Genomic DNA, 54893 nt, shown 5'->3' on the forward strand with positions numbered 1-54893 from the left:
ACGAATGGGAATGCGGCATTGGCCGGCGATTGGGAAGAGTTTTAAGTCGCTCTGATCTCTTTCCGGCTGATACTGGAAAGCAAAGCCGAATGATTTTTGCGAAGGGCAGCGTTTGCTGCCCTTCGCATTTGCATCTTATGCCCGGGCCGGAGCCTTGGCCGGAAGCAAGGCGTTGACCACGACCGCAACGGCGATGTTGGCCGCAAGCGCCAGCAGTCCTGTGTAGACGGTGAAGGGTTCGCCGCCGAGGCTGATCAGATGCAGAGGCTTCCAACCGGCATCCCAGACGAGGAAAGTGCCGCCGCCGAAGCCGACGAACCAGCCGGCAAGCAGAGCGGGTGCACGGAACCAGTTGGTGTACAGGCCGAAGACCAGGGCCGGAAGCGTCTGCAGGATCCAGATGCCGCCGAGCAGTTGGAGGTCGAGGGCGAATTGCGTCGGCAGGAAGATGATGACGAGAAGCGCCCCGATCTTCACGACGAGCGAGGTGATCTTTGCGACCTTCGCCTCGCCCGCATCGCTGACATCAGGATCGACATAGGCTTTCCAGAAATTGCGGGTGAAGAGGTTGGCGGCGCCGATGCTCATCACTGCCGCCGGCACCAGCGCACCGATGGCGATCGCCGCAAAGGCAAAGCCGGAGAACCAGCCTGAAAACAGCGTTTTGAACAGCGTCGGAACAACGTCATTGGCGCTGTCGAGCTTCAGGTTGGCGGCATGCCCCATATAGCCGAGCAGGGCCAGAAGGCCGAGCAGCAGCGTATAGGCGGGCAGCATGATCGCATTTTTGCGGATCGTTTTGCCGCTGTTGGAGGCAAAGATGCCGGTCAGCGTATGCGGATACATGAAGGCCGCGAGTGCCGAACCCAAGGCGAGCGTGGCATAGGCGACATACTGATTGCCGCCGAGCAGCAGGTTGCCGGAACCCTTGGCCTGGAAAGCCGCATCGGCCGAGGCAAAGACGTTGGCGTAGCCTCCGAGCTTCGACGGGATCAGTGCGACGGCGGCGATCACGACGATATAGATCATGATGTCCTTGACGAAGGCAATCAGCGCCGGCGCGCGAAGGCCCGCGGAGTAGGTGTAGAGCGCCAGCACGATGAAGGCGATCGCCAGCGGCAATTCGCCATGCAGCCCGAGCGCCTTCAGCACCGCCGTCATGCCGACGAGCTGGAGGGCAATATAGGGCATGGTGGCGATGACGCCTGTTGCCGCCACGGCAAGTTCGAGCCCGCGCGATCCATATTGACCGTGGACCACGTCGCCAGCCGTCACATAGCCGAAATCCTTGGCGCGTTTCCACAGCACAGGCATGACCATGAAGACGAAGGGATAGACGACGATGGTGTAGGGCAGCGCGAAGAAGCCGTAGGCGCCGACCGTGTAGACCAGCGCCGGGACGGCGATCACGGTGTAGGCGGTATAGAAATCGCCGCCGACCAGGAACCAGGTGATCCATGTGCCGAAGTTGCGTCCGCCGAGGCCCCATTCGTCTATACTCGCCAGCGTTTCCGGCTTACGCCAACGAGAGGCAACGAAGCCCATGACGGTGACGAGCACGAAAAAGAAGATGAAGACGGCAAGCGCCGTGCCGTTGATGTCAGTCGTCATGGCGAGTGCTCCGATAGGCGATCCAGGTCAGCGCTGCGGTGATCGGCACCCAGAGAAGCTGATACCAATAGAAGAAGGGAAAGCCGAAAAGAGATGGCTCGCGGACATTGTAAAATGGTGGCCAGAGCAGACCTAGATAGGGAATGACAAGCAGCCAGAGCGCTGCCTTGCTACGTGGTTTTTCCATGTCGGGATACCTTTCAGGCGCCGCGTCGGCGGTCGCCATGTTCCAGTTGTCGGCGTGGAAGGCAGGTCTGTCAGCCGGCGGCCGCGGCAGGCCCGGCTCGGGTCGCTCGAGGTTTTCCGACCGATCGGAAGCTGATGTAACGCATGTGAATTCCTCCCAACGGCTCGCACTTGGCCAGCCGTGGATGGAGTCCTATGGCGGTGGTTTTGTTCTCACAAGATGGGCGCGGCGCTGAAATGCCGGGGCCTACCCAGAAGTGGGTAGACGCGATTTACCCGGTTTTCGAGACGATGCCGTGATCGAGCGCATAGCGGATGAGGCCCGCTGTGGTGGCGATACCGAGCTTCTTCTTGAGGTTCTTGCGATGGGTTTCCGCTGTGGCGGAGGTGATCCCGAGCGTTTCGGCGATCTCCTTGTTGCTTCTGCCGGCAACGATCAGCCCGAGAATGTCGCGTTCGCGCGGGGTCAGGGGATCGCTACCCTCCTCGGCGCGTTCGCCCATCAGCGCGTCGAAGACGCCGGACGAGAAATATGTCCCCCCGCCCGCCACGGTCTCGATGGCCGAGACGATCTCGTCTGTCGAAACGTCCTTCAGGATGTAACCGGCAGCGCCATGCATGACTGAGGAGGAAATATACTCGCGGCTGTCATGCATGGAGAGCATCACGACCCGCGCCTGGGGAAGTTCGTTCCTGAACAACTCGATTGCATCGATGCCGCTCAGCTTCGGCATGTTGATGTCCATCAGCACGACCTGCGGCAGAACTTGCCGGCCGATCTCCAGCCCCGTTTGCGCGAGCCCGGCCGTGCCGGCAACTTCGATATGGTCGAATGTTTCGAGCACCGCCTTCAACCCGTCCAGCACCAGCGGGTGGTTGTCGATCAAGAGCACCCTGATTTTCGGGCGTTCTGTCATGCCGCTTCTGCCCGCTTGCCGGCGGGACGATTGGCTGATTTCGGCAGCATTGCCGTCAGCGTCGTGCCGGTCTCGCTGCTGTTGATCAGCAGCAGGCCGCGGAAGTGGGCCATCCGCTCCTGCATGTTGCGCAGGCCGAGACCCGATATGCCGGACAGGCCGTCCTTGGCGCCGTCGAAGCCAGTGCCATTGTCGGTGACCGTCATGCGGGCGCGGCCGTTGTCGCTCCAGACCTTGACCGCAAGCTTGGAGGCGCCCGAGTGGCGTTCGACATTGTTGAACGCTTCCTGTGCGACACGATAAAGCGCGGTATTGGCTTCGGCCTTCAGCGTGTCGGTGAAGCTTGAGGCGTCGATCTTCGTCTCGATGCCCGTCCGCTCGGCAAAGTGATAGCAGAGTGCCTCGAGCGCGGCCGTCAGGCCGAGGTCGTCGAGCACGCGCGGGCGCAGATCGTGCGACAGCCGTCTGATTTCCTTGATGGCGCCGTTCAGCGCCTCGACACCGCGGTCGATCGTCAGTGCGGCATCGTCGACATTGGTCCTCACCTTGCGGCCGGCAAGATCCATCGCATAGCGCACGCCGACGAGATTTTGGGAAATGCCGTCGTGCAACTCGCGCGCCAGCCGTGCGCGCTCTTCTTCCTGGGTATCGATGACCCGCTGCGTAAGGGCCTTGAGCCGGCTGTCGGCCATGCGGCGCTCGTGGAACGTCAGCAGCATGCAGGTGGTGAAAACGACGAGCACCGAAGGCACGGCGATCAGCGCGACGATGATAAAGGTCCGTTTTATGTTGGCGCGCATGCCGGCGTTGGCGGCGGCGCTTTGGGCAAAGACGTCATCCAGATAAACACCGGTGCCGACGACCCATTGCCATTTGTCGAGACTGACGACGAAGGAGAGCTTGTCGGCGATCTGTCCGGTCGATGGTTTCTGCCATTTGTACTGATGCAGGCCCCCGCCCGCTCTTGCCGTGGCGATCAGTTCGGCAATGACCTTGTCGCCATCCGGATCGGTGAGGTCGAGCCAATTGTGCCCATGGCGGAAACTCTGGCGCGGATGGACGATGTTGTTGCCGTCGTAATCGTAGACGAAGAAATATCCGTCCTTGCCGTAGTCGAGCGAAGTCAGGATCGCCGCCACCTTTTGCTTGGCGGCTTCGTCGTCGGCACCGGCATTGTCATAGATCGTCTGGATGGCGGACAGGGCAAGGTTGGTCAGATTGAGGATCTCGGCTTCCTTGGTCTTCAGCATGTTCTGCTCGAACGTGTCGATGCTGTTCTTGGCGAGGTTTGCCGATTGCCAGGTGATGAAGGTGGTGATCGCAAGGATCGATATGACGAGCGGGACGATCGCCAATGCGATGATCTGGTGTCGTAACGTCAACGATCATTCCTCCCGAGAATTTGCGCCCGGAATTATGCCCTTTGTCAAATGCGAGTCCAGCGGCTTGTCGGTTCCCGATCTGTGGCAACCGGAACCACCGCCGACGGAGCATGGCGTGCGCGCTAGTCCAGGGGCACGAACAGGCCGAGCTTGACGTCCCGCAGCACCACATTCGTGTGCATGCGGCGGATCTGCGGATTGTCTGCCATGATCAGTGCGGCGATGTCGTCATAATGCTCGACGTCGCGGGCGGTGACGATCGCGATCAGATCGACCGCGCCTGTGACATAATAGACCTGCTGGATGTGATCCTGCTTTTCCGCCCAGAGGCGGAACTTCGCCAACGCGTCGTAATTGTCCCGCTCGATCTCCATCCCGACGATGAACACCATCGCTGTGCCCGTCGCCTTGCGGTCGACGACGGCCACCTCCGCCTTGATGATCCCTTCCTCGCGCAGCCGCTTCAACCGCCTCTGCACGGCCGAGACCGACAGTCCGATCCGCTCGGCAATCGTTTCGGCTTTCAGCTGGCAGTCGCGCTGAACGATATCGAGAATGTCACGGTCAAAACGATCCAGCTGTTCCATTGTCCAATCCTAATTCTCGCCGCAGCAATTCGCGCATTCTGCCGTACTTGCCGCACGAGGAAGATTATTTTGCATAAAATATGCAGAATAGATGAAAACTGCGCGAAAAAACCGCGTTATTTTATCATTATCCTTCGCAAATTCAATTCAGCCGGAACCATGCATGCCAGATCAACCCTTCCCTGCTCTTCGCGTCGAAGATCTCCATAAAAGCTTCGGCTCGCAAGAGGTTCTCAAGGGTATCTCGACGCAGGCCGAGAAGTCCGATGTGATTTCTATCATCGGTTCGTCGGGCTCCGGCAAGAGCACCTTTCTCAGATGCATCAATTTCCTGGAAACGCCGGATCGTGGCCGCATTGCCGTGAACGGCGAGGAGATTGCGCTGAAGATGGGGCGGGGCGGCCGGCTGCAGCCGCGCAGTTGGCGGCAGATCGAACGGCTGCGGACCGGACTGGGGATGGTCTTCCAGAGTTTCAATCTCTGGGCTCATCGTACGGTGCTGGAAAACGTCATCGAGGCGCCGGTGCACGTCATGGGCATTTCGCGGCGCGAGGCCATCGAAAAGGCCGAGGCCCTGCTCCACAAGGTCGGGCTCTTCGATAAACGCGACGCCTACCCCGCTTTCCTCTCCGGCGGCCAGCAGCAGCGCGCGGCGATTGCCCGGGCCCTCTGCGTCGACCCTGCTGTTATGCTGTTCGACGAACCGACATCGGCGCTCGATCCGGAGCTGGTCGGCGAGGTCCTGAAGGTCATCCGCGATCTCGCGGAAGAAGGCCGAACCATGCTGATCGTCACGCATGAAATGCGCTTCGCCCGCGATGTCTCGAGCCGTGTTCTCTTCCTGCATCAGGGACGGATCGAGGAAGAAGGCCCGCCGGAGCAGATATTCGGGGCGCCGGTCAGTGCCCGCTGCCGCGAGTTCACTGGCCTCAGCGCCCACTGATGCGCATTGATCTATCATCGACAACACAAACCAGGAGTCCTGCGAATGAAACTGCTCCCCACGCTGTTCGCCGGCGCGGCACTCGTGCTTTCCGCCGTCACCGCACAGGCCGAAGTCCGCTTCGGTGTCATGAACGAATCCTATCCGCCCTTCTTCGCCAAGGACGCCTCCGGCCAATGGCAGGGATGGGAGATCGACCTGATGAACGCTGTGTGCGAGGAGATGAAGGAGAAATGCTCGATCGTCGAAATTTCCTGGGATGGTCTCATTCCGGCTCTCCAGAGCAAGAAGTTCGACGTGATCTGGTCGTCGATGTCGAACACCGCGGAACGCTCGAAGGTGATCGACTTCACTGATAAATATTACAACACGCCGAGCACCTTGATCGGCCCCAAGGACCAGAAGCCGGGCGCCACTGCCGAGGACGTGAAAGGCAAGACCATCGGCATCCAGGTGTCGACGATCCAGTCGGAATATTACAAGAAGTATTTCGCCGAGGCTGCCGAGGAAAAGACCTACCAGACGCTCGACGAAGCGTTCCAGGATCTCGCCTCCGGCCGTATCGACTATGTCTTCGGCGATTCACTGGCGCTTGACGCTTTCCTCAAAAGCGATGGCGGCAAGGATTGCTGCGCCAAGATGGGCGACGTTGCCGACGACAAGGAGATTCTCGGCGCCGGCGTTTCGGGCGGCCTGCGCAAGGAAGACACTGAGCTGAAGGCCAAGTTGAACACGGCGATCGCTGCCGTCCGCGCCAGTGGCCAGTATGACGCCATCAACAAGAAATACTTCGATTTCGACATCTACGGCGCAAAGTAAGCAGCCGGAACGATGGCGACAACGCAACAAGGTATTCTGGACCTGCTGTCTCCCTATCCTCCGGGATGGGGCGGCGTCCTTCTGGCAGGTGCGGTCTCCACGGTCGCCATCTCCGCTTGCGCCTTCGCGATCGGCCTGCTGCTCGGCACGGGCGGCGCGCTTGGAAAGCTTTCGGGCAACCGCATGCTCCGCCTCCTGCTTGATCTCTATACCACGCTGATCCGCGCTGTTCCCGAGCTGATCCTGATCGTCGGGCTCTATTATGCCGGCACCGATGGCCTCAACCGGCTGCTCGCCGCGTTGGAGCTGCCGCCGGTCAATGTGAATGGGTTCGTGGCGGCCGTCGCCGTGCTGGGTTTCGTCCAGGGTGCCTACATGACGGAGGTGCTGCGCGGCGCGATCCTTGCCATTCCCGTCGGCCAGATCGAGGCCGCCAAAGCCTTCGGCATGGGACCGGTGCTGAGGTTCCGCCGGGTCCTGCTGCCGGCGCTCCTGCCAAACGCGCTGCCGGGTCTTGCCAATCTATGGATGTCGGTCACCAAGGACAGCGCGCTGGTCGCGGTCGTCGGCTACCAGGAACTGGCGCTCGCCACCCGTCTTGCCGGGGCAAGCACCAAGCATTACTTCGTCTTTTTCCTTGCTTCGGCCCTTCTCTATCTCGCCATCACGCTTGTTTCCAACGTCGTCTTCAAACTGATCGAGGGACGGGTACGGCGGGGGCAGCCGCGCCTTGCCTGAAGAAAGCGCCCCATGAATTTCACCTGGATCTCTTCCTATTGGCCGCTGCTTCTGACCGGCGCCTGGCAGACCGTTTGCCTGCTGGTGATCTCCGTGGTGTTCGGCTTCGCCATCGCCATGGGCCTGGCGTTTGCACAAGTCAGCGGCGGCAGGCTGACCCGGCTGCTGGCGCGTAGTTACTGCACCTTCTTCCGCGGCACGCCGTTGCTGATACAGCTGTGGCTTCTCTACTACGGGGTGGGCTCGCTGCTGCCCATGGTCCCCGGCATCCGCCAGAGCCTCTTCTGGCCGATCCTGCGCGAGGGCTTCTTCTTCGCCGCCGTCAGTTTTACCCTGAACTATGCAGCCTATGAGGCAGAGGTGTTGCGCGGCGCGCTGCTTGCCGTTCCCAAGGGCGAGCTCGAAGCGGGCCGGGCCTTCGGCCTGTCGCCCTGGATGCTGATCCGCCGCATCTGGCTGCCGCGCGCCATTCGCATCGCCCTGCCGACGATTGCGGGAGAGATCGTCATGCAGCTCAAGGCGACGCCGCTCGCCTTTACGGTGACGGTGATGGATCTCTATGCCGTGGCAAACAAGGTTCGGCAGGACACGCTGCTCGTCTATGAACCGCTGCTGGTCGTCACCCTCTTCTATCTCGCGCTGACCGCCGTAATCGCCCGCGTCTTTCGAGGTCTCGAAGCGCAGGTGCCGGTTCGCCGCTAGGCCGACGGGAAAGAGACTGGTCATGAGTTCCCTCACGCACGAACCACGTACATTTCGCCCACCTTGTTATGCAAAAGCCCGCCGCCAATGACGGCGCGACAGCCTGAATGGAGACCTCTTCATGAGCACGATGCGAATTCTCGATGGCGGCATGAGCCGCGAACTGTTGCGGCTGGGCGCCGAGCTGAAACAACCGGAATGGTCGGCATTGGCGCTGATCAATGCGCCTGATATCGTCCGTAAGGTACACCAGGAATTCATCGCCGCCGGCTCTGAGGTCGTTACGACAAACAGCTATGCGCTCGTGCCCTTTCACATCGGCGAGGATCGGTTCTGGAAGGAAGGGCCAGCGCTGATCCGTCTCGCCGGTCGCTTGGCGCGCGAGGCGGCCGATGCCGTCACGGATCGGAAGGTGCTGGTTGCCGGTTCGCTGCCGCCGATCTTCGGCTCATACGAGCCGCAGAATTTTCAGCCTTCACGGGTGCAGGATTATCTCGAGGTGCTTGTCGAAAATCTTTCTCCCTTCGTCGATATATGGCTCGGTGAGACGTTGAGCCTGATTGCCGAGGCAGAGGCTGTCCGCAAGGCGGTGGCGACGTCAGGCAAGCCGCTCTGGATTTCGTTCACTTTGGCCGATGACGAGGCAGCCATAAGGGGCGGCGAACCGAAGCTGCGCTCCGAAGAAAGGGTCGAGGACGCGGCATCCTGGGTGGTTTCATCGGGCGCCGAAGCCCTCTTGTTCAATTGCAGCAAGCCTGAGGTCATGCAGGCGGCCGTGGAGACCGCGGCGCGCGTGTTCCGGAAGATGGACGCGCGCATCGAAATCGGCGTCTATGCCAATGCCTTCGAAGGGGAGCAAGGCGAGGCAGCCGCCAATGAAGGCCTGCACGAGACCCGCAGCGATCTGAATGACGATGCCTATTCGCGCTATGCCTGCTGCTGGGCCGAAGCCGGCGCGACCATCATCGGCGGCTGCTGCGGTATCGGCGCTGCCCATATCCATCGGCTCAAGAATACGCTTTTGGGTTGAGGCGGCAAGGCGGCTACGCCGCAGCAATGCTATCCAGCCTTCGCCGCCGTCTTCTGGAGCTCGAGCAGAAGCTCGATCAACTTCGGGGCCATCTCCCTGATTTCCGAAAGGTGGACGGCGCTCAGTCGCGTCAGAAGCGCGTCCGCCTTATCCGTCAGAAGAACCGTCTGGCGGCGCCTGTCGGCCGGATCGGCATGACGTTCAACCAGTCCGGCATCCGACAGCCGCCCGACAAGCTCGGTCGCCGTATGCGGCGCGATGATCAGCCGCTCGGCTAGCATGCCGATGGTCATGGCATCGCCACGTTGTCCCTTGATCGCCAAAAGGGCCTGATGCTGCTGCGGGGGCAATCCCTCCGACTGGGCGGCAGAGGCGCTGAAGTCCATGAACTGGCGAAGCGCGAATCTAAGGTCGGCGAGAGCTTCGTAATCCTCTTGCCCCAGCGGCGGCGCGGTCTTCTTCAAAGCACTTCTCCTCTGCCGCAACGGCCGCCAAGGTCGGCAGCCCATGCCGCCATCCTCGAATAGATGGGCAGTCGCCAGCCGGTCAAGTGAGGCATCTTCATGGGACATTTTCGCCTTCATGCTTTCACCCATTGATTTATATCGTATCACGATATATTGACGCGCCTCAAGCGTATCCATTTCCGGCGTAGCAGAGGCTTCCATGGCGCAGCATCCACCAAACAACCGGCCGCACGATTTCACCGGCGGTCTTTCCCGGCGCGAGGCCGGCGATTTCACCACCGACAGGCGGGTCCTCCTCCTGGTCGGCATGTCCATCATTGTCGGCACCGCCGGCGCGTTTGCCGCCTGGTGTCTCGTCAGCCTCATTGCGCTGGTGACGAATGTCATCTGGTTCGGGGAGATCGGCATCCAGCCTGCCTCTCTGGCTGCGGTGCCGCGCTCGCTGTGGGTGGTGCTTGTTCCGCCGCTGGGTGGACTTGTCATCGGACTGATGGCCCGTTTCGGGTCGGAGAAGATCCGCGGCCACGGCATTCCCGAGGCGATCGAGGCCATCCTGATCGGCGGCAGCCGGATGTCGCCGAAGGTCGCGGTCCTCAAGCCCCTGTCGTCGGCAATCTCCATCGGAACCGGCGGCCCGTTCGGCGCCGAGGGGCCGATCATCATGACCGGCGGTGCGATCGGATCGCTGTTCGCGCAATTCTTTCACATGAGCGCTGCAGAGCGGAAAACGCTGCTCGTCGCGGGCGCGGCCGCAGGCATGACGGCGATCTTCGGTTCGCCGATCGCCGCGGTAATGCTGGCGGTCGAACTGCTGTTGTTCGAATGGAAGCCGCGCAGCTTCATTCCCGTCGCCGTTGCCGCCTGCGTGTCGATCTGCTGGCGCCCGCTGCTGTTCGGCGTCGGCCCGCTGTTCCCGACCCACTTCCAGGTGGCCTTGCCCTGGTGGGGTATTTTCGCCTGTGCGGCGATGGGCATCATCTCCGGCCTGCAATCGGGATTGCTGACGACGCTGCTCTACCGGATCGAGGACCTGTTCGAAGCCTTGCCGATCCACTGGATGTGGTGGCCGGCGCTCGGCGGTCTCGTCATCGGTCTCGGCGGCCTGATCGAACCGCGGGCAATGGGCGTCGGCTACGACATCATCGATGGCCTGCTCAACAACCGGCTGCTCGCCCCGGCTGTCATGTCGATCCTGCTGGTGAAGACCATCATCTGGCTGTTTGCCCTGTCGTCGGGCACCTCCGGTGGCGTGCTTGCGCCGCTCCTCATCTTCGGCGGGGCTCTCGGATGGCTGGTCGGTCTTGTCATGCCGGGCAATGATCCCGGCTTCTGGGCGCTGCTCGGAATGGCGGCGATGATGGGTGGAACCATGCGTGCACCGCTGACGGGCACTTTCTTTGCGATGGAGATCACCGGCGACGTCAGCACGCTCGTTCCGCTGCTTGCCGCAACCGTGGTGGCCTATGCCGTCACCGTGCTTTTGCTGCGCCGCTCGATCCTGACCGAGAAGATCGCCCGCCGCGGTCAGCACATCACCCGCGAATATGGCGTCGACCCGTTCGAACTGTCGCGCGCAAGCGAGATCATGATCAGCGAGGTCGACACGCTTCCCGTCGCCATGACGGTGGGAGAGGCCTGCGATTTCTTCGCCTCGCAGCGGAAGACGCACCGGATCTATCCGGTGGTCGATGCGACAGGCAGGCTGGCCGGCGTCGTATCGAGAGCCGACGCTTTGCTCTGGCAGGGGAACCCGGACCTCGCCAGCCAGACGCTTGCGGAAAACGTGACGGATGATTCAGTTCCGGTGGGGCATCCTGATGATACGGTCGCATTCATCGCCGATCTGATGCTGTCGACCGGCGACGGACGCATTCCGATCGTCGATCCGACTTCAGGGAAATTATGCGGCCTGATCGCGCGCAAGGATCTGCTGCTGTTGCGCAGTTCCTACAGGTCGGCGGAACTGGATCGGCGCCCGTATCTCACCGCCAGCTCGAAGAGCAAGTCGCGGTAGCGGTCCGCGGGCGTCCTCCGCATCGCTATTGCTACTGCCGCGCGCCGCATGGATCAGGTCCCATGCGGCGCGCGCTGACGCTTGAAGACGTCAGTGCAGTCCGAACAGGTTCAGCAACTCTTCGCGGTGTCGAACGAATTCCGGTGCGCTGCGGTCGCGAGGACGGGGCAGATCGATTTCGATCAGACGCGGCTCGCCGCCCTTCTCCCGTGGCAGGATCAGGATCCGGTCGGCCAGATAGATCGCCTCCTCGAGATCATGGGTGACGAGGATGGTCGTCACATCCTCATCGCGCCAGATCCGTGCGAGTTCTTGCTGCATGCCGATCTTGGTCATCGCGTCGAGCGCGCCGAGCGGTTCGTCGAGCAGCAGGATCTCCGGCTGGACGGCTAGAGCCCGGGCGATGCCGACGCGCTGGGCCATGCCGCCCGACAGCTGCCGGGGATAAGCAGCCTCGAACTGCTGCAGGCCGACGAGCTTGACATAGTGGCGCGCCCGTCCCCTCGCCTGCTCACGCGACAGGCCGCTAGTTTCCAGCCCGAAGGAGACATTGTCGAGCACGGTCAGCCAGGGCAGAAGGCGCGGTTCCTGGAAGATGACGGCGCGCTCTGTGCCGACGCCTCGCACCGCCTTGCCATCGACGAGGACCTCTCCCGTGTCGGAATCCTCAAGACCTGCCAGAACCCTGAGCAGGGTCGTCTTGCCCGAGCCGCTGGCGCCGACGATGGCGAGGCTTTCGCCGGAGCGGACGTGGAGGTTGATATCCCTGAGAACCTGCAGCGGTGTCCCGTTCAACCTGTAGGATTTGGAGAGGTGACGGATCGTCACCTCCCCGCGGCGCGTGTCCTCAGCGATGCTCATCATCATTCCTCAGTTGCTTGCCGGCTTGGCGTCGACGGTCAAGAGGATGTCCTTGGCGGCCAGCTGGCCTTGCTTCAGCTTGCCTTCGCGAACCAGGACGTCGATCCAGAACTGGATGTCGCGCTCGACCGGCAGGCCGCCGGCACGCACCCCATAGCCTCGGAAGTACTGTGCGATATCAGCGTTCTCACCACGCTCACTGAGCGCCTTGGCGAGGATCTTCTTGGTTTCCTCCGGATGCTCGCGGGCGTAATCGAGAGCGCGAGCCGACTGCTCGACGAAAATCTTTGCAGCTTCAGGATGCTCGCGAGCGAAATCACGGCGCAGGACCACGAAGCCCCCGGCGATGTCTCCAAGCACGTCGGTATCGTCGAAAATCGGACGCAGACCGCCATTCTTCAGCGCAGCCCCTTCGAAGGTCGTCTGCCAGTAGCCGAAGGCGGCAATATCGACCTGTTTGGAGCGCAGCACCTGCTCGAGCTGCGGCCCGGGAACGATAAGCTGATTGGCTGCGTCCGCCGGTAGGCCTACGGAATGCAGGGCTTCGCGGATGGTATAGTCGAGATGCGCGCCGAGCGTATTGACCGCGATGCTCTTGCCGGCAATGTCCTTGATACTCTTGATCGAGCTGTCTTCCAGCACGTAGAAGGTCGACTGCACCTCGTTATTGATGCCGTTTGAGGGATAGGCGGCGACGAAATCATTGCCGCCGATGATCGAATTCAGGACGGCGGAAGTTGCGGCGCTGCCGATCTCGACATCACCCGATGCCAGGGCGATCAGGGAGGCCGGGCCGCCCTGGGCGTAGCCGACATTTTCGAGCGTGATGCCCGTTCCGTCGAAGTAGCCGAGTTCGGCGGCGAGTTCATGAGCGGCAAGACCACCCTGGCTGGCGAGATAGCGCAGCTTCACCGTATCAGCGGCCGCGGCGGGTGAGGTTAGGCCGAGAGCGATCACTGCCGGCAGGAGAAGGTGGCGGGGGTGGAATGTCATCTGGTGGGACCTTTCGGAAGAGGAAAATCGGGAAAGCAGGTCAGCGGCTCGGCTGAGACCAGCGGCAGAGACGGCGCTGCAAGAGAACGAGCAAGGCATTGGCGGCAAGCCCGAGGAAGGCGAGCAGAAGGATCGCCGCAAACATCAGCGGGATCTGGAAATTGTACTGGGCATTCATAACCTGGAAGCCGATGCCCTTGTTGGCGCCGATCATCTCGGCGGCAATCAGCAGCAGAAGTGCCGTCGTCGCCGAAAGACGCAGGCCGACGAAGATCGCCGGTACCGACGCCGGCAGGATGACGCGGCGGAAGATGGTCAGCGGTCCGGCGCCATAGGTCCGCGCCATCTCGATGAGCTTCTTGTCCACTTCCTTGACGCCGCCGATCGTGGCAAGCAGCACCGGAAACAGTGTGGCCCAGAAGATCACGAAGATCTTCGATGTTTCGCCGAGGCCAAGCAGCAGGATGAAGACCGGGTAGAGCGCCAGCGCCGAGGTCTGGCGGAAGAGCTGCAGGATCGGATCGAGCGCCTGTTCGACCGCACGAACCTGGCCCATGAACAGGCCGAGCGGAATGCCGATCACCACGGCAAAGGCGAAGGCAGTTCCGGATCGCTGCAGGCTGATGGCGATATCATCGAGCAGCGCGCCGTTGGCAAGATTGGTCCAAAGAGCGGACAGGATCACGTCCAGGGGCGGGAAGATAGCGGGATTGACCCAGCCCCTGGTGCTCGACACCTGCCAGAATACGAGGAAGCCGATGAGAAGGCCGTAGCGGGGCAAAAGCGATGCGAGCACCCCGCGCACTTGCAAGGCGAGAGTGGAAATATGGCTTTCGCTGTTTTTCAGGCGGCCGAAGCTTCTCGGAAGAACCTGGTTGATTTCATAGGACATCGACCGCTCCTCACTCTGCTGCCTGGAGATCTGCTTGTTCTGCAGCCCACCGATTGGTCGGGAAAGGCAGGCCGAGGTTTTCTCGAAGCGTCTTGCCCTCATAGGCCGTGCGGAACAGGCCGCGGCGCTGCAGTTCCGGAATGACCAGATCGACGAAATCGTCGAGCGCCGTCGGCAGCCAGGGCGGCAGAATGTTGAAGCCGTCGGCAGCTTCGTTCTCGAACCACTTCTGCAGCGTATCGGCGATCTGTTCGGGTGTTCCGACGATGGTGTAGTGACCGCGGGCAGACGCGATCCACTGATAGAGCTGGCGGATAGTGAAGTTGTTTTCGTCGGCGATCTGGCGGATGAGGGCCTGGCGGCTCTTCATGCCTTCCGTCGGCGGCGCCGGTGGTAGAGGGCCGTCGAGGTCATAGCCGTGCAGGTCGAGCGTGCCACCGGTCAGGCCATTGAGGAGGCCGATCCCGTCCTCTTCGACGATGAGCGAGGTCAGACGGTCGTATTTCTCGCGCGCCTCCGCCTCGGTCCTGCCGACGAAAGCGGATACGCCGGGCATGACGAGGATATGATCGGGGTTTCGGCCGAGAGCGCGGGCGCGTGCCTTGATATCCCGATAGAACTCCTGGGCAGTTTCGATATGCTGATGGGCGGTGAATATGACTTCGGCCGTCGCTGCGGCGAGCCCGCGTCCGTCTTCGGACTGCCCGGCCTGGACGATGACGGGATGCCCCTGCGGCGATCGCGAGATGTTGAGCGGACCGCGCACCTGGAAGTGTTCGCCGCGGTGGTCGGTGTCGTGCAGCTTCGACGGATCGAAGAACACGCCGGATTGCTTGTCCCGTATGAAGGCGTCGTCCTCGAAGCTTTCCCAGAGTTTGCGGACAACGTCGACGTGCTCGGCGGCGCGGCGATATCGGTCGGCATGCGGCAGCTGGGTATCGCGGTTGAAGTTCTGCGCCGTCAGGTCGCCCGTCGTGGTGACAACATTCCAGCCGGCACGGCCCTCCGAGATCAGGTCCAGCGAGGCGAATTTGCGGGCGGTCGTGTAAGGCTCTTCGTAGGTGGTCGAGGACGTGGCGATAAAGCCGAGATGGGTGGTGAAAGGCGCAAGGGCCGAGAACAATGTCACGGGTTCGAAGCCGGCCACGCGGGCGTTGCCGCCTTCACGCGCACCGCCAAAACCGACAGCCAGCCCGTCGGCGAGGAAATATGCATCGAAGAGGCCACGCTCAGCCGTCAAGGCAAGACGTTTGTGAAACTCGAAACTGGTCGCGCCGTCTGCCGGCTGGTCGGGATGCCGCCATGACGCAACATGCTGTCCGCCACCGGGAAGAAATGCCCCAAGCCTGATTTTCCGTGTCATTTCGTGTCCTCTCCGTTTTCCGTCAACAGCCCGGTCTTCCCAGGGCCAAGTATTCAATTGGCTGTTGGGTTGCTAAAATACGTTCTCCATAGAATTTATAGAGAAACTGAATTTCGTAGTTTCGGAGGAAGGGTGAATAGATTTCCCGGTTTGGCATGAAATTGGAAATCAACGGTCAGGGCGACTATCCCGGGGTATGCGGGCGCGGACCGGCAGATGGGATCTGCGGGCGTGGCGAAGAGCCCGGCCGAGACGACAAATGGCAATAGGTCTTCTGAGCGTCTTATGCCCGCTTGCAGCCCCGCCGGAGCGAGGATCCAGTTTGACGAGCATGCAAGGGAATGGCGGTTTTCGCACGAACGCCCGTGCTACCTGAGATCAATGCCTTGATGTGCTCAGGGCATCAGCCTCGTTTTGGCCGGGTCGGGGCATGGTCGAGGCCGGCGGCGGCCTTCTTCAGGCAGTCGAGGTAGCGGTCCCGGTTGGCGATGCCATCGTCGCGTGGCGTGACGAGGCAGAGCGTTGCGGCTGCATGGCCTTCCTCGCCCCGCACCGGTACGGCAAAACAGTGGGTGAAGCTGTCGACGATGCTGTTGAAGGTGAAGAGACCTTCGCGCTCGGCCTGGCGCACCTCGGCGATGAAGGTTTGCGGCTCAAGCCATTCGCCGTTCGGCAGGCGAAAATCCTGCGGCGGAATGAAGTTCAGAATGTCCTGATCCGACAGGTGTGCGACGAGCAGGCGGCCCGACGCCGTCCACGGGATCGGCACCGACTGCCCGACATCCGTCGAAATGCGGAAGGGGCGCGCGCCTTCGCGCATGCGAACGACCGTGTATCTGTTTCCATCCAGCATGCAGAACTGCGCTGTCTCCCGCGTCTCGTCGGCAAGCTGTTCCAGCGCCGCCTCGCATTCGCGGGTGAAGTCGAAATGGTTCTCATAGGCTGCGCCGAGGAAATACAGTTTGCGGCCGAGATAGACACGCCCCTCGCCGCCGGTGAATTCCAGGATACCATTCTGCAGCAGCAGGTTGACGAGCTCGTAAACCGATGAGCGCGGCGCGCCGATCTGCGCGGCGATTTCATTCGGCTTCAGGGCCTGCCGTTTCTGGCGCAGGAAATCGAGGATCTCGAAGGCGCGGTCGAGCCCTCGGGCGCGTTTACCGGCTGCTTCGTCCTGAACTGCATCCATTTCTATCGATCCCTTTTTGTCCGGCCAAGCTTTTCAAGCCGACTGCCGCATCTGTCAATCGATCCCGTCATTCGCCGCGAATGAAATTTTCCCACCCCTCTTGCGAGGTGGAAAAATCGGCATAAGATCGCCTCGTCCGGTATATAGATCACATGTACATTATATTGGACACCAATGGCAAGCCGTCAACGCTGCCGCACACAAAAAAGGGGATCGACATGAAGAATCTTGAAAACGGCATTTCCGCTTCGCTACGCCGCCAGCTTCTCGCCGGTGCTGCCGCCGCGGCCGCACTCCTCGTCTTTTCGGCCGGTACGGCCTCGGCCGCCGCCAATTGCATCAAGGGTGACAGGAAAGCGCCCTATACGATCGGCTGGGCAAACATCTATTCGGTGCCGACCTGGATGAAGCAGACCGAAGGCACCATCACGGCCGAAGTGGAGGAGCTGAAGAAGGCGGGCCTGGTGAAGGACCTGATGATCACGGACGCGCAGGGTAACGCCCAGACCCAGATCCAGCATATCCAGTCGATGATCGACGCCAATGTCGACGCCATCGTCGTGATCGCCGGTTCCTCCAACGCGCTCGACCGCGTCATATCAGATGCCTGCGACAAGGGCATTGCCGTCGTGAATTTCGACAGTCTGGTCAATACCGACAAGGTGACGGCGAAGATCAACACCGATTCCAACGAATGGGGCGCGACCGCTGCCAAGTGGATGGTCGGCCAGCTCGGCGGCAAGGGCAAGATCATCATCATGAACGGCCCGGCCGGCATTTCGGTGAGCGACGACCGCCGCAAGGGCGCCCAGCCGGTCCTTGACGCCAATCCCGGTCTCCAGGTGATCACCGAGACGAACACGGAATATAACGTCGCCCCGGCACAGGAAGCGATCACCAGTCTGCTCTTTGCCAATCCCGAAATCGACGGCGTGCTGTCGCTCGGCGGCGCGCTATCGGCCGGCTCGGTGCTGGCCTTCGAGCGTCAGGGCCGCGACCAGGTGCCGACAACAGGCGAAAACGCCAGGCAGTTCCTGGAGCTCTGGAAGGAGAAGGGACTGAAGGGCTGGGCCACCATGCAGCCCAACTGGCTCGGCGCGCTGTCTGTTTACACCGCCGTGCAGGCGCTGGAAGGCAAGGACGTTCCGGCCTTCGTCAAGGTGCCGCTGCCTGTCATCGACGACAGCACGATCGGCAGCTACCTCGCCCGGGCCGACAAGTTCCCGGCTGACGGCTATATCTACTCGGACTACGACAAGGCGCTCTTCGACAAGCTGCTTGCCGCCAAGTAATCCGCCCAAGTAACTCGGGTTGAGGAAAGCCGTCATGACGGAAGAAAGACCCCTGCTGGAAGCCCGGCAGGTGTTCAGAGGATTTTTCGGCAATCCCGTTTTGAAGGGCGTCGATATTGCCCTTCTGCCGGGCAGGGTTCACGCCCTGCTCGGCGAAAACGGCGCCGGCAAATCCACGCTGATCAACCTCCTGTCCGGCGCTCTGCAGCCGGACAGCGGTTCCATCCTCGTCGACGGCAAGCCAGTCGAGCGCTTCAGCCCGGCGGCTGCGCGCGGTGCGGGTATTGCCGTCGTTCAGCAGGAGCTGAGCCTCACGGCCAGTCTGTCGATTGCCGAAAACATAGGGCTCGGCGCCTTTCCGCGCCGGTTCGGCCTTATCGATTACAGAGCGCTTCATCTCGGCGTGTCAGACGTCTGCGATATGGTCGGGCTCACCGAGCCGCTCGACATGCCAGTCGCCGATCTGGCACTTGGCCGCCGTCAGATGGTGGAGATCGCCAAGGCACTGTTCCGCAAGCCGCGTGTGCTCATTCTGGACGAGCCGACCTCATCGCTCTCCGCGCACGAAGCCGGCATCCTGGCCCGCCTGATCGAGACGCTGAGAGATCGCGGCACTGCACTTCTCTATATTTCCCACCGCCTCAACGAGGTGCAGGCGCTCTGTTCACATGTCACGGTGCTGAAGGATGGCCTGGTCACCGCCGACCAGTCGCTGTCCGGCATCGACGGCGAAGGCCTGGTGCGCCTGATGGTCGGCCGGGAGACCGGCGACCTGTTCCCGCCGCGGCTGGCCGCAGCACCCGGCGCGATTCGCATCAGCGTCGAAGGTTTTTCCGCCGGCATGGTGCGTGACATCGATTTCTCCGCCCGCGCCGGCGAGATCGTCGGCATCGGCGGGCTCGTGGGACAAGGGCAGGAAGACCTGCTGCTCGGTCTCTACGGCGCGATTCCGGCCTCGGCCGATCGGGCGGAAGTATCCGGCAAACCCGCCCTGCCCGCCAATGTCGGCGAGGCGAATGCCACCGGCATCGTCTATGTCCCGGCCGACCGCAAGCATGAGGGGCTGGTGCTGCCCCATTCCATCGCCTCCAATCTCATCTTGCCCTCGCTTGGACGGCTCGCCCGCAAGGGCTTACGCGACCGACCGGCGGAAAACGGTCTGGTCGCCGATCTCGCGCGCCGGCTGACGATCAAGGGCGACACGGCCCGCCCGGTCCAGGCCCTTTCCGGCGGCAACCAGCAGAAGGTGGCGCTCGCCAAATGGCTGCCGCTCGATCCCTCCGTTCTGCTCCTCAACGATCCGACGCGCGGCGTCGACATCGAGACCAAGCGGGAAATCTATCTCATGCTCCGTGCCTTCGCCGCCGAGGGGCGGCTCGTCATTCTGGCGAGCTCCGATACGCCGGAGCTGGTGCATCTCTGCGACCGTGTCGTGGTTCTGCGCGAGGGCGTCGTCGCCGCGGTGCTGTCGCAAGATGAAATCAGCGAAGGAGCGATCGTCGGTGCGGCCATGGGCATTACCACCACGACACAGGGAGAGGCGGCATGAGCACAAGTTCATCATCCCGGCTCTACGGCTCGATCCAGCTTCGCCGCAACCGTGGCCTTGCCGGCCTCTATCTGGTTGTCGCCGCCTTTCTCATCCTCTACGCGCTGCTCTTTCCCGGCATCCTTTCGATCGGCGGCTTCTCCAAGTTCACGCAGAACTGGTTCCCGCTGGCGCTCGTCACCATGGCGCAGGCTTTGCTCATGCTGAACGGCGGCATCACGCTGGCAATCGGCCCGCTCGTCAGCCTTGGAGCGGTGATCGCCGCGACGACGATGCAAGGGGCGCTCGGCGTGCCGGGCGGCATTCTTGCGGTCGCGCTCGCCGGTCTTTTGATCGGCGCCGCCATCGGCGTCATCGTTACCTATCTGAGGCTGCCTGCAATCATTGTCACGCTCGCCGGCTCCTTCATCATCGGCGGGGTCGCACTCATCCTGCTGCCGCGGCCGGGTGGGTTCATTCCCGATTGGCTGTCGACGGTACTGGCCGGCCACACGCCCGTCGCCTTCCTGCTGCTCGTCGTGATCCTGGTACTGTGGAAGGCCTTTCTTGCAACGCCGCTCGGCCTCGGCATCTACGCGGCCGGCGACAATCCGGTCGGTGCGTTCCGCTCCGGCGTCCCGGTTGAACGGGTGAAGGTCGCAGCCTTCGCGCTGTCCGGTCTTCTCGCCGCCCTGACCGGTCTCTTCGTCGCTGCGCAGACCGGCTCGGGTGATCCTGTTATCGGCACGCCCTTCACGCTGAACTCGATTGCCGCCGCCGTCCTTGGCGGCGTGGGCTTCCTCGGCGGCAAGGGCACGATGCGCGGCGCGATCTGCGGCAGCCTGCTGCTCTCGGTGATGATCAACGTCATGTTCTTCCTGGGCTTCCCGCCGGTCGCACAATATGTCGCGCAAGGTCTGATCATCGTCGGCGCGGTCGCCGTGCCGGAACTTCTTGGGGCTTGGAGGGCAAGGCGATGAATATCATCAGGTCCGCGTTCCGCAATCCGCCGCTGCTGACCTTCCTTCTGGTCGCGCTCGTCTGGATCGTCGCAAGCTTTACGTTGCGTGGTTTCGGCGCCTATGGCCACCTGCGCTACCTGCTCGAACTCGCCGCGGTGATCGGCATTGCCGCCGCCGGTCAGACGCTCGTCATCCTGATGGGCGGCATCGATCTCTCCGTCGGCGCGGTCATAACCGTCACGGCGATCCTGCTGCCGCTGATCTCGCCAGCCTGGGACCCGACCGGCCTCGCCGGCATCGCGGCGGCCCTTGCCATCGCCGCGGCTATCGGCCTGATGAACGGCGCCGGTGCTGCCTATCTTCGCGTGCCGCCGATCATCATGACGCTGGCCATGGCGACCTTCCTGCAGGGGCTGCTCGTCATCGTCGCCGGCGGCAGCGCGGTTACCGTCAGCAATCCGGCGGTCATTCTGCTCGGGCAGGCGCGGCCGCTCGGCATTCCCTCAGGCATTATCCTGTGGCTTGTCGTCTCGATCGTCGTCCTGCTGCTCGTCCACCGCATGCCGATCGGCGCCCGTTTCCTGGCGCTTGGGGCAAACCCGCTGGCGGCCCGGCTTTCCGGCGTCAGCGTCACGGGCAACACGCTGATCGTCCACACTCTGTCCGGCTTTTTCGCAGGGCTTGCGGGCATTCTCGTGCTCGGCATGAACCGGCAAGGTTATGTCGGCATCGGCGACCCCTATCTGCTGACCTCGATCGCCGCCGTCGTGCTCGGCGGCAGCTCGATCCTCGGTGGCCGCGGCACCTATGCCGGCACCATTCCCGGGGCAATCCTGCTTGTGACGACGACGGCGCTGATCACCGTCGTCAATGCCTCCCCCGGCTGGCGGTCGATCATGTTCGGCACCTTGATCCTCGCTCTTCTGCTGGTTTCCGGACGCGAGGCGCGCAGATGACGGAGCTCTATGACGGGCCGGTGATCGACCCGCATCACCACCTCTGGGACCTCAGCCTGCAACGCCATCCCTGGCTGCAGAAGGCCAGAGCTTCCGGCGAAGAGATGGTTTTCGGAAGCCTCGCATCGATCCTGCGCGACTACGGCATCGACGATTATCGCGCCGATGCTGCCCGCCAGAACGTAATTGCAACCGTGCATGTGGAGGCCGGCTGGTCCGTTGCCTGCCCGCTGGACGAGAGCCGCTGGCTGGATGGCCTCGACCGCAGCTCCGGTGTGGCGCGCCGTTATATCGCGTGCGTGCCCCTCGACGGGCCGGACGCTATAAGCCTGCTCGAGACGGAAGCGGCGAACCCGAATGTCGTCGGCATCCGTGATATTTTGAGCTGGCATCCGGACGCGGCGAAGAGTTTTGCTTCGCGCCCGAACCGCATGGACGATCCCGCCTGGCGGGCGGGACTTGCCCATGCCACGCGGCTCGGACTGGTCTTCGACCTTATGCTTTATCCCTGGCAGATGAATGAGGCGCTCGAACTGGTGCGTGCTTTTCCGCAAACGCTTTTCGTGCTCAACCACGGCGGCAGCCCGGCCGACCGGACGGCGGATGGCATGGCGCTCTGGCGCCGTGGTCTGCGGGCGCTCGGCAGCGAGCCGAATCTGCGCCTGAAGATCTCCGACCTCGTCGCCTACGACAACCAATGGACGCTCGAAAGCCTGCGGCCGGTGATCGAGCATTGCCTCGATTGTTTCGGCCCGGCGCGCGCCATGTTCGCGAGCGACTTTCCGGTCGCGGGCTTGCACGCCTCTTTCGACGAGGTCTACCAGGTTTTCCGAGCGGTCGCCTCAGAGCTCTCTTACGACGAGCAGCGCGCCCTGTTCTTTGCCACCGCCAATGAAACCTATCGCCTCGGCATCGCCGATCCGGCCGAGATCAGGAGTGGCTGCGATGTCTGACCTCCATACTGCGACGGAAAACGTGCTGATCGACGAGCGGGTGCGCGGCTTTCCGCCCGGCAATCCGCCGCTTCCGCTTGCTGCAATCGGCAAGCAAGGATGGAAGCCCTATGACGGCAGGATGGCCCTGCCGCTGATCTCGCTCGACCGGCAGGCTTTCACGGGAAATGTCGAACTGATGATGGCCTATGTGAAGAGCCACGGCGCCGAGATCGCGCCGCACGCCAAGACACCGATGTCGATGGCGCTGGCGGAGGCACTTCTGGCGGCAGGCGCCTGGGGCACGACGGTCGCCGATATCCGCCAGGCCGCCGTCCTGCTCAAGGCGGGACAGCGCCGGCTGATCCTCGCCAACGAGATCGGCGGGGCCGCCGCTGCCCGCCGGCTCGCGGCCCTGCTTGCCCACTATCCCGATGCGGAACTTCATATCTTCGTGGATTCGACGGCGCTCGCCGAGGCTCTTCGCTCCGCCTGGCAGGAGCGTGTCGATCTGCCGCCCCTCGGTCTGCTGGTGGAGTTCGGTGCCGGTCGCGCCGGTGCCCGCGGCGTCGCCGCCGCCGAGGCAATTCTGGAGGCGATCCTTGCCGCGGAGACGCCGGCCTTCCGGCTGACCGGCATCGCCGCCTATGAAGGTGCGGCCGCGACCGCCGATGCGGAAGAGACGATGCGTCGCATCGACGCGCTGATGGCGGTGACATCCGATTTCCTGCCGAAGCTGCGCGCCCGCATCGGTGACGAGCGGTCGCTCCTCGTCACGGCCGGCGGCTCGGTGTTTTTCGACCTCGTGATTGCCAGGCTTTCAGCCGCCGTTGCGGCCGATCCCGCCTGCCGGCTGGTGCTGCGCAGCGGCGCGATCTTCTTCCACGATCACGGCATCTACGAGCGCGGCCTTGCCGGCCTCGATGCACGCGGCGGCTTCCGCATCGGCGGCGAGACGATCTCGGCGGCCGCGGGTTTCCGTCCGGCGCTGCGGGTCTGGGCCGAGGTCCTCTCTCGGCCGGAGCCGCGGCTGGCGATCTCAGGCATGGGTATGCGCGACGTGGCCATGGACCAAGGCCTGCCACGGCCGTTGGCGCTCTATCGCAATGGCGCGCGTCTTGCCGATCTCGAGAGCGCTGACGTGTTTCGCCTCAACGATCAACACGCCTTCGTCGCCCTTGCCGACGGCAGCGACGTCGCGGTCGGCGACGTCATCGAGTGCGGCATCTCCCATCCCTGCACCTGCCTTGACCGGCATGCCATCCTCTACGGCCTCGACCCGGACCATTCGGTGACGGCGGCCTATCTGACCAGCTTCGGCTGAACTCTCCCTCCAAAAGCAAGAAAAGGAAAACCCGCCATGATCCAGCGTTATCAGAAAGGTTCGCGTATGAGCCAAGCCGTCAGCTACGGCGGTCTCGTCTATATTGCCGGCCAGGTCGCGGAAAATCGCAAGGCTGATATCAAGGATCAGACCCGCGACGTGCTCGGCAAGATCGACGCCCTTTTGCAAGAAGCCGGTATCGACCGCTCGCGCCTGATCGCCGTCAACGTCTTCCTGCCGGCGATCGTCGATTTCGAGGCGATGAACAGCGTCTATGATGACTGGATCGACATCGAAAACCCGCCGGCCCGCGCCTGCACCGAAGCTCGTCTCGCCGATCCCGATCTGCGTGTCGAAATGACTGCCGTTGCCGCCCTTTGACGGCATCGCAACCGCCGCACTGGAGACATCATGCATAGCGGTCTCGTCAATCCGATCGACTTTTCGCGCGAGGGCCGGCAGGCCGGCCATCTCGCCATTCCCTATTCGATCGACCGGTCGCCCTATTATCAGATCCGCATTCCGATCCTTTGCCTCAGGAATGGCGAGGGGCCGTCTTTGCTGCTGATGGCCGGCAACCATGGCGACGAATATGAGGGCGAACTCCAGCTCGGCCGGCTGATGCGGCTGCTGGATGTCGCCGAAATCCGCGGCGCCGTCACCATCCTGCCAATGGCGAACCTGCCGGCGGTGATGGCGGCCAAGCGCTGCTCGCCCTTCGACGGCGGCAACCTCAATCGAGCGTTTCCCGGCGATCCCAGCGGCTCGCCGACGGCGCGTCTGGCGCATTTCCTCGAACACGAACTCTTTCCCCGCCATGACGTCGTGCTCGACCTGCATTCGGGCGGCACCTCCATGGCCCACCTGCCCTGCACGCTGATCGAGCGGCAGGCCGATAGCGCCCGCTTCGAACGGTCCGTTTCACTGATGCGCGCCATGGGTGCCGCGCATGCCTTCATCGCCGATAACGGGCCGACCGCACCGACATCGATGGGGGCGGCCGCGCGGGCCGGAACCATCGGTCTTTCCGGCGAGTTCGGCGGCGGCGGCACCGTGACGCAAGAGACAATGGCTTTCACGGCGGCCGCGATCGACCGGCTGCTCGTCACACTCGGCATCGTGAAGCATCCGGTCCTGTCGCGCGTGCCGCTCGCCGAGCCGGGACCGTTGCAGCTGCTTTCACTATCTAGGCACAGCCAGGGCATCCATGCGAACCACAGAGGCTGGTTCGAGCCGGCCGTTGCCCTCGGTGCCACCGTTGCCGCCGGCGAGTTTGCCGGATGGTATCATGATCTGGAACGCCTCGAACAGCCGGAGGAAGAGCTGCGCTTTGCCGAGAGCGGCATTGTCATTTCCCACAGGCTGCATTGCGACAGCCAGGCCGGCGACTGCCTGATCCAGGTCGCCGAACCCATCGCATCCTGAGAAGCGCTGATCTGCTCAAGCGATTGCGTCGACCGCTGCCTTGACCCAGTCGAGACGCTTTGCCGGTATCAGGCCGTAATTGTAGAAGTTCACGCCGTCAGCGCCGGCATCGATGGCAGCCTTGGCGCGTGCGGTCAGCACCGCCGACCCGCTGACCTCGGGATAGAAGACGCGCAGGCCCACGGCGAGGAACTTGCCCGGTCCAATTGCCGCCCGGCCGGTCCGGATGACGTCGCCGACGGCGTCCGGCTCCATGTCGTAGCAGCAGAGGATCGCCCCGTCGCAGAGCTTGCCGACGGCTGCGAGATCGACGCCGCCGAGCCAGCCGTCCTTCAGGTCGATGAGCACGATGCGGGTTGCCGGATCGGCGGCCGCCTTGATCTCGTCGATCAGGCTGGTCACCGGTTCGCTGCGCCAGGTGAGATAGGCATGCAGATCTGGATGGTCGCGAAAGGCATCGATGCCGGCGGCCGGAAAGTCCGGGAACTGCCGTTCCGGGATAGCTCGTTCGCAAAGTTCGGCGATGAAGCGCGCGACCGATCCGCGCGCGCCTTCGACCGGCACACCGGCCTTTGTGGCGCGCGCCGTGCAATGGTCGCAGAAGCAGAGCGACAGCAGGAAATCGTCTTCGGCGTTCAGGCCGACACCGTCTTTTTCGTGATGATATTCATGCGCGAAGCCCATGAAATTCGGGCTCTCGAGCTCCACCATATCGGGCCGGTAGTTGGTCGTGATGTCGCGAACGAGGGTGACGGCATAGGCCCGCGCCGCCGGGCTGGAGGGGCAAAGATTGTAATAGTTGGGATTGCCGAAGGCGTTCCGCGTCACATGATCGGGATGCAGCATGCCGAGGCGGGTATTGTGCAGGCAGACCGTCCAGCAGGAGACCTTGAGACCCGTCGCCTCGCGTCCCTGGACGAGGGTTTCCAGCATGTCGCCGCGCTCAGTGACATTCCCAGCCATCAGCGGCCGGATCAGCTTGTCCTGCCACAGGCTTTCATCCGGCCGGAAGTAGACCGTCCCGTCCTCGGGGAAATAGGCCTTCTGCTGCGGGCTCCGCGGCTGCAGGAACCGGCCGGCATGATAGGAGGTCGCCAGGCTGACCGTGTTCAGGCCGGCGCGGCCGCGAAGCTCGGCGGCGAGTGCTGCAAGCCCCTGGTCCTGGATGTCCCAGGGATAAGTCCACATGGAAAGATGCATGGCGAGCTCCCGTCGAATCTGTCCATTTTATAGAACATGTGTCCATAATAGTTTCCAGACCGATCTTGGAGGCGTGGCGCCTGCCTGGTAGCGTTCTTGCATAAGGCGGCTGGCCGAAAAGGCCAGCCGCTTTATAAAGTGGCAGGGCTGATGGCTATTGCGCTGTCGTCTCAGATGTCGACGACGAGGCCCTTGGCTTTCAGCACCGGTTCGAGATTGCTGACCTCGATAACCGATTTGCCCTGCTTATATGCCGCGATATAGCCGGCCTCGGCATCTTCGCGGGCCTGTGACAGCCTGGCGACTTCCTGCGCTTCCTGGCGGCGCACGACCACCAGGCCGTCGGCATCGCCGGCGATGATGTCGCCGGGATGGATGATTTCGCCGCCGACGATGATCGTGTCGTTCACCGCCGCGATGGTTTCCTTCACCGTCCCCTTGATGCAGACGCTGAGCGAGAAGACCGGGAAGCCAAGCTCCCTCAGTTGCAGCGTGTCGCGCACGCCGGTGTCGGTCACGAGACCGCCGATACCATTTGCAAGGCAGGCATTGGCAAGCACATCGCCGAAGGATCCGGCCTCTTCGTATTCGCCCGCCGATACGACGATGATATCGCCCGGCTTTGCGTAGTTGATGGCGAGCTGCAGCATGATGTTGTCACGCGGCGCGCATTTCACCGTGAAGGCCGGGCCGCACAGTTTCATGCGGTAGTCGACGGGCTTGAGGCGGGAGGAAAGGGCTCCACGGCGCCCTTGGGCTTCGTGGATCGTCGCGGGCGAAAATTTGGAAACGGCGTCGATATCGGCTTTGCTTGGTCGTTCGGCGATATCTTTAATATGGATCACGGATGCCTCCCATTTTTGGCCGACGGCGGGCATGCCCCGCCGTCTGAATTCGTTTGGACGTTATCGGTGGATGACGCCGAAGCCGGTCGGCTTACGGGATCGGGTCGAACTTCAGCTCGGAGAGCGATACGACCTTGTCGGTGCGCGTCATCTTGTATTCGGTATCCGGACCGAGCCACTTGTCCCAGATCTTGTTGATCTCGCCCGATGTGTCGAGCTTGCGAAGGATCTCGTTGATCTTGGCGGTCAGCGCCGGCTGATCCTTGGCCATGCCGATGCCGATCGGCTGGTACAGCATCGGCTCCTCGATCATCCGCATTGCCTTGCCCTTGCTCTTCGATTCATTGACGAATTTGGTCGTCGTCATGGTGTTGGCCACCATGCCGCGCGCCTTGCCCTGCTGGACGGCGAGATAGGCCGAGGCGGTATCCTGGAAGGTCAGTGGGTCGGATTTGTTGAGCTTGATCGACATCTCTGAGGTCGAACCCTTGGTCGAAGCGATGCGCTGGCCCGCATAATCGGCCTTCTTCTTGCCGGCATCGTCCGCCGGCACGATCAGCATTTCCTTGGCGAGATAATAGGGATCGCTGAACTGGATCTGCTCGGCACGGCTCAGAGTATAGGCAAGGTTGGCAACGGTGATGTCGACGCGGCCGAGCTTGACCTCGGGCACGCGCGCCTCGACCGAAACTGGCTTGATTTCAGCCTTGACGCCCAGTTCCTTGGCGATGGCGCCGCAGAGGTCGACGTCGAAACCGGCCATTTCGCGGGTCTTCGGATCGGGAGAGGCGAAGGGAGGAACGTCGGCGAAAGTCGCGCAGCGCAGGGTTTTCGCTGACATGATGTTGTCGAGCTGATCGGCTTTTGCGGGCAAGGCGGCCGCCATGCCGGCAAATGCGGCGGTGAGGGTTAGGCATTTCCAGTTCATTGCTGTTCTCCTTTGTTTTTGGTGGTTGGTATCAATGCCTGAGATCAGCGAGGAATCGCTGCGCACGGGGATGGCTTGGATTGTTGAAGAAGTCCTCGGGGGTCGCCATTTCGAGGATCTGGCCGGCATCGATGAACCAGACCCGATCTGCGACGTCGCGCGCGAAACCCATTTCGTGGGTGACGCAGAGCATGGTCATGCCTTCGGACGCCAGGCTCTTCATGACGGCCAGCACTTCGCCGACCATTTCAGGATCGAGCGCGCTGGTCGGCTCGTCGAACAGCATCACCGGCGGTTCCATGGCAAGGGCGCGGGCGATTGCCACCCGCTGCTGCTGGCCGCCCGACAACTGCCCGGGATAGGCGCGGGCCTTGTCGGCAAGGCCGACCCGATCGAGAAGCTTGAGGGCTTTGTCCTTTGCGACGTCAGGCGCCACGCCTTTCACCCGGATTGGCGACATGGACACGTTTTCGACCACCGAAAGGTGCGGAAACAGGTTGAAGTTCTGAAATACGAAGCCGATCCGGCTGCGCAGCGCATTGAGTTCCTTCGCCCGCATGGCGGCATGAATGTTTTGGCCGTCGAGCGTAATCGATCCGCTGTTGATCTCCTCGAGGCGATTGATCGTGCGGATCAGCGTCGACTTTCCCGAACCGGACGGCCCGCAGATGACCACGACTTCGCCGCGCGAGACCTGTGCATCGATGTCCTTCAGAACCGGGTAGTCGCCGTAGCTCTTGCAGACCTGCGAAAGCCGGATCGTCTGCAATTCCTGGGCTGAAACTGACATGGTCATGGCTGCTCCGATATGATTTTCGATGGCGCGACCAGGGCGGCGGCAGGAAGGTTGGAAAGTCCCGCACGCCGCCGCGTGATGCTCCGCTCGAGGCGATTTGCGAAGTAGGTGAGCGTCCAGCAGATGGCGAAGTAGACGATCGCCAGAATGAGGAAGACCTGGAAAGGCTGCGTCAGGAGCTGGTTGTTGACCTGGCTTGCGGCAAAGGTCAGGTCCGGCACGTTGATCACGTAGCCGAGCGTCGTGTCCTTGATCGTTGAGACGAAGGTGGAGATGATGCTCGGGATCATGTTGTAGAGCGCCTGCGGCAGGATGATGAAGCGCATCGCACCTAAATAACCGTGACCAAGCGCACGTCCCGCGTCCATCTGGCCCGGTCCGAGCGCAACGATGCCGGCACGCACGACTTCGCTCAGGAACGCGCTTTGATAGACCACGAGTGTCGTCAGCATCGTCACGAAGCTCGGCACATCGGCGCCGGTCAGCAGCGGAACGAGGAAATAGCTCCACAGGATGAGCATCAAGAGCGGCACGCCCCTGGTGAAATAGACGAGCGCGGTGACCGGCCAGCGCAGCAGCGGCGACCTGGAGAGCCGCGCCAACGCGAACAGGATGCTGACCGGAAAGGCGAGAGCGATGCTGAGCGCCGAGAGGATCAGCGTATTGGCCAGCCCGCCAAGCGGCCCATTGGGATATTGACCGATCAGCAGCAGCAGCCAGTAGTCTTGGACGATGGCGATCATGTCGTGGATCATGCTCGCGCACTCCTGGCAGGATCGGTGCGCATCGACAGATAGGCGCCGATGCTCATGATCACGAGCGAGAAGAAGAGGTAGAGAACCGTGCCGATCAGGTAGATCTCGAAGGTCCGGAAGCTGAGGTTCTCGATTTCCTTGACGGCATGCGTCAGTTCCGAGGCTCCGATGACGACGGCGAGACTGCTGTTCTTGAACAGGGAAACGCTGTGATTGATGAGCGGCGGCAGCGCGTTGCGCACGCCTTGCGGCATGATGACGAAACGCATCGCCGAGACATAACCGTGGCCAAGCGCGCGGGCTGCCTGCATCTGGCCTGGACTGACCGAGCGCACGCCCGAACGAAGATCTTCGCTGAAATAGGCCGCCTGGCAGAGCCCGAGCCCGATCACCGCGAAGATGGCCTCGGCATTATGGACGGCCAGCCATTCGGCTACCCCGCTCGGCATCAGGGTGAAAATCCCGAAATACCACAGCATCAGCTGAACCAGGGTGGGGACGTTGCGGTGGTAGGATACGTAAGCAGCGACTAACGGATCACCGAAACGAAAGGGCGACAAACGCAAAGCCAGCAGCAGAAGTGCCAGCGCCATCGCCATCGACCAAGAGCCGGCATAGATGATGAATGTCATCTCGATGCCATGCAGCAGCATGGCGGTATATTCCGGATTTCCCAGGATTGCCGAAAGGTCGAAACCGCTCACGGGTTTGGCTCCCCGGATTGATCCGTCTTCGCCGCAGGTTGGGGCTTTGCCGTCTGCAGGCCGCCCATGACCTGCAGCGTCGGCGTGATCTCCATGTGTCCGATGTTGACGGCGACGGGGGCTGCTATGGCGAAGGCAATCGCGTCGGCGATATCGGTCGCCTGCGGCAGTTCGAAGCCGTCGATGAACCGTTCGCGGATGCTGGGGTCATCGCCGTGGACGTGATTGAAGATGTCAGTGGCGACCCGGCCGGGGCAGATTTCCGTGACCCGTACCCGCTTGCCGAAAGCGTCGATGCGCAGCTGGTTGGACAGCATGCTCACCCCTGCCTTGGTGGCGTGATAGGATGAGTTGCCGCCGAAATTATAGGCGCCGGCAATCGACGAGATGTTGATGACATGTCCGCGGTCGCGCGCCACCATACCGGGCACGACCAGCCGGCAGATGTGCAGAACCGCCCGGAGATTGACGTCGACGATGAGATCGATATCGCCCTCGTCGGCTTCCAGGAATTTCTTCGGCCGGTCGACACCGGCATTGTTGACGAGAATATCGAACTCCACCCGACGTGTGAGCTCTGCCATGGCCTGACGGTCGGTCACGTCGATGACGTGGGCGATGCAGCCCGTCCGCGCGGCCAGCTGCTGCAGCGCTTGGGCACTGCGGGCAACGGCATGGACCTCGATGTTCTCCCGGCGGAACCGCTCAACCACGGCTGCGCCGATACCGGAGGATGCGCCGGTCACCAGTGCGGTCTTGTAGTCGGAGAATGGCATTGTCGTTCCCTTGTTGTTGATTGAGACAGTAGCGAAGCTTAAACCCCTTGCCTAAGACCGATTATCTCTGGAGCAATAAGCAACGGTTATGGAGCCGGCTCAGGCTGCTGAAGAAGAGAAAGAGCTGATGCCGGGCATCAGCTTGCTGCGTCCGGGCCTGAGGAAAGCAGCGACGGCGTCGCGTTGCAAAAGCAATGCGTGTCTGCAAATGTAAGCCGCGCAGATCAGAACGGTACCCCGATCCTCATGGACATCAGACGCCTCAAATCTTTCATCGTGATCGTCGACAGCGGCAGCATCACGCGAGCGGCGGACCTTTTGCACATCGCCCAGCCGGCCCTCAGCCAGCAGCTTGCGGCACTGGAGGAGCATTTCGGCCACAAGCTGCTGATCCGCAGCCAGCAGGGCGTCAGCATGACCGACGCGGGACACGCGGTGTATCGCCATGCGCAGATTATCCTTCGGCAGATGGAGCAGGCGCAAGCGGATGCCTCCGCAGCCGGGAATTCGCTTGCCGGGCGTGTGTCCGTCGGTCTCGTGCCGTTCAGCAGTGCGGCCACGCTGTCGGTCGACCTCCTGGCGGAGACCCGGAAACGGCATCCCGGTATTCTGCTGCACCTGACGGAAAGCGTCGGCCAGACCTATAGCCAGATGATCATGAACGGCCGGCTGGAGATGGCGCTTCTCCATGGAACCGGACCGATCAAAGGCGTCCGGTTCGAGCCGATTCTGAGCGAAGAGTTTTTCCTTGTCGCCCATCGGGACTTTGCGATCGAAGCGGATGCGAAACCGGTTCCGGTCAATAGTCTCGACGGGATGCCGCTGCTGTTGCCGCCGGCCTATAATTTCGTGCGCCGCGCGGTCGATACCGCCTTCACGCGCACCCGCACCAATTTGAAAGTCGTGGCGGAAGTCGAAATCGTCCGCACGCTCGCCCGCGCGGTGGGCAGCGGTCTCGGCGCGACGATCATGCCCAAAGCCATCGCCGACCGCATCGTATCGGAATCGAGCGAGCCGCTGATCTGCCGGCTCGTCTCGCCGCGGATCGAAGAAACCCTGTCGCTGTGTGTGTCCGATCAGAATCCCTTGTCCGAACCGGCCCTTGCCGTCCGCGACATCCTTCTCGAGCTGACGGCGCGGTTGAAACGCTAGAGCATGATGCCGAAAAGTGTGAGCGGTTTTCGGACGACATCATGCTCCATTTCTTTGCTTTAGATCCGAAATTCAGATCTAAAGCGCGTTGCCGATCAGCGCATATCCCTGCAGAACTGGGCTATGCGCGCGCATCCTTCGCCGAGTTTCTCCATGCTCGTGGCGTAAGAAATGCGAAAGAAGGGGCTCATTCCGTAAGCCGCCCCTTGCACGGTCGCGACATGATGCTCGTCGACGAGCGCCATGACGAAATCGACATCGGTCTCGATCTTTCGCCCGCCCTTGCTGGTCTTGCCGATCAGCCCCGAGATATTGGGATAGATGTAGAAGGCGCCTTCGGGCCTATGGCAGCGCAGCCCTTCCACCTCAGACAATCGGTCGAGAACGAAGTCGCGTCTTTCCTTGTAGATCGCGGCACGCTCCTTCAACAGATCCTGAGGCCCATCGAGCGCCGCGGTCGCCGCAGCCTGGGTCAGCGTCGCGATGCCGCCACCATTCTGTCCGTTAACGTTGCTGATGGCGGAGATCAAGTCTTTCGGCCCGGCACAAAAGCCGAGCCGCCAGCCTGTCATCGCGTAAGCCTTGGAGACGCCGTTCATCGTCAGGACGCGATCATAGAGCCTGGGCTCGACTTCGGCGATCGTGCAGAACTGGAAGTCGTCATAGACCAGGTGTTCGTAGATATCGTCGGTCATGATCCAGACATTGGGATGTCGCAGCATGACCTCAGCGATGGCAGCCATCTCCGCCCGGGAGCAGGCGGCTCCGGTCGGATTGTTCGGGAAGTTCAGGAAGAGCCATTTGGTGCGCGGCGTGATCGCCGCCTCCAGATCCTCGGGATGCAGCTTAAAGCCGGTCTGCTCGTGGCACGGGACGGCGACCGGGACACCGCCGGCGAACTTGACGATATCCGCATAGCTGACCCAGGAGGGCGTCGGAATGACCACCTCGTCGCCGGGATTGCAGGTTGCCAGCATGGCATTGAAGATCACCTGCTTGCCGCCGCCCGAGACGACGATCTGGCTCGCATCATAGTCGAGATTGTTGTCCCGTTTGAACTTCCGGATGATGGCCGACTTGAGCACCGGCGTACCGTCCATCGGAGGATATTTCGTATCGCCTGCAAGAGCTGCCGCATAGGCCGCCTCGATCGCGTGCGCCGGAGTGGGGAAATCCGGCTCGCCCGACGAGAGGCTGACAACTTTGATGCCTTTGGCGGCCAGTTCCCTGGCGCGCTGGGTCATGGCGGCGGATGCGGAGATGGAGACGTTTTTCAGGCGGTCAGCGATGACGGACATCGACATGGTCCTTCGATGGGAGATGGGAACGGGAAACGCCCGCGGGCGATCGGGATTGCGTCAGTCGGCGAGTTCGGCGGCAGGCGCGAGCGCAGCACCCGTGGCTTCGATCTCGCCGCGCACGATGCCGGCAAGCTCGAGAGCGCCGGGCGTGTCGCTATGGACGAGAATGGAGCGGGCCGGCATTGCGATCACCGCTCCGTCGATCGTCTCGACAGTTCCTTCGAGCAGAAATTTCCGTACGCGCGCACGCACCGATGCCTCGTCCTTGATGACGGCGCCAGCGAGCCCGCGCGCGACAAGTCTGCCGCCAGCGTCATAAGCCCGGTCCGCAAGGAAAAGCGCCAGCGTCTTCAAACGCGCGCGCCGAGCTGCCTGCTGGATCTCGCTGCCTGAAGTGACGAAGACGACGAGGCCGGCATCGACCGTGGCGATCGCATCCATCATCAGATCGGCCAGCACAGGATCGCGGTTGACCATATTGCCCATAGCCGCGTGGAAGCTGATATGGGAGACAGTGACACCCTCGGCTTTGGCGATCGCCATCAGTGCGCCGAGCTGATAGAGCATCTGCTGGCGAAGCTCGTCTGCCGGAAACGGTATTTCGCGCCGGCCGAAACCCGGCCGATCAGGCAAACCGGGGTGCGCGCCGATGCCGACGCCGTTCAGTTTCGCAAGCCGGACCATGCGTCCCATCGTATCCGGGTCGCCGCCATGGAAACCGCAGGCGATGTTGGCCGACGAGACAAGTTTCATCATCGCTTCGTCGTCGCACAGCCGGTAGGGACCGAATCCTTCGCCCATGTCGGAATTCAGATCGATCTTCATCAGTTCCTCCTTTTGACGGCCTTTTGGGCGACACGCATTAGGTCATCGCCTTCAAGGCGCGCTTGACCAGTCGGGATGTCTGCCTGACGTCCTCGACATAGCCGGCGACAGCCTGTTCAACTGAGCGCGCCTCCGCATGCGTCGAGCGAACGAACTTCAGCCGGGCGCCGATCCGGGCTTGGCCGAGCCGCCAGAGATCGCATTCGATCACGCCGGCGATCTTCGGATATCCGCCGGCGGTGTTGGCATCGCTCATCTGCACGATCGGTTCGCCGCCGGGCGGAACCTGGATCACGCCGGGCACGACACCGTGGGAGCGCATCTCGATGGACGCTGTCGGCTTGATCGGCTCGCCGGACAGGCGATAGCCCGTCCGGTCGCTTCGCGAGGAAATCCTCCAGGTCTGGCTCCAGAAGGCTTCGCCACCTCCGGCGAAAAGATCATGCTCGCCGGCCGGTAGGGCGCGGATCGGCAGTGTGCCGTCGACAGCAGCCGGGAAGACTTCGCGCAGCGCCACGGCCGGTTCGACGACGGCGAGCCCGGAGGCCGGCAGCATAATCATTTCTGCGTCCTCCCCGACCGCGATCCGATCGCCCTTCGCCAGAGGCCGGCCTGCATTGCCCCCGAAGCTGCCGCGCAGCGACGTGCTTCGCGAACCCATGACAACGGGGATGTCCAGCCCGCCTCCGAGCGAAATATAGGAGCGCGCCAGTAGCGGCGGCTGTTTCAGTTCGAGAAGCTGTCCGGGCTCCGCGATATAAGCGCACCAGGCAAGCAGTTCCGATCCGTCGAGATGAGAATTGCCGTCCGCGCCGGTCACGGCAAAGGCGATGCGCCGTTCGAAACGCAGGCTGAACGGGAAGGTCTGCACCTCTATCGCGGCTGCGTTTTCGTCGTTGCCGACGAGAATGTTGCCGATCCGGACCGCAAGCGGATCCATCGCGCCGCTCGCCGATACGCCGATGTCGCGATAGCCGGGGCGGCCAAGATCCTGCACTGTGTTGAACGGACCGCTTTCCATGATCTCGATCATAGCTCGATCCTTGCCGGCAGGAACCGCACCGTATCTCCCGGCGCCATCATGGCGGGGCTCGGCAACATGGGGTCGAACATCTCAAGTGCCGCGAAGCCGATGGAATTCCAGCCGTTGGGACCTGTGAGCATGGCGACGCCGGTCTGCATACCGCCGATGGTCACGCAGCCCTTCGGCATCTTCAGCGAGGGCACGGTCTTTCGCGGCATGTAGATGCGCGGATCGAGACCATGCAGATAACCGAAACCGGGAGCGCTGCCCAAGGCGAAGACACGGTAGGTCGCTTCATGATGGATGCGGACGACCTCACGGTCGCTCAAGCCCGAGAGATTACAAAGGGCCGGAAGATCCGTCGCAAATTCGCCGCCATAATGGACAGGGATCTCGATGGTCTTGCCGTTGAGATCGATGCTGCGGGCATTCTCCCATGCCTCCAGCAGCCGGGCGACCACCGCATCAGGATCCTCGGGCGTCTCCTTGAAGATCACCAGCAGATTGGTCATGCCCGGAATGTTTTCCGCAAGGTCCGCCCAGTCTTTCACGGTCTGGGACAAAGCCCAGATCCGCCGCTGTGCGATGAGATCGAAGTCGCCGGGCGCCTCGAGCAGGAAGGATCTGGCGCCGATCGAGGAAACCCGCGCCAGGCTTTTGGTGGCCGGAACGATCTCGCGTTGCGATGCATGTCTGTTCGTCGTGACGATCATGACTGGAGCTCGATTTCGAACAGAGGATCACCGAAGCTAACCAGCGCACCAGGCTCGGCGAGCAGCCTGGTCAAAACACCGGAACGTCCGGCGCGAAGGGGAAGCAGGATGTGCCCTACCCCGACAAAGCCGACGATATCCGCATCGGATACGGAGCGCGGCAGATCTTGCGGCACGGCGGAGGCGGCCGGGTGCTCGACACAGAAGCGGCCGGCCATCGGCGCCTTCACGACGGCCGATGCGGAGCCGGGAGCGAAATCGGGAGCAGGAGACGTCGCCCCGGTCGAGCTGATCCGGGAGCCGCCTTTTCCGGCGACGACGATGCGAAGCTGTCCGCCCGGTCGGGAGATTTCGAGACCGTCCACACCGGCGGCCGTCAGTGCCTCGGTGAGCAATGCAATCGTCGCCGGATCGCTGAAATCGATCGCGCTCATGCCCCCCTCCGCAGTTTCAGCCATTGTTCGAGATAATGGATATCCGTCTCGCCGCGCGCGAACGCGCCATCCTCGAACAGGGCGCGCAGGAAGGGGATGTTGGTGGAAATCCCCTCGACCTCAGTGCCCGCAAGCGCCTCGCGCATTCTTGCCATCGCTTCCGCCCGCGTCGGCGCATGGACGATCAGCTTGGCGATCAGCGAGTCGTAATAGGGCGAGACCTTGTAGCCGGCATGAATATGCGTATCGACGCGGATGCCTGGTCCCGTCGGCAACGCCAGATGGGTGACGACACCCGCCGACGGCAGGAAATTTTCGGGATCCTCGGCGTTGATGCGGCATTCGAAGGAGTGGCCCTCGCATGTCACATCGCCTTGGGTGAGATCGAGAACGTGGCCCTGCGCCGCCCTTATCTGCGCCTGGACGATATCGACACCACTCGTCAGCTCGGTGACGGGATGCTCGACCTGAAGTCGCGTGTTCATCTCGATGAAATAGAAAGCGCCGTCCTCATAGAGGAATTCGAAGGTTCCGACGCCCCGGTAGCCGATCTGAAGGCAGGCCATTACGCAAGCCAGACCGACCGGCTGGATGATGTCGGGCGCGATCCCAAGCGCCGGCGCCTCCTCCACCACTTTCTGATGGCGGCGCTGCATCGAGCAATCCCGGTGGCCCAGCCACACGGCATTGCCGTGATCGTCGCAAATAACCTGGATCTCGATGTGGCGCGGATGCTCTAAGAATTTCTCTATGTAGAGCGAGGGGGAACCGAAGGCCTTGCGGGCCTCCTCCCGTGTCAGCGCAATTGCTTCATGCAGCAAATCGGCCTTGGGCACGACACGCATGCCGCGTCCGCCGCCACCGCCGGCTGCCTTGATGATGACGGGATACCCGATTTCCAGCGCTATGCGCTCGATCGTGGCGGGGTCATCGGGCAGCGCCGTGTCCGGACCGGGAACGCAGGGCACGCCGGCCGCCATCATCGCGCGCTTTGCCGCGATCTTGTCGCCCATAATCGCAATCGATGACGCGGTCGGACCAATGAAGGTCAGCCCCGCCTTTTCGATGGCGTCGGCGAAGGTGGCGTTTTCAGACAGAAAACCGTAACCTGGATGGATGGCGCCTGCACCGGCAAGACGCGCCGCCAGAAGGATGGCATCCTGATTGAGATAACTCTTGGCGGCGGTCGATGGGCCGATGCAAAGAAAGCTGTCGGCGGTGCTGCCGTAAGGCGCTTGCCTGTCGGCCTCGGAGCAAATGGCGACCGTCTTCAGGCCGAGCTCATGGCAGGCGCGCTGGATCCGGGCTGCGATCTCGCCACGATTGGCGATCAGAACAGTATCGAAGCGGTCGGTCGCGGATCGTTCAGTCGTTTCCGGCATCAGGCAATCTCCGCCAACAGGTCGCCGGTCTCGACCTCGCCCTCGTCGATTTCGGTGAGGTGCGTAATGCGCCCTGACCGCGGCGCAGCGATCGTGTTGAAGACCTTCATCGCCTCGATGATGAAAAGCGTCTGCCCCTCCTCCACCTCGTCACCGATTGCAATGAATGGCGGTTCCCCGGGTGCCGGGGTCCGGTGCAGAACGCCGAAGACAGGCGCCTTCACCGCATAGGAAGTTTTCTCGAGCCTCGACGACGCATCGGAGCCGGCATCATCGGCAAAGCTCGTCGTCGATCCTGCCTTTTGCGCGGGCTCGGCAGCAGCCTCCTGACCCGGCGACGTGCGGAAAATCCGAACCGTCACGTCCTTTTCGGTCACGGTCAGCTCGGCAATGTTCGATCGTCCGACAAAGTCGATCAGCGTCTTGATCTTCGAGAGGTCCATATGCGTGCTCGGAATTTCAGAATTCCACCGCGCAGACCCGAAGTTTCAAGTCGCCCGGTGTTGTGATTTTTCGTAGCACGACGTATGGGCTGATGGGGTCAGACGAAGTTTTGATGGAGCGTAATCGGCCTTGCGGGAACCGATGGTCGGCAATGGCGTCCGTATCAGAACCCTGCTTCCTTCTGATGCCGTACCGCGAGGATCATCAAAATATCGCCATCAATACGATAACGAGCGACGTATCCGCTATCTCCAAAATCGATGAGCCACTCCCGGTATTGCTCGGGCAAGTCCTCGATGAGGCGTCCAATATGGGGATGTACGCCGAGGGCTCTCAAGCCTTTGAGTATAGTTTCGCCTGCTCGCTTGGCGGCCGATGGGTTTTTCAGTCGTAAGAACTCTCGGAGCCGCTCGAGGTCGCGGATTGCGGCCGGGGAGAAAACTACTTGTGGCATTCGGGTGCGGACAACTCGTCGTCAGTTCCCCAAGTCGAAAGCCATTTTTCGACCTCGGCGCCGGTGACATGCAGTCCCGTCGCTTTAAATTCATGCCAGGCGTCAAGCGTTTCCTGTCGCAGCGCCTCACGCTTCTCCTCGCGCTCAACATATTGCGCAATAGCTTCACGCATGATCCAGTGGGACGAGCGGCGGCGAGCCTCGGCCAGTTGCTGAACGCGGCCCTTTAGCTCATCATCGAGTTTGAGCGAGGTCGGCGATGCCATGAGGCCTCCTTAGTTAAAGGTATTACCTAGCGCTAACCTAAGCTTTCCCGCGGTGTTTGTCTATGAATGCGTTCAACGAATGCACAATGCTTTTCTAACGGTTCAAGACCGTTACAAGGCTTTCCAACCGTGAAGTGAAGGCCGGTCGACTGACCGCGGCATGCGTTCCCATGCGCTTCTGTGCGTCGTCGGCTCCTCATCGTCAGCTCTTCGGAGCGGCGATGCTTTCGCGCAGGATAAGGCTGCTTCGGATGACGGTGCGAACCGCCGCCGTATTCTGCCGCTGGTCAATGGCGTCGAGCAGAAGATCCACCGCCGCGCGCCCCATCTCTTCCACCGGCTGCTTGATCGTCGAGAGCGGCGGCGAGCAGAATTCGCAGACCGGGGAGCCGTCGAAAGAGACGACGGACAGATCACCGGGAATGCTCACGCCTCTCCGCTGGACACGGCTGACGAATGAAATGGCCATGTCGTCGCTGGTCGCGATGACTGCCGTCGGCTTTTCGGTCAACTCGGCGAAATCGTCCGCCGCCTGGACGCCAATGTCGAAGCCGTGCTGATAATCGAGATGACCACCCGAGCGACGCACCGCCTCCTCGGACAATCCTGCCGCCTCGAGCGCCTCGAGCACGCCGCCGTAACGCTCGACATCGTGATAATTGCCTTCAGGCCCCGCAAGATAGAAAAACCGCCGATGACCCAATCGGATCAGTTCGGCCGTGACGTCGCGCACGGCTTCGCGGTCGTTCGTCACGACGCTCTGCAGGCCGGCATCGCTCATGTCGAGCAGCATCGACACGATCGGCAGACCGGAATTGGCCAGCGAGCGCCCGTCGACCTCCGGAAGCTTCGACGACAGGATGATGGCCCCGCGTACGCTGCCGCCGAAGGCGAGGTCGAGGATATGCCGTTCGGAAATCTCGTCGCGATCGAGGTTGGCAATCATCAGGTTGTAGCCGCCCTGGATCAGCGATTGATTGATACTCTGCAGCACCTGCGGAATGACCTGGGAAGCACCATAGTAGAGCGATCCCGGCAGAATGATCATGATGACGTTGGATTTGCCGACCCTAAGGCCGCGCGCCATCGCGTTCGGCGTATAGCCCAGTTGCCTGGCTGCGGCATTGATCCTGGCGCGCGTCTTCTCGTTGACCCGGCCGGGATTGGCGAGCGCCCGGCTGACTGTCGATATCGCAACGCCGGCGAGCCGCGCGACATCGGCCATCAATGCACCCGATGGCTCCTCTCCCACCACATCCTTGTTTTTATTCATGTTTATTTCGGTCTCCCGGATGCTTCGATTTGCAACTCTAAGACAGGGAGCGATTTATAGCAAACGTTTGCCAAAAATCGCTTGCTTAAAAAACCGGCTTGGCTATTATCTAGCCATGGCAAACGATTGCCATTTCTTAATGCTTTGAAAACCCATGATTTATTGGATGCGGAACGGCACTTCCGCACGCTGGTAGGTCATGCCTCGAGAAATGGACAAATTATGGCTACTGACAGGCTGCGCTTCGGTGTCGATCTCGTGACATTCTTTCATCCCGGCTTCTGGGGCGTCGACAGCCATGAGGCGATCGTCGGCTACGCCCGCGCCGAGCCCCGTGCCTTCTGGGACAAGATACTCGACAGCGTCCAGGCCTCCGGCGTTGCCGGTGTCGAGCTGACGTTCTCTCCCTTCAACTGGCAGGACGCCATCAAGACCTATGGTTCCGTCGACGCCTTTGCAGCCGAACTGGCAAGACGCGGCCTGACGCTCTGCAGTGGCTTCTTCGCGGAACTGGAGGCGGCCGGCGATTTCGCTGAGCCCGAGGCCCAGCGCGCGCTGATCGACAAGGCGGAACGATATGCCGACTTCCTGAAAGCCTGCGGCAGCGACATCATGGTGATCGGCGCGCCGCTGCGCCAGACGCTCGGCGCCCAGCCGGTGCAATTCTACGATTTCGACCGCGCCAAAGTGATTGCCGATTTTCTGAACCGGCTTGGTGCGACCCTCTATGCCAGGGGCGTGCGGCTGGCGCTGCACACCGAGGCGCACTCGATCTTTGCCGCCGCGCGCGACGTCGATCTGATGATGCTTTTGACCGACCCGGCCTACGTGCACATGTGCCCGGACACGGCCCATATCATCGTTGCCGGCTCCGATCCCATCCAACTCGTCGATCGCCATCACGAGCGCATGATCATCGCTCACTGGAAGGATGCGATCGGCCCGATGCCCGCCGATACGCCGATCGACAAGCACATCCATGAACGCCACCAGCCCTATTTCTGCAGCTTCGGCCTCGGACGGGTCGACTGGCCATCCTGGATCCGGCTGCTGCGCGACCGGGCCTATGAAGGCTGGGCGATCCTCGAACTCGATGCCGCGCCCGATCCCGTCCGCGACATCGCCAACGGGCTCACGCTCGTCCGGCAGGCGCTCCTGCCGATCTATCGCTGACAGTCATCCCTAAGACAACGAACGCCCCGCAAAGAGGGCATTTTCAAGAGGTGGAACAATGAAGACCATGATGAAGCTTTTTCTTGCCGGCGTGGCATTCGCCGGTCTCTTCGCCTCGGCCCATGCCGAGGACAAGCCAACGATCGAGATCATGTCGTCCTGGACGTCGGGCGGCGAAGCTGCCGCCCTCAACGTCATCAAGACCGAGTTCGAAAAGCGCGGCGGCGTCTGGAAGGATTCCTCGATCGCCGGCTTCGGTGCGGCCGATGCCGCCTTCCAAAACCGGATCGTCGCCGGTGATGCGCCCGGCGCCAAGCAGGGCGTCATCGGTCTCGCTGCCGCCGATTTCATCAACCAGGGCCTGTTCAATCCGATCGACGACGTGGCGGCCGCCGGCAAATGGGCTGACGCCCTGCCGAAATCGATCCATGATCTCATCACCTATGACGGCAAGGTCTACCTTGCGCCGACCGGCGCCCATGGTGAAAGCTGGCTCTTCTATTCCAAGGAAGCCTTCGAGAAGGCCGGTATTTCGCAAGAGCCCAAGACCTGGGACGAGCTCTTTGCCGATCTCGACAAGCTGAAGGCTGCCGGCATGGTTCCGGTCGCCTGGGGTGGCCAGCCCTGGCAGCAAACCAAGGTCTTCAACATGATCCTGCTTTCGCAGGTCGGGATCGACGGCTTCCTGAAGATCTATGTCGATAAGGACAAGAGCCCGGCATCCGTCGAAGGCGTGAAGAAGACCCTCGAAATCCTCGGCAAGCTGCGTGGTTATGTCGATGCCGGTGCCGCCGGCCGCAACTGGAACGACGCGACCGCCATGCTGATCACCGCCAAGGCCGGCGTGCAGTTCATGGGCGATTGGGCCAAGGGCGAATTCACCGTTGCCGGCAAGGAGCCGGGCAAGGATTATGGCTGCATGATCGTGCCGGAATCGAAGGGCATGGTTTATATCGCCGACTCCCTCTGGTTCCCCAAGACCGGCAAGGCCGAGACCGACAAGGCGCAGAAACTTCTCGCCGAAGTCGTCATGGATCCGGCCGTCCAGGTCGAATTCGCCCTCAAGAAGGGTTCGGTTCCGATGCGCGCCGACGTCGACAAGTCGAAGCTGGACGTCTGCGCCCAGAAGGGTGTCGAGCTGATGGCAGCCGGTGCGATCGTGCCGGACCAGGCGATCGTGCTGACGCCCCAGCAGGTTGGCGCGCTCGATGACTTCGTCGACGAATACTGGAGCGGCGGCTCGGACGATACGGCCTCCACAGCTGGGAATTTCTTCGCCATCTTCGAGTAGGATAGTAGCCCGTGGCGTCGACCTGATGTCGGCGCCACGGCTGCCAGCCGCCGCCTCGCGCGACGGCGCGCCCTGCTTTCCACTCCGTCAACGAGCTGGCCGATGTCCATCAAACGCAAGCCCAATCTTTCCGCGACCATCGCGCTTTTGCCGACATGGTTCGTCGCGGTCGTGGTCTTTATCGGCACCATGGCCTGGTCGATCCGCCTGTCCTTCACCAATTCGACGCTTTTTCCATCCTCGACCTATGTCGGCTTGGCGCAGTATTCGAAGCTCTTCTCTTCCGCCAAGTGGCTGGCCTCGCTGCAAAACGTGTTGATCTTCGGCGTGCTATACGTCGCAGGCTGTTTGCTGCTGGGCTTCCTGCTGGCTGCGGCGCTGGACCGCAAGATCCGCTTCGAAAGCGCCTTCAGGACCATATTCCTCTATCCCTACGCCATGTCCTTCGTGGTGACCGGGCTGATCTGGCAATGGATGCTCAATCCGACGCTCGGCATCCAGGCGAGCGTGCGTTCGCTCGGCTGGGAAAGCTTCGTCCTCGACTGGGTGGTCAATCGCGACATGGCGATCTATGCGCTGGTGCTTGCCGGCGTATGGCAGGGCGCGGGGCTCGTCATGGTCATTGCGCTCGCCGGCATGCGCGGCATCGAAGGCGAGCAATGGAAGGCGGCGCGGATCGACGGTATCCCTGTCTGGCGGATCTATGTCTCGATCATCCTGCCCCAGCTCGGGCCGGCGCTGGCCGCGGCCGGCATGCTGCTCGCCATGGGCGTGATCAAGACCTATGACATCGTCGTTGCCATGACCAATGGCGGCCCCGGCAATGCGACGGAGGTGCCGGCGAAATTCATCATGGACAATCTGTTCGGGCGCCAGAACCTCGGCCTCGCCACAGCCGGCGCGACGGTGCTTGTCCTCGGCGTGATCATCGCAGTCGCCCCGTTCCGCTACATCATGCACATGCGTGACAAAGCCAAGGGAGCCGCGTGATGGCACGTCTTCATCCGAACGGCCCGAAGCCGGCACAGATCACCGCCGGGCGCATCGGCCTCTATGCCTTCCTTGTCGTCGCAGCGCTTTTCTTCCTTTTGCCGCTCTACACCATGGTCGTTACCTCGCTGAAATCGATGCCCGAAATCCGGCTCGGCCAGATCTTTGCCCTGCCGGCGACGCTCGATTTTTCTGCCTGGGCAACCGCCTGGTCGGGGGCCTGCATGGGAACCGTCTGCGTCGGCATTCGCAGCGGCTTCTGGAATTCGGTGGCGATCACCCTCCCCTCGGTCGCGCTCTCGGTCTTCATCGGCGCCGTCAACGGCTATGCGCTGTCGCTCTGGCGGCCGCGCGGGGCAAACCTGCTCTTCGGCCTGCTGATGGCCGGCGGCCTCATCCCCTACCAGATCTTCCTCTATCCGATGGTCCGGGCGATGGCGAATATCGACCTTTATAATTCGCTGGCTGGCATCATTCTCGTGCATGTCATCTTCGGTCTGCCGCTGGTGACGCTTCTTTTCCGCAACTATTTCCTCAGCGTGCCGGAGGAGCTCTGCAAGGCGGCGCGCGTCGACGGCGCGGGCTTCTGGCGCATCTTTTTCGAGATCATGCTGCCGATTGCCGTGCCGATGGTCGTGGTGGTCTCCATGCTGCAGTTCACCGGCATCTGGAACGACTTCCTGCTCGGTCTCGTCTTTGCCGGCCGCGACAACCTGCCGATGACCGTGCAACTCAACAATATCGTCAACACCACGATGGGCGAGCGGACCTACAACGTGAACATGGCGGCGACGATCCTCACTGCCATCGTTCCGCTCGCCATCTATTTCCTGTCCGGCCGCTGGTTCGTGCGCGGCATCGCGGCCGGCGCAGTCAAGGGGTAACACTTCCATGCAATCTGCCGTCTCCGTCAAGGACCTGAAGATCGCCTACGGCGACCATACGGTGATCGAGAAGATGTCGATCGACATCGCGTCGCGAGAGTTCCTGGTGCTGCTCGGCCCTTCCGGCTGCGGCAAGTCCACGCTTTTAAACGCCATTGCCGGTCTCCAGGACATCACATCAGGCGAGGTCTGGATCTCGGGCAGGAACGTCAGCTGGGAGGAGCCGAAGGACCGCGGCATCGGCATGGTCTTCCAGTCCTACGCGCTCTATCCGCGTATGTCGGTCCGCAAGAACCTCTCCTTCGGGCTTCGCGTCGCCGGCCTGCCGAAGGCCGAAATCGAGGCCCGTGTTTCCCGCACCGCCGCCCTTCTCCAACTCGACAAGCTGCTCGACCGGCGTCCGGCCGAGCTTTCCGGCGGCCAGCGCCAGCGCGTCGCCATCGGCCGGGCGCTGGTGCGTGAAGTCGATGTCTTCCTGTTCGACGAACCACTGTCGAACCTCGATGCCAAGCTGCGCAACGAATTGCGCGTCGAGATCAAGAAGCTGCACCAGCGCCTCGGCAATACGATGATCTATGTCACCCACGACCAAGTCGAGGCCCTGACGCTGGCCGACCGGATCGCCATCATGCGCGACGGCGTCATCCAGCAACTCGCCTCGCCGGCCGAGATCTACCGCCGCCCGGCCAATCTCTTCGTTGCCGGCTTCATCGGCGCTCCGGCGATGAATTTCATCGAGGGCCGGATCGAGCCCGGCAACGGCGCGCCGCTCTTCCGGAGCAAGGAGTTCACTGTCGATCTCTCCGGTTATTCCTTCCGAGCGGAGGCAGCGGAAGGGCCTGCTACTCTCGGCTTTCGCCCGGAACACCTTGTGCTCGATGGCGCCACGAGCGGCCTGCCAACCATTCCGCGGCGCGTTTCCGTCGTCGAGCCGATGGGTTCGGACGCCGTCGTCTGGTTCGACTGGGCGGACCAGAGCCTATCGCTCCGGCTGATGGGCGATGTCACGCTTGAGCCTGGCGATACCGTGGCTCCCGGGCTCGATATCGCCAAGGCGTCCCTCTTCGGCACTGACGGATCGCGGCTGTGACGCGCCACCCCTTTGTTTCCCCGCAATTCCTGGCGCTTTTCGTGCCGTTTTGAGGATTGCTCAAGGACAGGATTAGAAAAGACATGTCTGAGATCGTCTATGATGCGCTGGTGATCGGTTCCGGCGCGGCGGGTTCATTCGCGGTAAAGGAACTGACGGCACAGGGATTGTCGGTGCTGCTGCTCGAGGCCGGCCCCGCCGTCGGACCGAAGGATTTCGATCCCGTCCGCAAGAAGGCGCCGGCAAGCAGCATCAATATCTGGGAGCGTGCGCGGGCCACTCTCAAGGGCCAGCCGATCCAGGCGCGCGCGGCGTTTTTCACCGAGCGCTTCAGCCACTTCTTCGTCAACGACCGCAAGAACCCCTATACGACGCCGAAGGGCGAACCCTTCCTCTGGATCCGCGGCCGCCAGGGCGGCGGGCGCCTCCACAGTTTCGGCCGGGTGCTGCTGCGCTGGACCGACGACGATTTCAAGATCCGCTCACGTGCCGGAAAGGGCGTGGACTGGCCGGTCTCCTATGATGAGTTGGCGCCTTTCTACGACGAGGTCGAGGCCTATCTCGGGCTCTATGGCAACAAGGACAACGTGGCCACGCTACCGGATGGCATCTATGCGAAGCCGGCAAGCCTGACGCCCGCCGAACAGATCTTCAAGCAGGCGGTCGAAAACCGCTGGCCGGAGAGGCACGTCGTCTCCTGGCGCTACATCGCGCCTGACGCCGACCGGATGCCGCGACCGCTGCGAGATGCAAAGGCGACCGGTGAGCTGACCATCCGCTACGACGCCGTCGTTCGCCGCATCACCACGGACGAGAAGACCGGCCGCGCTACCGGCGCCGAATATATCGATCGCAACACCGGTGCGGTATCGACGGTTCGCGCCGCGATGGTGGTGCTTTCGGCCTCGCCGATAGAGAGCGTGCGGCTGCTCTTGAATTCGGCGTCGGCGAAACATCCTGATGGGCTCGGCAACAGTTCGGGTGCTCTCGGCCGCTATTTCATGGACCAGCTTCCATGCCTCGCCTTCGGCTCCTTCTCCAAGGCAAAGGGTTGGGCGCCCGACGAGTCCGCGCCGACCGACCCGTTCTATAATCCGTCGGGCGGGATCTTCATTCCCCGCTTCGGCGAGAGCGACGCGGCCCGCGGCGATTTCGACTACCAGGGAAGCGTCGGCCGCGCGCCGGTCTCCGTGGACACGGATGCACGTCTCGCCTTCTTCGGCTTCGGCCGCATGCTGCCCTATGCCGACAATCGCATCACGCTCGATGTCAGGCGTAGGGATGCCTGGAACATTCCCGTGCCGCATATCCGCTGCGTCATGCAGGAGGAGGAGCAGGCGCTGCTCAGAAGGCAGGAAGAAACGCTGATCGCATTGATCAAGGAGGTCGGCGGCGACCTCGAATTCATCGGCTCGCCGACCGGCCTCAAGGAGATGGGCAAGGGCGCATTTCCCGAAGCCGATGTCTTCAGCCGCTTCATGTTCCGCAAATGGTTTCGCAAGACCATGTGCATGGGAGCGGCAATCCATGAGACGGGCGGCGCGCGCATGGGCGAAACCCGTGAGGCTTCGGTTCTCAACCCCTATAATCAGCTCTGGGATGCCCCGAACCTCATCGTCACCGACGCCAGCGCCTTCCCCGGCAGCGGCATCGCCGGCACCACGCTCACCGTCATGGTCCTGACGATCCGCGCCTGCCGGAATCTTGTCGACCAGTACCGGACAGGACGGCTGTAGGCGCCCGCAACGGCTGAACTGCTAGATCGTTCACGCCGCTTTGGTGTTTCGGCGCTCGGCAAGGATCTGTTCGAGGAGGTACATCGTCACCACGGGACCGACAGCTGTGCCTGCCGCAGATGCATGCGCAAGATGAGCGACCGCGTTATCCGCATTGCCAACGGCAAACACGCCCGACCTGTTGGTCCGGCCATCCTTGTCGGTCCTGGCGAGACCGATCTCATCGACCTCGCAGAGGGATGCGGCGAGGCCCGATGCAGCCCGAATCTCCGCCGCGATCCATGTCGCATCGCAGGCGATTTCCCCGCCGCCGCTCGCCGTCGAAACGCCAACAAGCTTGCCGTCTCGATGGACGAGCCCGGTGATTTCGTCCGGAATGATCTTGATATCGAGAAGCCGCAAGCGTTCCGCGTCGGCTTCATTGAACCTGTGCCGTGAGACGATAGTGACATCACGCGACCACATCCAGACCCAGGACGCCATATGCGCCAGGCGTTCCGGCAATCCGAACACCACGAAACGCTTGCCTCGAACTTCATAGCCGTCAAAACAGGGGCAGACACGCACGTCACGCCCCCACGCTTCCGGCAAGCCTGACAGTGGTGGAAGGTCGTCTATCACTCCCGTTGCCAAGACGATCGTGCGTGCTGCGACTCTGGATCCCCTGGCTTCGACCCAGAACAATCCGTCCTCACGAGGCACGATGGAATGGACGTGCTCGGATCTGATGTCCGCACCGTAACGGACGGCTTCCGCACGCGCTTGCGCCATGAACGCTGCTGTCGGCATGCCGTCGAAGCCCAGATGCTCCCGCACCTCTTCAACGCTGAAAATGCGCGATTTACCGCCGTCGAATACAAGCGTCGATCGGCCGGCTCTTCCCAAAAAAAGGGCGGCGCTGAGCCCCGCGGCCCCGCCGCCGACCACCACCGTATCGACTACATCATTCATAACCTTGGCCTTCGATACCCGTGTGATTTCCATGACACTGACACGATTGGTAACATATCCCGTTATTCGACACAACAAAAGTTACGAATAGCGCTTTGTGCAGAATGAAAGGTCCGGATGTGCGTTCTTTGCCGAGAATTTGAAGGACGACGCATTCTCGCCCCGTTGATTACACCTGATGTAATTGAGGGCATTCCCTGTCCCGCGATATTAGTGAACGGCCTTCCTGCAGGAGGAACAATCCTGTCAACAGAAGCGGCCGACAACCGATGTCGATGGCTCAACTGCCGTCACCCGTACAAAGCGGCCGAGGAGAACGACGATGACGACCATGAATTTTACCAAACGAGAACCCCCTGAATGGCTGTTGGCCTTCTGGAAGGAGATCGATGACAAGACCTTTGGCGGAGGCTTCGACTGCCTGGCGCAGGATGCGACCTGCAATCTGGGCGTCGCCGACTGGAAGGGGCGAGACACCATTCGTGAGAACCTGCGCGCCTTCATCGACACGGGTTTCTCAGCGCTTCACGACGTCGCGGAATATTGGGACGGCGGCTCGCTGAAAATCTTTCGCGGGACTGTCACAATGACGCCCGACGACGAGGCTCAACCGGTTGTCAAACCGGTGATGACGCACTTCTTCTATATGGATGAACGAGAGCCGGCCAAGGTCGGCCGCTGGTACGGATCGGTTGGCCCGGTTGCTTTCTGATCGATATCGCAGCTGGCGGGAGCGTTATTGCCCCCGCCGGCCATTAGCCGCACGGACGGAGATCGCCATAAGATGAGCTCGACGCACAGTCCTTCAAGCGCAGTATCGAACGAGCTTGGCATCCAGTTGCGCGCCTGGCGCGACACGCGCGGCAAGAGCCAACTGGATCTCTCACTCGATACCGGCATATCGCAGCGTCAGATCAGCTTCATCGAAAGTGGCCGAAGCACGCCCGGCCGCCACAATCTGCTGCATCTCGCCGACGCCCTTGATGTGCCGTTGCGAGAGCGCAATACGTTATTGCTCGCCGCCGGTTACGCCCCGATTTACGCCGAAGGCGGTATCGACGATGTTGAAATGAAAGGCGTCACGGACGCGTTAAGGCGCATGCTTGTTCAGCACGAGCCGTTTCCGGCAGTTGTCATGGATCGGTATTGGAACGTCGTCATGACGAACGACGCGACGCAGGGCTTCTTCAATAACTTCCTTGACATGGCGGCACGGGAAAAACCGCGCAATCTGCTGCATCTGATGTTCGATCCGGCCGGTTTGCGGCCCTTCATCCCAAACTGGGAGGAAACCGCAAAAAGTCTGATGGCGCGGGTATTCAGAGAGTCCGTGGGCCGCGTCATTGACATGCACACGAAGGCGCTGATCGATGCGCTCCTCGCCTATCCGGATGTGGACAGTGCCTGGAAGGTCTCGACGACAGCGGACAGCACACCCGTCATCCCCTTGTCCTTCGTCAAGGACGGGCAGGTTCTGAGCTTCTTCTCGCTGGTGACCACGGTTGGCACTGCGCAGACGATAACGACCCAGGAATTGAGGATCGAGTGCATGTTCCCGTTGGATGATGCCACGGAGGTGGAATACGCCAAGCTGATGAAGCAGGCTGCCGCGCGTTGGCGCCAGACCGGGAAGTGAGACATCGCCGTCAAGGCCGTGGCGTAGGACAATCCAGCTTTCCGTACCTGAACCGTCACACAAACTTCGCAGTGCCATGCTCCTGTCAAAAAAAGCAGGAAGGAAAGCCCATGTCTCAGACACCTCAGGACCAACTCAGCCGTATAAAGGCCGAAATCGCCGACAGCTTCGATGAAGAGCTGGAAATGCAGATGGAGGAAGACCGGCTCGACGATCTGGTCGCCGAAGGAATGTCGGAACCGGCAGAGCAGACGCTCGAACGAAAGATCTACTTCCGGGAACTTTTCCGTCTGCAGCACGAACTGGTGCGGCTGCAGGATTGGGTTCAGCACAAGAAGCTGAAGGTGGTTGTGCTTTTCGAAGGCCGGGATTCGGCCGGAAAGGGAGGCGCGATAAAGCGCGTGACCCAGCGGCTCAATCCGCGCGTCTGCCGGACGGTCGCGCTGCCCGCTCCTACAGAGCGGGAACGCCATCAATGGTATTTTCAGCGTTATGTCCCGCATCTTCCGACCGCTGGCGAAATGGTCCTCTTCGACCGAAGCTGGTACAATCGCGCCGGTGTCGAGCGCGTGATGGGTTTCTGCACCGACGAAGAACTCGAGGAGTTCTTCCGCTCGGTGCCTGAATTCGAGCGGATGCTGGTCCGTTCTGGTATCGTGTTGATCAAATACTGGTTTTCGATCACCGACGAGGAGCAGGAATTTCGCTTCAAGATGCGTATCCACGATCCGCTGAAGCAATGGAAGCTCTCACCGATGGATATGGAAAGCCGGGTCCATTGGGAGGAATACACCAAAGCCAAGGAAGAGATGCTGGCGCGGACACACACGGAGGATGCACCTTGGTGGGTGGTGCAGGCGGTAGACAAGAAACGGGCGCGTTTGAATTGCATCGCCCATCTTCTCGAGCAGATCCCTTACGAGGATGTTCCAAAACCCGAGATCCAGTTGCCGGACCGCATCCGTCACGCCGATTACAACAGGGCGCCGGTTCCGCCTGAAATGCTCGTGCCGGAGCGCTATTGAAAGCATGGCATTCGCCGCGCCCTGATCTTCAGGGGGCGGCTCTCGCGGCGTGCTGCCTCTGGACCATTCCCCGCCCGACACTAGGTTCCGCTTTAAGAGTGAGGTTCCGTCGACCGTGCCTCAGAGTGGACGAGTGAGGGAAATGCTTGCTTTCCAGTAGCCGATTTTACGCCGATAGACGTGCCACGTGGGGATACGAACCAAGTTTCGACGGCGCCCTCATCGCATGGTGGGGCTCCAAACGCGGCGCTCGCGCCGTCTTCGTCGGAGAATTTTCCGGCGGACAACTCAACATCATCGCCACGTTCAAAGGTGCCCTTTCCCACTTTGGCTGGCGGCAATACGCTGACCTTTTGGTTCTCACCGAGAAAGACCGTCTGTGGGAAGTAGATCCCAGGCGACCCGGGGCACGCACCGACGTTACTCCACGAGATTTCCAAACGTGGCAGGTGATCGTCGACCCTCGACACGCCGCAGACAACCAATTCCTGGTTTCCTACGATCGCAGCCCCGCTGTCGCCGATCTCTATGCAACCAGTGCGGATGGACGCGACAAGCGGCTCTTGGAACAAAACAACGGCTCGACCGAAAGCTGGTTGTTGAATGAGGCGCAGGTTCCATGCATTCGCGTCGAGCTGACTGCCTCGGGAATGAGGCGATACCTTCACCGAATTAACGCCGACAAGCCGTGGCGAGAGATGGCGGCACTCGAGCCGGATGACACGCTGGTCATCTGGCGTACGGACAGGTCAGGCAATGCCTTCGAGGCGCTTTCCAACCGTCAGCGGGACAAGATCGCGTTAGTTTCGCTGGACCCGGTTACCGGTAGAGAAACCGTGCTGGTCGAGGACGGCGATGTCGATGTTTCAGACGCGCTGCGCTTCACGCCCAGCGAACCGGCTGACGTCGCCGTCATTCGCGACGGCTATCCACGATATATCGCCCTTTCGGAAAGAGGAACGATCTTCACTGAGCTGGTTCTGGATCGCAACGGGCATGCCGACGTCGAAATCTCAGGTTCTTCCAAGGCTGGTGCGCTGCTCACGGTCGCGATCTCCTATGATGAACGACCCTACCAGCACTATCTGTTAAACTTGGCGGATAAGAGCAAGACGCTGCTTTCCGCGCCGGCGGAAAAGCGCAAGTCGGCATTTTCGGCAGTTACGAAGCCTGTCTACTTCACGGCCGGAGATGGTGAGGAGATACCAGCATTGTTGACGCTTCCGGCTGGCTCACCTCATCCTGTGCCGACCGTCGTAATGGCTCACGGCGGCCCGGCGCGCCACGACAGCTGGGGTTACAACATCGAGAAGAGCTTTCTCGCAAGCCGCGGATACGCGACCTTGTCAGTCAACTATCGCGGCTCGACCGGCTTCGGGAAGAGGTACCAATCTCTGGGCTATCGGCAGTTTGGGCGAAAGATGCAGGACGATATCGCCGATGCCGGGCGATGGCTGCTCGCCCAAGGCATCGCGGCTGAAGGCAAGCTTGCGGTCGCCGGCGAAAGCTACGGAGGTTTCATGGCCGCGCTGGCAATGGCCGACGACAAGCTCTTTTCCGCGGCAATCATCGACTACGCAATCCTGGATCTGCCCTACCAGATGCAGAACAACCCGGTCGGCTGGGGGTTGTTCCTCGGCCAGGTCATCCGCTACTTCGGCAATCCTGATGATCCCGGCGATCTCACGCAGATGCAGGAATTCTCGCCGCTCCACAATGCAAAGAAATTGCGCGGATCGTTTCTGCTCACCGCCGGAATGGAAGATCCGGTCGTCGGTTGCCAACAGACGAAAGCCTTCGAGAAGGCGTTGCGCGAGACGGGTCGCGATGTCACGGCGCTATACTTCGATCGGGAGGGCCATGGCTATGCCGGCTGGCAAACCAAACTGGTGCGCGCCCGCGAAATCGAGCTATTTCTCAGCCGCAAACTCGGCGGCAAGGCAAAAAAAATCGATCCGCTGGCCTTCTTGTCAAAGCACTGGATTCAGGGGCGTTTCGGCAATGGCGCGCGAAATATGCTCGCTCGCCGAGTATAAACCGCGAGAACAAAGCCTTGATACTCTCCCTGATTGCTCTAACCTCCCCTTGGCGCGCCGGATATGGCGGGTTTTGGCTTTACCTCGGAGGCACCTATGGTTGACGTTCAGAGTGTTAATGCAGATACCAGCGGATATTACATCCATCCCCTTGAAGATTTTGAAATCGACGCCGTGAACGGTGCCGGCTCATGGGTCGGCCATGTCGATCGTGGGCTGATAGGCGGAACATACGCAGCCGGCGGCACTTTTGCGACCACCGGAAGTCTGGGCAAAGCCGGGATTGCCGGCACTGCAGGGTTCGCAGCAGGGGCGTCGGGCAGCATATATAATGGCGGCCTCTCCGGCGGCGGCAATAGCAGCGGTCGTGTCATCTGCACGCATTTCTTCCGACGCGGCATGCTTGACCGCGATCTTTGGCGGGCGGATCTGGAATTCACCTATCAGTCTCTGTCGCAAACGACGGTTCGTGGATATCAATATTGGGCGATCCCCTATGTCCACCTGATGCGCCGAAGCCCGCTCGCGGAAAAAATCATGTATCCTCTCGCCAGAGCGCGGGCTCTGGAGATTGCCTACCAGGCCGGGCGCCGTCCGAAGGGCTCGCTTGGCGGCAAGGTGGTGCGCCTTATCGGCGAGCCGCTATGCTTCCTGATCGGCAGCGTGGTGAAGCAGAAGGACTGGGCTCCGCTTTGGGTGGAGAAGACCGAGGCGACAGGAGGTCAATCATGACAGCCTTCTCAAAATTGATCGTGCAGGAAGTTGCGTTATCGGCGGTCTTGGCGGCAGGCGCCGTCATCGGCATTCCCAAGCTGACCGACCCGAATGCCGCTGCCAATTATCCGCTGGCGATCGGGGTTTTCCTGGCAATGGTCGCGACCTTTGTCGCCTACGAGCTTTTCGTCAAGAAATCATCCTGATGTTATCGTCTGGCTTGAAAGGCCTGTGACGTTTTCAACGGCCGGGAGGCGTAAATCTCCCGGCCGTTATGATTGAATCCTATATTTAATCCTGTTCCGGTCTTCAAAAGTCATCGTCTGCAGGTTGACGCTTTCTTGATGCTACCTAATTTTCCCGTGCACGTAGTGTTTTCGACTACCTTCCCGAAACAAGCAAATGGTGAGTTAAGTGCAGGGTATCAAAGAACTTTCCAGCGCCGAGATGGAACACGTATCCGGCGGTGGCGTCAGCTCCGGTGTTCGGGGCGCAATCGACGGGGCAGCCGCACTCGCAGGTGGTGGCGCTCTCGGGTACGCCGCGGCGATCGGCGCGGGCGTGGGCATTTCCGCCTTCGGCGTCGGAGCGCTTGCGGTCGGTGGCGCTGCCCTTGGCGTCTACGGTGTCTACAGACTGGCGAGAGCCTTTGCCTAAGCTTTAAAACATGGGGCTCCGCCGCAATGGCGGGGCACCCTTCCTTCCCCTAACGACCATATCTGATCTCAATGAGCCTGTTTCGCCGAGAAGCCCTCGAACGGCAGTCCCAGCGTTTAACGGGAACGGTGTCGATGGCGGTACCAATGGGGTGGCACGTCACCGGCTATCTGATGGCCGGCATCCTCATCGTCGTTCTGATCTTTCTTTCCATCGCAAGCTATTCCCGCATTGTCACCGCAACCGGCATTATCCAGCCGGACAAGGGCGTGGCGGTCGTCATGCCCTCGCGCCCGGGCGTCATCATGAAGATGATGGTCGCAGA

Annotated in this window: 59 protein-coding genes (2 of these 59 only partly in view); 30 read left to right on the forward strand and 29 right to left on the reverse strand. The window is 61.8% G+C overall.

The window, feature by feature from the left end:
* Positions 1-45: the 3' end of a HAMP domain-containing methyl-accepting chemotaxis protein gene (locus AC245Y_RS36070; RefSeq protein WP_017997602.1), read on the forward strand. 1917 nt of this gene lie to the left of the window's left edge; the window shows 45 of its 1962 coding nt (coding positions 1918-1962); the start codon falls outside the window, past its left edge; it ends in the stop codon at positions 43-45.
* A gap of 90 nt (positions 46-135) precedes the next feature.
* On the opposite strand, the gene mctP is transcribed toward AC245Y_RS36070, so the two are convergent.
* From mctP to AC245Y_RS36095, 5 genes are all read right to left on the reverse strand, one after another.
* The gene (mctP, locus tag AC245Y_RS36075) at positions 136-1611 is read right to left on the reverse strand and encodes a monocarboxylate uptake permease MctP (RefSeq protein ID WP_003555493.1); all 1476 of its coding nucleotides are present in this window, start codon (positions 1609-1611) and stop codon (positions 136-138) included.
* Positions 1601-1798: a DUF3311 domain-containing protein gene (locus AC245Y_RS36080; RefSeq protein WP_003555492.1), complete on the reverse strand. Its 198-nt coding sequence runs from the start codon at positions 1796-1798 to the stop codon at positions 1601-1603. Before AC245Y_RS36080 ends, mctP begins: the two co-directional genes overlap by 11 nt.
* Positions 1799-2069: 271 nt before the next feature.
* Positions 2070-2714, reverse strand: coding sequence for a two-component system response regulator MctR (mctR, locus tag AC245Y_RS36085; RefSeq protein ID WP_012760663.1), 645 nt, complete (start codon positions 2712-2714; stop codon positions 2070-2072).
* Entirely contained in the window at positions 2711-4096 is a 1386-nt protein-coding gene (mctS, locus tag AC245Y_RS36090) for a two-component system sensor histidine kinase MctS (protein ID WP_017997601.1), read from the reverse strand. Before mctS ends, mctR begins: the two co-directional genes overlap by 4 nt.
* A 122-nt stretch (positions 4097-4218) precedes the next feature.
* The gene (locus AC245Y_RS36095) at positions 4219-4683 is read right to left on the reverse strand and encodes an Lrp/AsnC family transcriptional regulator (protein WP_003555489.1); all 465 of its coding nucleotides are present in this window, start codon (positions 4681-4683) and stop codon (positions 4219-4221) included.
* Positions 4684-4846: 163 nt separating this feature from the next.
* On the opposite strand from AC245Y_RS36095, the gene AC245Y_RS36100 reads away from it, so the two are divergent.
* The 5 genes from AC245Y_RS36100 to AC245Y_RS36120 all read left to right on the forward strand — a co-directional run bounded on the left by AC245Y_RS36100 (position 4847) and on the right by AC245Y_RS36120 (position 8915).
* Positions 4847-5626 carry an ABC transporter ATP-binding protein gene (locus AC245Y_RS36100; protein WP_020487187.1) on the forward strand — a complete coding sequence of 260 codons (780 nt, stop codon included), beginning with the start codon at positions 4847-4849 and terminating at the stop codon, positions 5624-5626.
* 45 nt (positions 5627-5671) lie between these two features.
* Positions 5672-6445, forward strand: coding sequence for a transporter substrate-binding domain-containing protein (locus AC245Y_RS36105; RefSeq protein ID WP_017997599.1), 774 nt, complete (start codon positions 5672-5674; stop codon positions 6443-6445).
* A gap of 12 nt (positions 6446-6457) precedes the next feature.
* The gene (locus AC245Y_RS36110) at positions 6458-7183 is read left to right on the forward strand and encodes an ABC transporter permease (RefSeq protein ID WP_017992548.1); all 726 of its coding nucleotides are present in this window, start codon (positions 6458-6460) and stop codon (positions 7181-7183) included.
* Between the two features lie 12 nt (positions 7184-7195).
* On the forward strand, positions 7196-7885 hold the full coding sequence (locus tag AC245Y_RS36115) for an ABC transporter permease (protein WP_017997598.1): 690 nt from the start codon (positions 7196-7198) through the stop codon (positions 7883-7885).
* A gap of 121 nt (positions 7886-8006) precedes the next feature.
* Positions 8007-8915 (forward strand): homocysteine S-methyltransferase family protein, encoded by a 909-nt coding sequence (locus AC245Y_RS36120; RefSeq protein WP_003555482.1) that lies wholly within the window; start codon positions 8007-8009, stop codon positions 8913-8915.
* Positions 8916-8944: 29 nt separating this feature from the next.
* Here AC245Y_RS36120 and AC245Y_RS36125 read toward each other — a convergent pair whose 3' ends face one another.
* Positions 8945-9379, reverse strand: a complete 435-nt coding sequence (locus AC245Y_RS36125; RefSeq protein WP_003555481.1) for a MarR family winged helix-turn-helix transcriptional regulator — start codon at positions 9377-9379, stop codon at positions 8945-8947.
* A 202-nt stretch (positions 9380-9581) separates the two neighbouring features.
* On the opposite strand from AC245Y_RS36125, the gene AC245Y_RS36130 reads away from it, so the two are divergent.
* Positions 9582-11396 carry a chloride channel protein gene (locus tag AC245Y_RS36130; RefSeq protein ID WP_003555480.1) on the forward strand — a complete coding sequence of 605 codons (1815 nt, stop codon included), beginning with the start codon at positions 9582-9584 and terminating at the stop codon, positions 11394-11396.
* A 90-nt stretch (positions 11397-11486) separates the two neighbouring features.
* On the opposite strand, the gene AC245Y_RS36135 is transcribed toward AC245Y_RS36130, so the two are convergent.
* The 5 genes from AC245Y_RS36135 to AC245Y_RS36155 all read right to left on the reverse strand — a co-directional run bounded on the left by AC245Y_RS36135 (position 11487) and on the right by AC245Y_RS36155 (position 16694).
* Complete coding sequence (locus tag AC245Y_RS36135) at positions 11487-12257, reverse strand: ABC transporter ATP-binding protein (protein WP_003555479.1); 771 nt, start codon at positions 12255-12257, stop codon at positions 11487-11489.
* Positions 12258-12266: 9 nt separating this feature from the next.
* The gene (locus tag AC245Y_RS36140) at positions 12267-13250 is read right to left on the reverse strand and encodes an ABC transporter substrate-binding protein (RefSeq protein WP_017997596.1); all 984 of its coding nucleotides are present in this window, start codon (positions 13248-13250) and stop codon (positions 12267-12269) included.
* A 40-nt stretch (positions 13251-13290) separates the two neighbouring features.
* The gene (locus AC245Y_RS36145; RefSeq protein WP_003555477.1) at positions 13291-14142 is read right to left on the reverse strand and encodes an ABC transporter permease; all 852 of its coding nucleotides are present in this window, start codon (positions 14140-14142) and stop codon (positions 13291-13293) included.
* 10 nt (positions 14143-14152) lie between these two features.
* Positions 14153-15505, reverse strand: coding sequence for an LLM class flavin-dependent oxidoreductase (locus tag AC245Y_RS36150; protein WP_017997595.1), 1353 nt, complete (start codon positions 15503-15505; stop codon positions 14153-14155).
* 403 nt (positions 15506-15908) lie between these two features.
* The gene (locus tag AC245Y_RS36155) at positions 15909-16694 is read right to left on the reverse strand and encodes an IclR family transcriptional regulator (RefSeq protein ID WP_012760654.1); all 786 of its coding nucleotides are present in this window, start codon (positions 16692-16694) and stop codon (positions 15909-15911) included.
* A 218-nt stretch (positions 16695-16912) separates the two neighbouring features.
* On the opposite strand from AC245Y_RS36155, the gene AC245Y_RS36160 reads away from it, so the two are divergent.
* The 8 genes from AC245Y_RS36160 to AC245Y_RS36195 are packed head-to-tail and all read left to right on the forward strand — an operon-like array spanning position 16913 to position 25113.
* Complete coding sequence (locus AC245Y_RS36160; RefSeq protein WP_026157755.1) at positions 16913-17986, forward strand: ABC transporter substrate-binding protein; 1074 nt, start codon at positions 16913-16915, stop codon at positions 17984-17986.
* A gap of 34 nt (positions 17987-18020) precedes the next feature.
* Entirely contained in the window at positions 18021-19535 is a 1515-nt protein-coding gene (locus tag AC245Y_RS36165; RefSeq protein ID WP_017997593.1) for a sugar ABC transporter ATP-binding protein, read from the forward strand.
* Positions 19532-20494, forward strand: coding sequence for an ABC transporter permease (locus AC245Y_RS36170; protein WP_012760651.1), 963 nt, complete (start codon positions 19532-19534; stop codon positions 20492-20494). Before AC245Y_RS36165 ends, AC245Y_RS36170 begins: the two co-directional genes overlap by 4 nt.
* Positions 20491-21432: an ABC transporter permease gene (locus AC245Y_RS36175; RefSeq protein WP_017997592.1), complete on the forward strand. Its 942-nt coding sequence runs from the start codon at positions 20491-20493 to the stop codon at positions 21430-21432. The genes AC245Y_RS36170 and AC245Y_RS36175 overlap by 4 nt, the downstream gene beginning before the upstream one ends.
* Positions 21429-22385: an amidohydrolase family protein gene (locus AC245Y_RS36180; RefSeq protein ID WP_017997591.1), complete on the forward strand. Its 957-nt coding sequence runs from the start codon at positions 21429-21431 to the stop codon at positions 22383-22385. The genes AC245Y_RS36175 and AC245Y_RS36180 overlap by 4 nt, the downstream gene beginning before the upstream one ends.
* Positions 22378-23688, forward strand: coding sequence for an alanine racemase (locus tag AC245Y_RS36185; protein ID WP_017997590.1), 1311 nt, complete (start codon positions 22378-22380; stop codon positions 23686-23688). The genes AC245Y_RS36180 and AC245Y_RS36185 overlap by 8 nt, the downstream gene beginning before the upstream one ends.
* Before the next feature lie 36 nt (positions 23689-23724).
* Positions 23725-24069 (forward strand): RidA family protein, encoded by a 345-nt coding sequence (locus tag AC245Y_RS36190; protein WP_003555467.1) that lies wholly within the window; start codon positions 23725-23727, stop codon positions 24067-24069.
* 30 nt (positions 24070-24099) lie between these two features.
* Positions 24100-25113 carry a succinylglutamate desuccinylase/aspartoacylase family protein gene (locus AC245Y_RS36195; protein ID WP_017997589.1) on the forward strand — a complete coding sequence of 338 codons (1014 nt, stop codon included), beginning with the start codon at positions 24100-24102 and terminating at the stop codon, positions 25111-25113.
* Positions 25114-25128: 15 nt separating this feature from the next.
* On the opposite strand, the gene AC245Y_RS36200 is transcribed toward AC245Y_RS36195, so the two are convergent.
* The 7 genes from AC245Y_RS36200 to AC245Y_RS36230 all read right to left on the reverse strand — a co-directional run bounded on the left by AC245Y_RS36200 (position 25129) and on the right by AC245Y_RS36230 (position 31117).
* Positions 25129-26313: a hypothetical protein gene (locus AC245Y_RS36200; RefSeq protein WP_017997588.1), complete on the reverse strand. Its 1185-nt coding sequence runs from the start codon at positions 26311-26313 to the stop codon at positions 25129-25131.
* Positions 26314-26483: 170 nt separating this feature from the next.
* Entirely contained in the window at positions 26484-27158 is a 675-nt protein-coding gene (locus tag AC245Y_RS36205; protein ID WP_026157754.1) for a 4-carboxy-4-hydroxy-2-oxoadipate aldolase/oxaloacetate decarboxylase, read from the reverse strand.
* Positions 27159-27249: 91 nt separating this feature from the next.
* Positions 27250-28086, reverse strand: a complete 837-nt coding sequence (locus AC245Y_RS36210; RefSeq protein ID WP_003555460.1) for an ABC transporter substrate-binding protein — start codon at positions 28084-28086, stop codon at positions 27250-27252.
* Positions 28087-28117: 31 nt separating this feature from the next.
* Complete coding sequence (locus AC245Y_RS36215; protein WP_003555459.1) at positions 28118-28882, reverse strand: amino acid ABC transporter ATP-binding protein; 765 nt, start codon at positions 28880-28882, stop codon at positions 28118-28120.
* Positions 28879-29637, reverse strand: a complete 759-nt coding sequence (locus tag AC245Y_RS36220) for an amino acid ABC transporter permease (RefSeq protein WP_003555458.1) — start codon at positions 29635-29637, stop codon at positions 28879-28881. Before AC245Y_RS36220 ends, AC245Y_RS36215 begins: the two co-directional genes overlap by 4 nt.
* Complete coding sequence (locus AC245Y_RS36225; RefSeq protein WP_003555457.1) at positions 29634-30341, reverse strand: amino acid ABC transporter permease; 708 nt, start codon at positions 30339-30341, stop codon at positions 29634-29636. Before AC245Y_RS36225 ends, AC245Y_RS36220 begins: the two co-directional genes overlap by 4 nt.
* Positions 30338-31117 (reverse strand): SDR family oxidoreductase, encoded by a 780-nt coding sequence (locus AC245Y_RS36230; RefSeq protein ID WP_003555456.1) that lies wholly within the window; start codon positions 31115-31117, stop codon positions 30338-30340. Before AC245Y_RS36230 ends, AC245Y_RS36225 begins: the two co-directional genes overlap by 4 nt.
* Before the next feature lie 246 nt (positions 31118-31363).
* On the opposite strand from AC245Y_RS36230, the gene nac reads away from it, so the two are divergent.
* Positions 31364-32269: a nitrogen assimilation transcriptional regulator NAC gene (nac, locus tag AC245Y_RS36235; RefSeq protein WP_003555455.1), complete on the forward strand. Its 906-nt coding sequence runs from the start codon at positions 31364-31366 to the stop codon at positions 32267-32269.
* A gap of 95 nt (positions 32270-32364) precedes the next feature.
* Here nac and AC245Y_RS36240 read toward each other — a convergent pair whose 3' ends face one another.
* The 10 genes from AC245Y_RS36240 to AC245Y_RS36285 form a co-directional block, all read right to left on the reverse strand.
* Complete coding sequence (locus AC245Y_RS36240) at positions 32365-33567, reverse strand: pyridoxal phosphate-dependent aminotransferase (protein WP_003555454.1); 1203 nt, start codon at positions 33565-33567, stop codon at positions 32365-32367.
* Between the two features lie 60 nt (positions 33568-33627).
* Positions 33628-34395 carry a 5-oxoprolinase subunit PxpA gene (locus AC245Y_RS36245; RefSeq protein WP_003555453.1) on the reverse strand — a complete coding sequence of 256 codons (768 nt, stop codon included), beginning with the start codon at positions 34393-34395 and terminating at the stop codon, positions 33628-33630.
* Positions 34396-34432: 37 nt separating this feature from the next.
* Positions 34433-35428, reverse strand: coding sequence for a 5-oxoprolinase subunit C family protein (locus AC245Y_RS36250; protein ID WP_017997585.1), 996 nt, complete (start codon positions 35426-35428; stop codon positions 34433-34435).
* Positions 35425-36132, reverse strand: a complete 708-nt coding sequence (gene pxpB, locus AC245Y_RS36255) for a 5-oxoprolinase subunit PxpB (protein ID WP_003555450.1) — start codon at positions 36130-36132, stop codon at positions 35425-35427. Before pxpB ends, AC245Y_RS36250 begins: the two co-directional genes overlap by 4 nt.
* Entirely contained in the window at positions 36129-36566 is a 438-nt protein-coding gene (locus tag AC245Y_RS36260; protein WP_017997584.1) for an acetyl-CoA carboxylase biotin carboxyl carrier protein, read from the reverse strand. Before AC245Y_RS36260 ends, pxpB begins: the two co-directional genes overlap by 4 nt.
* Entirely contained in the window at positions 36563-37948 is a 1386-nt protein-coding gene (locus AC245Y_RS36265) for an acetyl-CoA carboxylase biotin carboxylase subunit (protein WP_017997583.1), read from the reverse strand. Before AC245Y_RS36265 ends, AC245Y_RS36260 begins: the two co-directional genes overlap by 4 nt.
* Positions 37948-38391: an acetyl-CoA carboxylase biotin carboxyl carrier protein gene (locus AC245Y_RS36270; protein ID WP_003555446.1), complete on the reverse strand. Its 444-nt coding sequence runs from the start codon at positions 38389-38391 to the stop codon at positions 37948-37950. Before AC245Y_RS36270 ends, AC245Y_RS36265 begins: the two co-directional genes overlap by 1 nt.
* Positions 38392-38555: 164 nt before the next feature.
* Positions 38556-38846, reverse strand: coding sequence for a type II toxin-antitoxin system RelE/ParE family toxin (locus AC245Y_RS36275; protein WP_012760638.1), 291 nt, complete (start codon positions 38844-38846; stop codon positions 38556-38558).
* Positions 38834-39112 carry a CopG family ribbon-helix-helix protein gene (locus tag AC245Y_RS36280; protein WP_003555445.1) on the reverse strand — a complete coding sequence of 93 codons (279 nt, stop codon included), beginning with the start codon at positions 39110-39112 and terminating at the stop codon, positions 38834-38836. The genes AC245Y_RS36275 and AC245Y_RS36280 overlap by 13 nt, the downstream gene beginning before the upstream one ends.
* Before the next feature lie 202 nt (positions 39113-39314).
* Positions 39315-40385 (reverse strand): LacI family DNA-binding transcriptional regulator, encoded by a 1071-nt coding sequence (locus tag AC245Y_RS36285; protein ID WP_003555444.1) that lies wholly within the window; start codon positions 40383-40385, stop codon positions 39315-39317.
* Positions 40386-40607: 222 nt separating this feature from the next.
* On the opposite strand from AC245Y_RS36285, the gene AC245Y_RS36290 reads away from it, so the two are divergent.
* The 6 genes from AC245Y_RS36290 (at position 40608) to AC245Y_RS36315 (ending at position 47549) form a co-directional block, all read left to right on the forward strand.
* On the forward strand, positions 40608-41558 hold the full coding sequence (locus AC245Y_RS36290) for a sugar phosphate isomerase/epimerase family protein (RefSeq protein ID WP_003555443.1): 951 nt from the start codon (positions 40608-40610) through the stop codon (positions 41556-41558).
* Positions 41559-41616: 58 nt separating this feature from the next.
* Positions 41617-42849: an ABC transporter substrate-binding protein gene (locus AC245Y_RS36295; protein WP_003555442.1), complete on the forward strand. Its 1233-nt coding sequence runs from the start codon at positions 41617-41619 to the stop codon at positions 42847-42849.
* Between the two features lie 102 nt (positions 42850-42951).
* Complete coding sequence (locus tag AC245Y_RS36300; protein ID WP_003555441.1) at positions 42952-43839, forward strand: carbohydrate ABC transporter permease; 888 nt, start codon at positions 42952-42954, stop codon at positions 43837-43839.
* Complete coding sequence (locus AC245Y_RS36305; RefSeq protein WP_003555439.1) at positions 43839-44723, forward strand: carbohydrate ABC transporter permease; 885 nt, start codon at positions 43839-43841, stop codon at positions 44721-44723. Before AC245Y_RS36300 ends, AC245Y_RS36305 begins: the two co-directional genes overlap by 1 nt.
* A gap of 7 nt (positions 44724-44730) precedes the next feature.
* The gene (locus tag AC245Y_RS36310; RefSeq protein WP_017997580.1) at positions 44731-45813 is read left to right on the forward strand and encodes an ABC transporter ATP-binding protein; all 1083 of its coding nucleotides are present in this window, start codon (positions 44731-44733) and stop codon (positions 45811-45813) included.
* Positions 45814-45896: 83 nt separating this feature from the next.
* Entirely contained in the window at positions 45897-47549 is a 1653-nt protein-coding gene (locus AC245Y_RS36315; RefSeq protein WP_003555437.1) for a GMC oxidoreductase, read from the forward strand.
* A 30-nt stretch (positions 47550-47579) separates the two neighbouring features.
* Here AC245Y_RS36315 and AC245Y_RS36320 read toward each other — a convergent pair whose 3' ends face one another.
* Entirely contained in the window at positions 47580-48500 is a 921-nt protein-coding gene (locus AC245Y_RS36320; RefSeq protein ID WP_020487185.1) for an NAD(P)/FAD-dependent oxidoreductase, read from the reverse strand.
* 322 nt (positions 48501-48822) lie between these two features.
* Between AC245Y_RS36320 and AC245Y_RS36325 the strand changes: the two genes are divergently transcribed.
* The 8 genes from AC245Y_RS36325 to AC245Y_RS36360 all read left to right on the forward strand — a co-directional run.
* Entirely contained in the window at positions 48823-49212 is a 390-nt protein-coding gene (locus AC245Y_RS36325) for a nuclear transport factor 2 family protein (RefSeq protein ID WP_003555167.1), read from the forward strand.
* A gap of 72 nt (positions 49213-49284) precedes the next feature.
* The gene (locus tag AC245Y_RS36330; protein ID WP_017997578.1) at positions 49285-50136 is read left to right on the forward strand and encodes a helix-turn-helix domain-containing protein; all 852 of its coding nucleotides are present in this window, start codon (positions 49285-49287) and stop codon (positions 50134-50136) included.
* 110 nt (positions 50137-50246) lie between these two features.
* Positions 50247-51161 (forward strand): polyphosphate kinase 2, encoded by a 915-nt coding sequence (gene ppk2, locus AC245Y_RS36335; protein WP_003555172.1) that lies wholly within the window; start codon positions 50247-50249, stop codon positions 51159-51161.
* Positions 51162-51307: 146 nt separating this feature from the next.
* Positions 51308-53197: an alpha/beta hydrolase family protein gene (locus AC245Y_RS36340; protein WP_026157753.1), complete on the forward strand. Its 1890-nt coding sequence runs from the start codon at positions 51308-51310 to the stop codon at positions 53195-53197.
* 96 nt (positions 53198-53293) lie between these two features.
* Complete coding sequence (locus tag AC245Y_RS36345; protein WP_003555178.1) at positions 53294-53929, forward strand: hypothetical protein; 636 nt, start codon at positions 53294-53296, stop codon at positions 53927-53929.
* Positions 53926-54117 carry a hypothetical protein gene (locus tag AC245Y_RS36350; protein WP_003555180.1) on the forward strand — a complete coding sequence of 64 codons (192 nt, stop codon included), beginning with the start codon at positions 53926-53928 and terminating at the stop codon, positions 54115-54117. Before AC245Y_RS36345 ends, AC245Y_RS36350 begins: the two co-directional genes overlap by 4 nt.
* Positions 54118-54325: 208 nt before the next feature.
* Positions 54326-54568 carry a hypothetical protein gene (locus tag AC245Y_RS36355; RefSeq protein ID WP_003555182.1) on the forward strand — a complete coding sequence of 81 codons (243 nt, stop codon included), beginning with the start codon at positions 54326-54328 and terminating at the stop codon, positions 54566-54568.
* Between the two features lie 134 nt (positions 54569-54702).
* On the forward strand, positions 54703-54893 hold the beginning of the coding sequence (locus AC245Y_RS36360) for a beta-barrel domain-containing protein (RefSeq protein ID WP_012760625.1). 973 nt of this gene lie beyond the right edge of the window; only the first 191 of its 1164 coding nucleotides appear in the window; its start codon is at positions 54703-54705; its stop codon lies beyond the right edge, outside the window.

Source organism: Rhizobium sp. SRDI943, from assembly GCF_057653695.1.

What these genes read in the sequence shown, in the direction of transcription:
- mctP (WP_003555493.1), bottom strand. Translation starts at nt 1,611, where the DNA reads ATGACGACTGACATCAACGGCACGGCGCTTGCCGTCTTCATCTTCTTT.
- AC245Y_RS36180 (WP_017997591.1), top strand. Translation starts at nt 21,429, where the DNA reads ATGACGGAGCTCTATGACGGGCCGGTGATCGACCCGCATCACCACCTC.
- AC245Y_RS36095 (WP_003555489.1), bottom strand. Translation starts at nt 4,683, where the DNA reads ATGGAACAGCTGGATCGTTTTGACCGTGACATTCTCGATATCGTTCAG.
- AC245Y_RS36110 (WP_017992548.1), top strand. Translation starts at nt 6,458, where the DNA reads ATGGCGACAACGCAACAAGGTATTCTGGACCTGCTGTCTCCCTATCCT.
- pxpB (WP_003555450.1), bottom strand. Translation starts at nt 36,132, where the DNA reads ATGATCGTCACGACGAACAGACATGCATCGCAACGCGAGATCGTTCCG.
- AC245Y_RS36185 (WP_017997590.1), top strand. Translation starts at nt 22,378, where the DNA reads ATGTCTGACCTCCATACTGCGACGGAAAACGTGCTGATCGACGAGCGG.
- AC245Y_RS36140 (WP_017997596.1), bottom strand. Translation starts at nt 13,250, where the DNA reads ATGACATTCCACCCCCGCCACCTTCTCCTGCCGGCAGTGATCGCTCTC.
- AC245Y_RS36310 (WP_017997580.1), top strand. Translation starts at nt 44,731, where the DNA reads ATGCAATCTGCCGTCTCCGTCAAGGACCTGAAGATCGCCTACGGCGAC.
- AC245Y_RS36220 (WP_003555458.1), bottom strand. Translation starts at nt 29,637, where the DNA reads ATGATCCACGACATGATCGCCATCGTCCAAGACTACTGGCTGCTGCTG.
- mctR (WP_012760663.1), bottom strand. Translation starts at nt 2,714, where the DNA reads ATGACAGAACGCCCGAAAATCAGGGTGCTCTTGATCGACAACCACCCG.
- AC245Y_RS36230 (WP_003555456.1), bottom strand. Translation starts at nt 31,117, where the DNA reads ATGCCATTCTCCGACTACAAGACCGCACTGGTGACCGGCGCATCCTCC.
- AC245Y_RS36165 (WP_017997593.1), top strand. Translation starts at nt 18,021, where the DNA reads ATGACGGAAGAAAGACCCCTGCTGGAAGCCCGGCAGGTGTTCAGAGGA.
- AC245Y_RS36155 (WP_012760654.1), bottom strand. Translation starts at nt 16,694, where the DNA reads ATGGATGCAGTTCAGGACGAAGCAGCCGGTAAACGCGCCCGAGGGCTC.
- nac (WP_003555455.1), top strand. Translation starts at nt 31,364, where the DNA reads ATGGACATCAGACGCCTCAAATCTTTCATCGTGATCGTCGACAGCGGC.
- AC245Y_RS36120 (WP_003555482.1), top strand. Translation starts at nt 8,007, where the DNA reads ATGAGCACGATGCGAATTCTCGATGGCGGCATGAGCCGCGAACTGTTG.
- AC245Y_RS36150 (WP_017997595.1), bottom strand. Translation starts at nt 15,505, where the DNA reads ATGACACGGAAAATCAGGCTTGGGGCATTTCTTCCCGGTGGCGGACAG.
- AC245Y_RS36280 (WP_003555445.1), bottom strand. Translation starts at nt 39,112, where the DNA reads ATGGCATCGCCGACCTCGCTCAAACTCGATGATGAGCTAAAGGGCCGC.
- AC245Y_RS36270 (WP_003555446.1), bottom strand. Translation starts at nt 38,391, where the DNA reads ATGGACCTCTCGAAGATCAAGACGCTGATCGACTTTGTCGGACGATCG.
- AC245Y_RS36320 (WP_020487185.1), bottom strand. Translation starts at nt 48,500, where the DNA reads ATGAATGATGTAGTCGATACGGTGGTGGTCGGCGGCGGGGCCGCGGGG.
- AC245Y_RS36135 (WP_003555479.1), bottom strand. Translation starts at nt 12,257, where the DNA reads ATGAGCATCGCTGAGGACACGCGCCGCGGGGAGGTGACGATCCGTCAC.
- AC245Y_RS36115 (WP_017997598.1), top strand. Translation starts at nt 7,196, where the DNA reads ATGAATTTCACCTGGATCTCTTCCTATTGGCCGCTGCTTCTGACCGGC.
- AC245Y_RS36145 (WP_003555477.1), bottom strand. Translation starts at nt 14,142, where the DNA reads ATGTCCTATGAAATCAACCAGGTTCTTCCGAGAAGCTTCGGCCGCCTG.
- AC245Y_RS36290 (WP_003555443.1), top strand. Translation starts at nt 40,608, where the DNA reads ATGGCTACTGACAGGCTGCGCTTCGGTGTCGATCTCGTGACATTCTTT.
- AC245Y_RS36345 (WP_003555178.1), top strand. Translation starts at nt 53,294, where the DNA reads ATGGTTGACGTTCAGAGTGTTAATGCAGATACCAGCGGATATTACATC.
- AC245Y_RS36215 (WP_003555459.1), bottom strand. Translation starts at nt 28,882, where the DNA reads ATGACCATGTCAGTTTCAGCCCAGGAATTGCAGACGATCCGGCTTTCG.
- AC245Y_RS36295 (WP_003555442.1), top strand. Translation starts at nt 41,617, where the DNA reads ATGAAGACCATGATGAAGCTTTTTCTTGCCGGCGTGGCATTCGCCGGT.
- AC245Y_RS36105 (WP_017997599.1), top strand. Translation starts at nt 5,672, where the DNA reads ATGAAACTGCTCCCCACGCTGTTCGCCGGCGCGGCACTCGTGCTTTCC.
- ppk2 (WP_003555172.1), top strand. Translation starts at nt 50,247, where the DNA reads ATGTCTCAGACACCTCAGGACCAACTCAGCCGTATAAAGGCCGAAATC.
- AC245Y_RS36300 (WP_003555441.1), top strand. Translation starts at nt 42,952, where the DNA reads ATGTCCATCAAACGCAAGCCCAATCTTTCCGCGACCATCGCGCTTTTG.
- AC245Y_RS36160 (WP_026157755.1), top strand. Translation starts at nt 16,913, where the DNA reads ATGAAGAATCTTGAAAACGGCATTTCCGCTTCGCTACGCCGCCAGCTT.
- AC245Y_RS36250 (WP_017997585.1), bottom strand. Translation starts at nt 35,428, where the DNA reads ATGATCGAGATCATGGAAAGCGGTCCGTTCAACACAGTGCAGGATCTT.
- AC245Y_RS36175 (WP_017997592.1), top strand. Translation starts at nt 20,491, where the DNA reads ATGAATATCATCAGGTCCGCGTTCCGCAATCCGCCGCTGCTGACCTTC.
- AC245Y_RS36100 (WP_020487187.1), top strand. Translation starts at nt 4,847, where the DNA reads ATGCCAGATCAACCCTTCCCTGCTCTTCGCGTCGAAGATCTCCATAAA.
- AC245Y_RS36130 (WP_003555480.1), top strand. Translation starts at nt 9,582, where the DNA reads ATGGCGCAGCATCCACCAAACAACCGGCCGCACGATTTCACCGGCGGT.
- AC245Y_RS36305 (WP_003555439.1), top strand. Translation starts at nt 43,839, where the DNA reads ATGGCACGTCTTCATCCGAACGGCCCGAAGCCGGCACAGATCACCGCC.
- AC245Y_RS36080 (WP_003555492.1), bottom strand. Translation starts at nt 1,798, where the DNA reads ATGGAAAAACCACGTAGCAAGGCAGCGCTCTGGCTGCTTGTCATTCCC.
- AC245Y_RS36240 (WP_003555454.1), bottom strand. Translation starts at nt 33,567, where the DNA reads ATGTCCGTCATCGCTGACCGCCTGAAAAACGTCTCCATCTCCGCATCC.
- AC245Y_RS36190 (WP_003555467.1), top strand. Translation starts at nt 23,725, where the DNA reads ATGATCCAGCGTTATCAGAAAGGTTCGCGTATGAGCCAAGCCGTCAGC.
- AC245Y_RS36265 (WP_017997583.1), bottom strand. Translation starts at nt 37,948, where the DNA reads ATGCCGGAAACGACTGAACGATCCGCGACCGACCGCTTCGATACTGTT.
- AC245Y_RS36325 (WP_003555167.1), top strand. Translation starts at nt 48,823, where the DNA reads ATGACGACCATGAATTTTACCAAACGAGAACCCCCTGAATGGCTGTTG.
- AC245Y_RS36350 (WP_003555180.1), top strand. Translation starts at nt 53,926, where the DNA reads ATGACAGCCTTCTCAAAATTGATCGTGCAGGAAGTTGCGTTATCGGCG.
- AC245Y_RS36285 (WP_003555444.1), bottom strand. Translation starts at nt 40,385, where the DNA reads ATGAATAAAAACAAGGATGTGGTGGGAGAGGAGCCATCGGGTGCATTG.
- AC245Y_RS36315 (WP_003555437.1), top strand. Translation starts at nt 45,897, where the DNA reads ATGTCTGAGATCGTCTATGATGCGCTGGTGATCGGTTCCGGCGCGGCG.
- AC245Y_RS36210 (WP_003555460.1), bottom strand. Translation starts at nt 28,086, where the DNA reads ATGAACTGGAAATGCCTAACCCTCACCGCCGCATTTGCCGGCATGGCG.
- AC245Y_RS36200 (WP_017997588.1), bottom strand. Translation starts at nt 26,313, where the DNA reads ATGCATCTTTCCATGTGGACTTATCCCTGGGACATCCAGGACCAGGGG.
- AC245Y_RS36275 (WP_012760638.1), bottom strand. Translation starts at nt 38,846, where the DNA reads ATGCCACAAGTAGTTTTCTCCCCGGCCGCAATCCGCGACCTCGAGCGG.
- AC245Y_RS36195 (WP_017997589.1), top strand. Translation starts at nt 24,100, where the DNA reads ATGCATAGCGGTCTCGTCAATCCGATCGACTTTTCGCGCGAGGGCCGG.
- AC245Y_RS36170 (WP_012760651.1), top strand. Translation starts at nt 19,532, where the DNA reads ATGAGCACAAGTTCATCATCCCGGCTCTACGGCTCGATCCAGCTTCGC.
- AC245Y_RS36260 (WP_017997584.1), bottom strand. Translation starts at nt 36,566, where the DNA reads ATGAGCGCGATCGATTTCAGCGATCCGGCGACGATTGCATTGCTCACC.
- AC245Y_RS36245 (WP_003555453.1), bottom strand. Translation starts at nt 34,395, where the DNA reads ATGAAGATCGATCTGAATTCCGACATGGGCGAAGGATTCGGTCCCTAC.
- AC245Y_RS36330 (WP_017997578.1), top strand. Translation starts at nt 49,285, where the DNA reads ATGAGCTCGACGCACAGTCCTTCAAGCGCAGTATCGAACGAGCTTGGC.